At 55.1% G+C, this 57,671-nt stretch carries 45 protein-coding genes, 1 tRNA gene and 2 riboswitches (1 of these 48 cut by a window edge); of the genes, 33 read left to right on the top strand and 13 right to left on the bottom strand.

Features of this window, described 5'->3' with window-relative positions; genetic code table 11:
* The 10 genes from G516_RS0115500 to rnhB all read left to right on the top strand — a co-directional run.
* Positions 1-479 carry the 3' portion of a phosphatidate cytidylyltransferase gene (locus tag G516_RS0115500; protein WP_028294407.1) on the top strand. Its footprint begins 367 nt before the window's first position, so 479 of the gene's 846 nt are visible here — the last part of the coding sequence; the start codon falls outside the window, past its left edge; the stop codon is at positions 477-479.
* Positions 479-1,684: a 1-deoxy-D-xylulose-5-phosphate reductoisomerase gene (gene ispC, locus G516_RS0115495; protein ID WP_407635454.1), complete on the top strand. Its 1,206-nt coding sequence runs from the start codon at positions 479-481 to the stop codon at positions 1,682-1,684. Before G516_RS0115500 ends, ispC begins: the two co-directional genes overlap by 1 nt.
* The gene (gene rseP, locus G516_RS0115490) at positions 1,681-3,021 is read left to right on the top strand and encodes an RIP metalloprotease RseP (protein WP_028294405.1); all 1,341 of its coding nucleotides are present in this window, start codon (positions 1,681-1,683) and stop codon (positions 3,019-3,021) included. The genes ispC and rseP overlap by 4 nt, the downstream gene beginning before the upstream one ends.
* A gap of 35 nt (positions 3,022-3,056) precedes the next feature.
* A complete protein-coding gene (bamA, locus tag G516_RS0115485; RefSeq protein ID WP_028294404.1) occupies positions 3,057-5,615 on the top strand; it encodes an outer membrane protein assembly factor BamA in 2,559 nt (852 codons plus the stop codon).
* A 35-nt stretch (positions 5,616-5,650) separates the two neighbouring features.
* A complete protein-coding gene (locus G516_RS0115480; protein ID WP_028294403.1) occupies positions 5,651-6,142 on the top strand; it encodes an OmpH family outer membrane protein in 492 nt (163 codons plus the stop codon).
* Positions 6,143-6,181: 39 nt separating this feature from the next.
* Positions 6,182-7,204: a UDP-3-O-(3-hydroxymyristoyl)glucosamine N-acyltransferase gene (lpxD, locus tag G516_RS0115475; RefSeq protein ID WP_028294402.1), complete on the top strand. Its 1,023-nt coding sequence runs from the start codon at positions 6,182-6,184 to the stop codon at positions 7,202-7,204.
* Positions 7,204-7,668 (top strand): 3-hydroxyacyl-ACP dehydratase FabZ, encoded by a 465-nt coding sequence (fabZ, locus tag G516_RS0115470; protein ID WP_028294401.1) that lies wholly within the window; start codon positions 7,204-7,206, stop codon positions 7,666-7,668. The genes lpxD and fabZ overlap by 1 nt, the downstream gene beginning before the upstream one ends.
* Positions 7,665-8,432 carry an acyl-ACP--UDP-N-acetylglucosamine O-acyltransferase gene (gene lpxA, locus G516_RS0115465; protein ID WP_028294400.1) on the top strand — a complete coding sequence of 256 codons (768 nt, stop codon included), beginning with the start codon at positions 7,665-7,667 and terminating at the stop codon, positions 8,430-8,432. The genes fabZ and lpxA overlap by 4 nt, the downstream gene beginning before the upstream one ends.
* A complete protein-coding gene (lpxB, locus tag G516_RS0115460) occupies positions 8,432-9,568 on the top strand; it encodes a lipid-A-disaccharide synthase (protein WP_211225129.1) in 1,137 nt (378 codons plus the stop codon). The genes lpxA and lpxB overlap by 1 nt, the downstream gene beginning before the upstream one ends.
* Before the next feature lie 80 nt (positions 9,569-9,648).
* Entirely contained in the window at positions 9,649-10,254 is a 606-nt protein-coding gene (gene rnhB, locus G516_RS0115455; protein WP_051219493.1) for a ribonuclease HII, read from the top strand.
* Positions 10,255-10,265: 11 nt separating this feature from the next.
* Here the strand turns inward: rnhB and G516_RS22855 are convergent, their stop codons facing one another.
* Complete coding sequence (locus G516_RS22855; RefSeq protein WP_051219492.1) at positions 10,266-11,072, bottom strand: lysophospholipid acyltransferase family protein; 807 nt, start codon at positions 11,070-11,072, stop codon at positions 10,266-10,268.
* 100 nt (positions 11,073-11,172) lie between these two features.
* On the opposite strand from G516_RS22855, the gene G516_RS0115445 reads away from it, so the two are divergent.
* The 3 genes from G516_RS0115445 (at position 11,173) to G516_RS22850 (ending at position 16,756) form a co-directional block, all read left to right on the top strand.
* Positions 11,173-12,396: a BaiN/RdsA family NAD(P)/FAD-dependent oxidoreductase gene (locus tag G516_RS0115445; protein WP_028294397.1), complete on the top strand. Its 1,224-nt coding sequence runs from the start codon at positions 11,173-11,175 to the stop codon at positions 12,394-12,396.
* Positions 12,397-12,612: 216 nt separating this feature from the next.
* Entirely contained in the window at positions 12,613-14,205 is a 1,593-nt protein-coding gene (locus G516_RS0115440) for an isocitrate lyase (RefSeq protein WP_028294396.1), read from the top strand.
* A 529-nt stretch (positions 14,206-14,734) separates the two neighbouring features.
* Positions 14,735-16,756, top strand: a complete 2,022-nt coding sequence (locus tag G516_RS22850) for a sensor domain-containing diguanylate cyclase (RefSeq protein WP_051219491.1) — start codon at positions 14,735-14,737, stop codon at positions 16,754-16,756.
* Between the two features lie 43 nt (positions 16,757-16,799).
* Here the strand turns inward: G516_RS22850 and G516_RS0115430 are convergent, their stop codons facing one another.
* Positions 16,800-17,549 carry an enoyl-CoA hydratase/isomerase family protein gene (locus tag G516_RS0115430; RefSeq protein WP_028294395.1) on the bottom strand — a complete coding sequence of 250 codons (750 nt, stop codon included), beginning with the start codon at positions 17,547-17,549 and terminating at the stop codon, positions 16,800-16,802.
* A 328-nt stretch (positions 17,550-17,877) separates the two neighbouring features.
* On the opposite strand from G516_RS0115430, the gene G516_RS0115425 reads away from it, so the two are divergent.
* The 4 genes from G516_RS0115425 to G516_RS0115410 all read left to right on the top strand — a co-directional run bounded on the left by G516_RS0115425 (position 17,878) and on the right by G516_RS0115410 (position 21,834).
* Positions 17,878-18,609, top strand: coding sequence for a hypothetical protein (locus G516_RS0115425; protein WP_028294394.1), 732 nt, complete (start codon positions 17,878-17,880; stop codon positions 18,607-18,609).
* Positions 18,606-19,622, top strand: coding sequence for a DUF6976 family protein (locus G516_RS0115420; protein WP_084645105.1), 1,017 nt, complete (start codon positions 18,606-18,608; stop codon positions 19,620-19,622). The genes G516_RS0115425 and G516_RS0115420 overlap by 4 nt, the downstream gene beginning before the upstream one ends.
* A 408-nt stretch (positions 19,623-20,030) precedes the next feature.
* Complete coding sequence (locus G516_RS0115415; protein WP_028294392.1) at positions 20,031-21,038, top strand: acyltransferase family protein; 1,008 nt, start codon at positions 20,031-20,033, stop codon at positions 21,036-21,038.
* A gap of 172 nt (positions 21,039-21,210) precedes the next feature.
* On the top strand, positions 21,211-21,834 hold the full coding sequence (locus tag G516_RS0115410; RefSeq protein WP_211225128.1) for a phosphoadenosine phosphosulfate reductase domain-containing protein: 624 nt from the start codon (positions 21,211-21,213) through the stop codon (positions 21,832-21,834).
* A 133-nt stretch (positions 21,835-21,967) separates the two neighbouring features.
* On the opposite strand, the gene uca is transcribed toward G516_RS0115410, so the two are convergent.
* The 5 genes from uca to G516_RS0115385 all read right to left on the bottom strand — a co-directional run bounded on the left by uca (position 21,968) and on the right by G516_RS0115385 (position 30,122).
* Complete coding sequence (uca, locus tag G516_RS0115405) at positions 21,968-25,591, bottom strand: urea carboxylase (protein ID WP_028294390.1); 3,624 nt, start codon at positions 25,589-25,591, stop codon at positions 21,968-21,970.
* A gap of 1,400 nt (positions 25,592-26,991) precedes the next feature.
* Positions 26,992-27,630: an urea amidolyase associated protein UAAP2 gene (locus tag G516_RS0115400; RefSeq protein WP_028294389.1), complete on the bottom strand. Its 639-nt coding sequence runs from the start codon at positions 27,628-27,630 to the stop codon at positions 26,992-26,994.
* A gap of 18 nt (positions 27,631-27,648) precedes the next feature.
* A complete protein-coding gene (locus G516_RS0115395; protein ID WP_028294388.1) occupies positions 27,649-28,389 on the bottom strand; it encodes an urea amidolyase associated protein UAAP1 in 741 nt (246 codons plus the stop codon).
* A gap of 25 nt (positions 28,390-28,414) precedes the next feature.
* The gene (locus G516_RS22845) at positions 28,415-29,254 is read right to left on the bottom strand and encodes an ABC transporter ATP-binding protein (protein WP_051219490.1); all 840 of its coding nucleotides are present in this window, start codon (positions 29,252-29,254) and stop codon (positions 28,415-28,417) included.
* Positions 29,255-29,312: 58 nt separating this feature from the next.
* Positions 29,313-30,122 (bottom strand): ABC transporter permease, encoded by an 810-nt coding sequence (locus G516_RS0115385; RefSeq protein ID WP_028294387.1) that lies wholly within the window; start codon positions 30,120-30,122, stop codon positions 29,313-29,315.
* 106 nt (positions 30,123-30,228) lie between these two features.
* A riboswitch (guanidine-I (ykkC/yxkD leader) is annotated at positions 30,229-30,376 on the bottom strand.
* Positions 30,377-30,777: 401 nt separating this feature from the next.
* Between G516_RS0115385 and G516_RS0115380 the strand changes: the two genes are divergently transcribed.
* Positions 30,778-31,737, top strand: coding sequence for a DMT family transporter (locus G516_RS0115380; RefSeq protein WP_028294386.1), 960 nt, complete (start codon positions 30,778-30,780; stop codon positions 31,735-31,737).
* 117 nt (positions 31,738-31,854) lie between these two features.
* Here G516_RS0115380 and G516_RS0115375 read toward each other — a convergent pair whose 3' ends face one another.
* Positions 31,855-32,916 carry a putative urea ABC transporter substrate-binding protein gene (locus G516_RS0115375; RefSeq protein WP_028294385.1) on the bottom strand — a complete coding sequence of 354 codons (1,062 nt, stop codon included), beginning with the start codon at positions 32,914-32,916 and terminating at the stop codon, positions 31,855-31,857.
* A gap of 73 nt (positions 32,917-32,989) precedes the next feature.
* Positions 32,990-33,100: riboswitch (guanidine-I (ykkC/yxkD leader) on the bottom strand.
* A gap of 471 nt (positions 33,101-33,571) precedes the next feature.
* Positions 33,572-34,438, bottom strand: coding sequence for a LysR family transcriptional regulator (locus tag G516_RS0115370; RefSeq protein ID WP_028294384.1), 867 nt, complete (start codon positions 34,436-34,438; stop codon positions 33,572-33,574).
* A gap of 176 nt (positions 34,439-34,614) precedes the next feature.
* Between G516_RS0115370 and G516_RS22840 the strand changes: the two genes are divergently transcribed.
* Together G516_RS22840 and G516_RS0115360 are read left to right on the top strand one after the other, a co-directional pair.
* On the top strand, positions 34,615-35,076 hold the full coding sequence (locus G516_RS22840; protein WP_245582680.1) for a YbaN family protein: 462 nt from the start codon (positions 34,615-34,617) through the stop codon (positions 35,074-35,076).
* A gap of 88 nt (positions 35,077-35,164) precedes the next feature.
* Positions 35,165-35,842: a phosphatase PAP2 family protein gene (locus G516_RS0115360; protein ID WP_169449547.1), complete on the top strand. Its 678-nt coding sequence runs from the start codon at positions 35,165-35,167 to the stop codon at positions 35,840-35,842.
* 57 nt (positions 35,843-35,899) lie between these two features.
* Here G516_RS0115360 and G516_RS22835 read toward each other — a convergent pair whose 3' ends face one another.
* Both G516_RS22835 and topA read right to left on the bottom strand, forming a co-directional pair.
* Complete coding sequence (locus G516_RS22835) at positions 35,900-36,298, bottom strand: ComEA family DNA-binding protein (protein WP_051219488.1); 399 nt, start codon at positions 36,296-36,298, stop codon at positions 35,900-35,902.
* Positions 36,299-36,506: 208 nt separating this feature from the next.
* Positions 36,507-39,200, bottom strand: coding sequence for a type I DNA topoisomerase (topA, locus tag G516_RS0115350; protein ID WP_028294382.1), 2,694 nt, complete (start codon positions 39,198-39,200; stop codon positions 36,507-36,509).
* Positions 39,201-39,854: 654 nt separating this feature from the next.
* On the opposite strand from topA, the gene G516_RS0115345 reads away from it, so the two are divergent.
* The gene (locus G516_RS0115345) at positions 39,855-40,637 is read left to right on the top strand and encodes a hypothetical protein (protein WP_028294381.1); all 783 of its coding nucleotides are present in this window, start codon (positions 39,855-39,857) and stop codon (positions 40,635-40,637) included.
* Positions 40,594-41,649 (top strand): hypothetical protein, encoded by a 1,056-nt coding sequence (locus G516_RS24075; protein WP_156879061.1) that lies wholly within the window; start codon positions 40,594-40,596, stop codon positions 41,647-41,649. Before G516_RS0115345 ends, G516_RS24075 begins: the two co-directional genes overlap by 44 nt.
* A gap of 28 nt (positions 41,650-41,677) precedes the next feature.
* On the opposite strand, the gene G516_RS0115335 is transcribed toward G516_RS24075, so the two are convergent.
* A complete protein-coding gene (locus G516_RS0115335; protein ID WP_156879060.1) occupies positions 41,678-42,562 on the bottom strand; it encodes a DUF1853 family protein in 885 nt (294 codons plus the stop codon).
* A gap of 128 nt (positions 42,563-42,690) precedes the next feature.
* Here G516_RS0115335 and G516_RS0115330 point away from each other — a divergent pair, with 128 nt between their 5' ends.
* The 11 genes from G516_RS0115330 (at position 42,691) to G516_RS0115270 (ending at position 56,816) form a co-directional block, all read left to right on the top strand.
* Entirely contained in the window at positions 42,691-43,575 is an 885-nt protein-coding gene (locus tag G516_RS0115330; RefSeq protein ID WP_028294378.1) for an NAD(+) kinase, read from the top strand.
* 2 nt (positions 43,576-43,577) lie between these two features.
* Entirely contained in the window at positions 43,578-44,534 is a 957-nt protein-coding gene (locus tag G516_RS0115325) for a metallophosphoesterase (protein WP_028294377.1), read from the top strand.
* Positions 44,534-45,520: a rhomboid family intramembrane serine protease gene (locus tag G516_RS24070; protein WP_051219487.1), complete on the top strand. Its 987-nt coding sequence runs from the start codon at positions 44,534-44,536 to the stop codon at positions 45,518-45,520. Before G516_RS0115325 ends, G516_RS24070 begins: the two co-directional genes overlap by 1 nt.
* Positions 45,517-45,786: a YeaC family protein gene (locus G516_RS0115305; protein ID WP_245582679.1), complete on the top strand. Its 270-nt coding sequence runs from the start codon at positions 45,517-45,519 to the stop codon at positions 45,784-45,786. Before G516_RS24070 ends, G516_RS0115305 begins: the two co-directional genes overlap by 4 nt.
* Complete coding sequence (locus G516_RS22820; RefSeq protein WP_084645101.1) at positions 45,786-46,658, top strand: DUF2797 domain-containing protein; 873 nt, start codon at positions 45,786-45,788, stop codon at positions 46,656-46,658. The genes G516_RS0115305 and G516_RS22820 overlap by 1 nt, the downstream gene beginning before the upstream one ends.
* Positions 46,659-46,744: 86 nt before the next feature.
* Complete coding sequence (gene pepN / locus G516_RS0115295; protein WP_028294374.1) at positions 46,745-49,390, top strand: aminopeptidase N; 2,646 nt, start codon at positions 46,745-46,747, stop codon at positions 49,388-49,390.
* A gap of 158 nt (positions 49,391-49,548) precedes the next feature.
* Positions 49,549-50,829 carry a DUF1329 domain-containing protein gene (locus G516_RS0115290; RefSeq protein WP_169449546.1) on the top strand — a complete coding sequence of 427 codons (1,281 nt, stop codon included), beginning with the start codon at positions 49,549-49,551 and terminating at the stop codon, positions 50,827-50,829.
* A 237-nt stretch (positions 50,830-51,066) separates the two neighbouring features.
* Complete coding sequence (locus G516_RS22815) at positions 51,067-52,314, top strand: YCF48-related protein (protein ID WP_051219486.1); 1,248 nt, start codon at positions 51,067-51,069, stop codon at positions 52,312-52,314.
* A 2-nt stretch (positions 52,315-52,316) separates the two neighbouring features.
* Positions 52,317-54,797: an efflux RND transporter permease subunit gene (locus G516_RS0115280; protein ID WP_028294372.1), complete on the top strand. Its 2,481-nt coding sequence runs from the start codon at positions 52,317-52,319 to the stop codon at positions 54,795-54,797.
* 125 nt (positions 54,798-54,922) lie between these two features.
* Positions 54,923-55,780, top strand: a complete 858-nt coding sequence (locus tag G516_RS0115275) for a hypothetical protein (protein WP_028294371.1) — start codon at positions 54,923-54,925, stop codon at positions 55,778-55,780.
* Positions 55,781-55,805: 25 nt separating this feature from the next.
* A complete protein-coding gene (locus G516_RS0115270) occupies positions 55,806-56,816 on the top strand; it encodes an AraC family transcriptional regulator (protein ID WP_028294370.1) in 1,011 nt (336 codons plus the stop codon).
* A 777-nt stretch (positions 56,817-57,593) separates the two neighbouring features.
* Here G516_RS0115270 and G516_RS0115260 read toward each other — a convergent pair.
* Positions 57,594-57,670: transfer RNA gene (locus G516_RS0115260), tRNA-Asp, on the bottom strand.
* Between the last annotated feature and the right edge of the window lies 1 nt (position 57,671).

Here is a 57,671-nt window from a genome sequence, read left to right as displayed (position 1 = left end):
TGCCCATGTGGGTTGGCTTTATGCATCTGAAAATGCAGCCGCACAGTTCATTGCTGATTGTGTTCGTCATGCTGATTGTCTGGGGCGCCGATACCGGTGCTTATTTTGCGGGCAAGAAGTGGGGCAACAGCAAACTGGCGCCGAACGTCAGTCCGGGCAAGTCCTGGGCCGGTTTCTGGGGTGGTCTGGTGACCTCCGCGGTGGTGGCCTTGCTGTTCGGTTTGGGGCTGGATCGCTGGTTGCAGTCAATGAGTCAGGCCGACTACGTGCAAATGGTGGTGATTGCCATGGTGACCATGGTGGTGTCTGTACTGGGTGATCTGGTCGAAAGCATGATGAAACGTCACCGCGGCATCAAGGACAGCTCCTCGCTGTTGCCGGGTCATGGGGGTGTGCTGGACCGCATCGACAGCATGGCTGCCGCGGTACCTGTCTTCGCCTTGTGCATCTATTTGCTTGATTGGGGATTTGCCAAGTGATCAACAACGTCACCGTGCTGGGGTCGACCGGTTCCATTGGTTGTAGCACGCTGGATGTGATTGCTCGTCACCCGGACAAATACCGCGCCTTTGCCCTGACGGCCTCCAGCAGCGCTGACAAGATGGCCGAGCAGGTACTGCAGTTTGAGCCGGTCTTTGCGGTGATGGCCAATGAAGACGCGGCGGCCAGGCTTAAAACCTTGCTGCCTTCCAATCATGCAACACAGGTACTGGCCGGTGCCGACAATCTTGCCATGGTGTCGCGTCATGACGACGTGCATCAGGTGATGGCGGCCATTGTTGGTGCGGCAGGTTTGTTGCCAACACTGGCGGCGGCGCAGGCGGGCAAACGGGTGTTGCTGGCCAACAAGGAAGCGCTGGTCATGGCTGGGCCGCTGTTTATGCAGGCGGTCCGTGATGGCGGTGCTGAGCTGCTGCCCATCGACAGTGAGCACAACGCCATTTTTCAGTCGATGCCAGTGGCTTACTCGGGAGACTTCTCCCAACACGGTATTCGCAAGATTTTGCTGACAGCCTCCGGTGGTCCGTTTCGGGGTTGGGCGGCAGACAAACTGGATGCCGTTACCCCTGCGCAGGCGGTGGCGCATCCCAATTGGTCAATGGGGCAGAAGATCTCCGTCGATTCTGCCACCTTGATGAACAAGGGCCTTGAGTTGATTGAGGCTTGTTTCCTGTTTAACTGTGCAGCCAATGACGTGCAGGTGGTGGTTCACCCGCAAAGCGTGATTCACAGCATGGTGCAATACAACGACGGTTCGGTGATTGCCGAACTGGGACAGCCCGATATGCGCACCCCGATTGCCTATGGCATGGCGTGGCCTGAGCGTATCGAAGCGGGTGTGGCATCGTTGGATCTGTTCGAGATTGCCCGACTTGATTTTGAACCCGCCGATGAAGTGACCTTCCCGGCGCTGGCACTTGCCCGTCAGGCGTTTGAAACCGGCATGACCATGCCCGCGGTGCTGAATGCGGCCAATGAAGTGGCGGTGGATGCATTTTTGCGGGAACAAATTGCCTTTACTGACATTCCAAGGCTGGTTCAGTCGGTCATGGCCGAGCACGTGCCGGTGGCTATTGGTCATTTGGACACCGTGTTGGCGGCCGACGAGTGGGCGCGTGAGACGGCCAATCGGCTGCTCACCAAAGACTTTCCGCACGCTGGTTTGAATGAGGTAGGTTCGTGACAATCCTGTGGTTTATCGTCGCCATCAGCCTGTTGGTGGTGGTGCATGAATACGGCCATTTCTGGGCTGCTCGTCGCTGTGGCGTCAAGGTGCTGAGATTTTCCGTCGGTTTCGGTAAACCCCTGTTTGAGGTCAAGGACAAACTGGGCACGGCCTACTCGGTGGCCCCTTTGCCGCTGGGTGGCTACGTCAAAATGCTCGACGAGCGTGAAACCCCGGTGGCCGATAACCTGCGCCACGAAAGTTTCAATTCCAAAACCGTCGCCCAGCGTAATTTCATTGCGGCTGCCGGTCCCTTCGCGAACTTTATTTTTACCATTGTGGTGTATTGGCTGTTGTATGCCATCGGCACCACAGGTGTCATTTCGCAAATTGGTGACGTTACCCCGGACTCGGTTGCCTGGCAGGCCGGTGTGCAGTCTGGTGATCGTATTGTTGCGGTCGATGGCCATGAAACCTCAACCTGGGAAGACGTGAACTGGCGTTTGATCGACCATCTGGGCGAGACCGGCCAGATTGAGCTTTCGCTGCAAGACAGCAACCGCATTGTGCGAGAAGTCAGTCTGCCGATTGAAAACTGGCAGTCAGACACCGATCAGCCAGACCTGATGGGCAGTCTTGGGTTTCAGCCTCGCCGTCTGGAAGTACCGGCTCTGATTGGTTCGGTGGTTGAAGACAGTGCCGCCGAGCAAGCCGGTCTGCAAGTGGGTGACAAGGTGGTTGCTGTTGATGGCGAAGATGTAAAGGATTGGTTTGATTGGGTCAGGATTGTTCAGCAAAGCCCGGGTCAGACCCTGCTGACCACCGTTCAGCGTGATGGCAGTACCATCGAATTGCAGCTGACGCCGGGCTCCCGCGAACAGGCCGATGGCGAAGTCACTGGCTTTGCCGGAGTCGGTACGGTACAGCCGGAAGTGCCGTCTTCATGGCTCAGTACCAGCTCTCTGGACCCGTTCTCGGCGTTTCTGAAAGCTTGCTCAAAAACGTGGGATCTTATTGTTTTTACTCTGGAATCTCTCTGGAAAATGCTGGCTGGGGATCTCTCGGTAAAGAACTTGAGTGGCCCAATCACCATTGCTAAAGTAGCCGGCGCTTCGGCGTCGGGCGGGGTTGAATCCTTTGTTCAATTCCTCGCCTTGCTGAGTGTTTCGCTTGGCGTTCTCAATCTGCTGCCAGTGCCTATGCTGGATGGTGGTCATATTGTGTTCAATACGATTGAGGGCATCATTGGCAAGCCGGTACCTGAACGGGTACAGGCGGTTGCCATGCAGGTAGGGATTTTTCTGCTGTTCAGTCTGATGGCAGTGGCTTTCTACAACGATATTGGTCGGCTCTGATCCCTCGGGGCCTCGAAACTGGATTTACGTATTTCATGCGCTCGCTGTTTTTAACCCTGGTGCTGGGGCTGGTTTCTTCTGCCGCTCTGGCGGATTCCTTTGTTATTGAAGACATTCGCCTGGAAGGTTTGCAGCGGGTCTCCGCCGGTACGGTGTTTGAACGTTTGCCTGTTGCGGTTGGCGATGCGGTCGACAGTGAGCGTCTGGCGTCGGTATCCAGCCGTTTGTTCGCAACCGGGCTGTTCAACGACATCCAGTTGTACCGCGATGGTAATGTGCTGATTTTCCAATTGGTTGAACTGCCGACCATCACCTCGCTGGAGCTGGACGGTAACTCTGCGATTCCCGACGATGTGCTGCTGGATAACCTGAAGACGGCGGGTCTGTCAGAAGGCATGGTGTTCAAGCGCTCGACGCTGGAGCGTATCGCGCTGGAACTGGAGCGCCAGTACGTTATTCAGGGCCGCTACGACGCCAAAATCACCACCGAAGTGGAGCCGCTGCCACGTAACCGTGTTGGCCTGACCATCAAGGTAGACGAGGGCAACGTTGCCAAGATTGCCCATATCAACATCGTTGGTAACCAGGCGTTTTCCGACGACGAGCTGTTGGGTCAGCTGACTCTGCAGGAATCCAACTTCTGGTCCTGGTACGCCGGTGATAATAAATACTCCCGCGAAAAACTGACCGCCGATCTCGAAAGTCTGCGCTCCTGGTACTACGACCGCGGTTACCTGCGCTTTAACATCGAAGCCACCCAGGTTTCTCTGGCGCCGGAAAAAGACGGTGTTTACATCACCATCAGTGTGTCCGAAGGCGAGGTGTACACCATTCGTGACATCAAGCTGGCCGGTAATCTGGTGCTGGATGAAGACAAGTTCACCAAACTCTACAAGATTGAAAGTGGTGAGACCTTCTCTCGCCGCAAGGTGATTGCCAGCAGCGAGGCGATGATTCGCTTGTTGGGTAACGATGGTTACACCTTTGCCAAGGTTGACGGTAATCCGACGCCAGACGATGACTCGCTGGAAGTAGACGTCACCTTCTTCGTTGAACCGGGCCGTCGCACCTACGTGCGCAGCATCAACATCACCGGTAACGAAACTACCGAAGACGAAGTACTGCGTCGTGAGATGGTTCAGATGGAAGGCGGCTGGGCGTCTACCGACAAGATTGAAGCCGGTAAAAACCGCCTGAACCAGCTGGGCTTCTTCAAGTCCGTCACCGTCGATACCCCATCTGTTCCGGGTGAAGATGACCTGATTGATGTGAACTACAACGTTGAAGAGCAGCTCAACGGCAGCCTCAACTTCAACATCGGTTATGCCGGCGGCAGCGGTATGATTCTGGGCGCCAGTGTCAGCCAGAATAACTTCCTCGGCACCGGTAACCGCATGAGCATGAGTGTTCAGAAAAACAATACCGTGCAGTCGTACAACTTCTCGTTCTACGACCCGTACTACACCATTCATGGTGTTAGCCGTGGCTTTAACCTGTTCTACCGTGAAACCGACTACGAAAGCCTTAGCACCGTCAGCGATTACCAGACCAACGCCAAAGGCGGTAACGTCACCTTCGGTTACCCGATTTCCCGTCAGCAGCGTTTGTCGGCCAGCGTTGGCTACACCAATACCCGCATGTTTGAAGGTTCAACCGTACCGGCTGAAATCCTCGAGTTCCTGGATGAAAATGGCGACGACTTCGACGAATACACCCTGGGTCTGAACTGGCGTTTCAATGGCCTCAACCGAGGCATGTTCCCGACCGATGGTATGGAACACAAACTGTCCCTCGACATCGGCGTGCCAGGCAGCGACCTGACCACCTACAAGATTGGCTACACCGCCAACTATTATTTCCCGATTGTTGGCGACTGGTCGTTCCGCATCCGTACCGAGTTGGGTTACGGCAACGGCTACGGCAAAACCGAACGTCTGCCGTTCTTCAAGAACTACCGCTCCGGTGGTCTGGGTTCGATCCGTGGTTACAGCTCCAACAGCCTGGGACCAAAAGGTCTGCCTGAGTACACCGTAGTGCCGGTTGCCGAAACCGACAGCAATGGCGACGTAGTGTACGAGACCGACGATCTGGGTCGTCCGGTATACGACAGCGATGCGCCAACCGTGGTGTACACCACCGACGAAGACGGTGCTGCTGAAAGTCATTCGAACTCCAGCCAGTACAAGCCTGTCTACAAGACCGGTACCGACGGTTCGGTTGAAACGGCTCCGGCGTATTACGAGTCCCCGGCTTCCCTGGGTGGCAATATGCTGGCAGAAACATCGTTCGAACTGATTTTCCCATTCCCGTTTGTTGAAGATCGCAGCCAACTGCGTAGTGTGGCCTTCTTCGACGCCGGTAATGCGTTTACGGACTACTGTTACACCCCGAATGACGCTGACGTGCCAAATCTGACCAGCCATCCGTACTGTGATACCGGCTTTAATTTGTCGGACATGCGTTTGAGTACCGGTATTGGTGTGACCTGGATTACGGCGATTGGTCCGTTGACGTTTGTGTATTCGATCCCGCTGAACGATCAGCGTAACGACGATACAGAAGGCTTCGAGTTCTCTCTGGGTCAGGTCTTCTAACGAATTAATTTACTGCTTGTTTAAGGAGCACCGGAATGCGTTTTGTTGTACTGATGATGGTTGCGCTGCTGTCGCCACTGGCGATGGCAGAAGCCAAGGTTGGCGTAGTGGATATGGAACGTGCACTGTTCCTGTCTGACGATGCCAAGGAAGCATCGAAAAAGTTTGAAGCCGACAACGCGGAAGCCATTGGCAAGGTGAAAGACCTGGAAGGCCAGCTGGTTGCGATGCGTGAAAAGCGCGAAAAAGACTCTGCCATCATGAGCCAGGCTGAACTGGACAAGCTGGCGGCGGACTTTGAAGAAAAAGCCCGTGAGCGTCAGTTCTACATGGAAAAACTGCAGAAACAGGATCAGGCCTGGCGTCAGCAGTTCTTCCGTTCCAAACTGCCAGAGCTGGAAGAGGTTCTGAAAGCGATTATTGAAGACGGCAAGTACGATGTTGTCTTGCAGGCCGGTGCGGTTGTGTACAGCAACCCGACCGTTGACCTGACCAAGCCACTGCTTGAGCGTTTGAACAAAAAGTAATCAGCTGGTCTGATTGCCTGATTTGAAAAGGAATACCGAATGGAGCTGACCGCTTCCCAACTTGCCGACCATCTGGGCGCAGAACTGCGCGGTGATGGAAACCTTGTCATCCGGGGAGTGGCTGCTCTGGCTGCTGCCAGCAGCGAGCAGGTTGCCTTCCTGTCCGACCCAGCCTATCAAAAGGATCTGGCGGTGACGGCGGCGGGTGCCGTGATCATCAAGCCGGAACTGGCCGACCAGGTTACCGGTGTGGCGTTGATCACCGACAACCCGTATCTGGCCTTCGCCCGTACCACCCAGTTGTTCGACAACCGTCCAGCCCCTTCCCGCAGCATTCACCCGACCGCTGTGATTGAAGAGGGCGCGGTGATTGGCGAAAACGTCTCTATTGGCCCCAATGCCGTGATTGGCAAACGCACCGTGATTGGTGCCGATACCGAAATCGGCGCCTGCTGTGTGGTTGGCGACGACTGTGTCATTGGCGACAACTGTATCTTGAATCCCAACGTTACTCTCTATTATCAGGTAACACTTGGGCACCGTGTTCGAGTACAATCCGGCACCGTTATTGGCGCCGATGGTTTCGGCTACGCGCCAGATCAGGGACGCTGGGAACGCATTGCCCAATTGGGTGGTGTGCGCATTGGTAATGACGTTGAAATCGGTTCCAATACCTGCATCGACCGTGGTGCGTTGGGCGATACCGTGATTGCCGATAATGTTATTCTGGATAACCTGATTCAGATTGCCCACAACTGTGAAATCGGAGAAGGGACCGCCATGGCAGGCTGTGTTGGTCTTGCCGGTAGCACCAAAGTGGGTAAACACTGCACCATCGCCGGTGGTGCAGGTCTGGCTGGCCATATGAGCCTGGCCGACGGTGTGCATATCATGGGTATGACACTGGTAACGAATTCTATTGATGAGCCGGGTGTGTACGCATCGGGCACATCGCATATGCCTGCAAAACAGTGGCGTCGTAACGCTGCACGATTTAAACAGCTCGATTCAATAGCCAAGCGGCTGCAGAAACTAGAGAAAAGCCAAGAAGGTAACGCTTGATGTACCCTCAACCAATTCAGACCGTTCAGGAATTTTTGCCACATCGTTATCCATTCCTGTTGGTCGACCGTATCAATGACGTAGACCTTGATGCCGAAGAAGGCCCGGTGATCCGCGCCCTCAAGAACGTCACCATTAACGAAGAATTTTTCAATGGTCACTTCCCGGGCCACCCGGTGATGCCAGGCGTACTGCTGCTGGAAGCCATGGCACAGTCCGCAGGTCTGCTGGGTATGACCATGCTGGGCGGCGAACGCGACCCGAACATGCTGTACTACTTTGCCGGTGCTGATAACGTCCGTTTCAAGCGTCCGATTGTGCCGGGTGACCAGGTGATTCTGGAAGCGCGCTTTGTGAACAGCCGTCGTGGTATCTGGAAGTTCGATTGTCGCTCTCTGGTTGATGGTGAAGTGGCTTGCGCCGCTTTGATTACCTGTGCCGAACGAGTAATGGAGCCAGCATGATCCATCCTACGGCCATCATTGATCCAGCCGCCCGCATTGCCGACAACGTAGAAATCGGCCCGTACTCCATTGTGGGTGCGGATGTGGAGATTGGCGAAGGTTGTGTGATTGGACCGCATGTGGTGATCCAGGGACCGACACACATCGGCAAGGGCAACCGGATTTTCCAGTTTGCGACCATTGGCGAAGCGTGCCAGGACAAGAAATACGCTGGTGAGCCGACCCGTCTGGTGATTGGCGACAACAACGTGATTCGTGAAAGCTGCACCTTTCACCGCGGTACCGTGCAGGACAACAGCGAAACACGGGTTGGCAGCAATAACCTGTTTATGGTCAACGTCCACGTTGCCCATGACTGCGTGATTGGTGACAACTGTATTTTTGCCAACGACACCAATCTGGCTGGCCACGTAGTCGTCGACGACTGGGCCATTCTGGGTGGTGCCACCCAGGTTCATCAGTTCTGCCGCATCGGTGCCCACGTGATGGCGGGTGCCGGTACTGTGGTCCTGAAGGACATTCCAGCCTATGTTATGGCGCTGGGTTACCCGGCAACACCGCACGGTATTAACTCCGAAGGTTTGCGTCGTCGTGGTTTCACGGCCGAGCAAATCAGTGCAGTGAAAACCGCCTACAAAGTGGTTTATCGTCAGGGGCTGACCAGTGCCGAAGCGCTGGAAAAACTGCAGACTCTGGAAGTTGATTCAGCCGCCCAGCTGCTGGTCGACAGTGTTAAGGCTGCTACCCGCGGAATCATCAGATAGTGAAACGGATTGCGATTGTTGTTGGTGAGACATCCGGCGATATGCTGGGTGCTGGCCTGCTGAAAGCACTCAAGGAAAAGTACCCCGATGCCACCTTCGAGGGCATCGGTGGTCCTTTGATGCAAGCGCATGGCTTTGACAGCCTGTATCCGATGGAGCGCCTGTCGGTGATGGGGCTTGTGGAAGTGCTGGGCCGCCTTGGCGAGCTTTTGAAAATCCGCAAGAGCCTGATCCGTCGCTGGATCGATAATCCTCCCGACGTCATGATTGGCATCGACGCCCCGGACTTTAACCTGACGCTGGAGCAGAAGCTCAAGGCCAAAGGCATCAAGACCGTACATTACGTCAGCCCGTCGGTTTGGGCCTGGCGGCAAAAACGCGTTATCAAGGTTGGCAAAGCCGTTGACCTGATGCTGACGCTGTTCCCGTTTGAAGCCAAGTTCTACGAAGACCACCAGATTCCGGTGCGATTCGTGGGTCATCATCTGGCCGATAAAATCCCATTCGATACCCCGAAAACCCCGGCTCGCGAAGCGCTGGGGCTGGACGTCAGCAAGCCGATTGCCTGTTTGATGCCGGGCAGTCGTGGTGGTGAAGTGGATCGTATGGGGCCGGTGTTTATGGACACCGCCCAGCTGATGTTGCAGCAACGCTCCGATTTGCAGTTTGTGATTCCGGCGGCCAGTGTCGAACGACGCGAGCAATTGGAAAGCCAGCTGGCTGAAATGCCAGAGAAACTGCCGCTGAAAATTGTGCTGGGGCAGTCGCAGCAATGCATGGCCGCTTCGGACGTGATTTTGCTGGCATCCGGTACGGCGACGCTGGAAGCCATGTTGCTGAAGCGCCCTATGGTGGTCAGCTACAAGGTGAACGCGATTACGGCCTTCCTGCTTCGGCGGATGCTGAAACAACCGTTTATTGCCTTACCTAATCTGCTGGCTGGCAGACAGGTAGTGCCGGAAGTTCTTCAGGAAGCAGCAACGCCGGTGCGTCTGGCGGAAGAAATGATGCGCAACCTGGAAGACCAGCAAACCCGTCATCAGCTGCATGAAACCTTTCAGTTTATCCATCGTCAGCTGAAACGCAGCGCCGACGAAGAAGCAGCCAACGCCATCATTGAATTGATCGAAGGCTGATTCCATCCTCATCGGGTCATTCAGGCAGCGGCTTGTGTGTCCTGATGAACTCTTCTTTATCTCCTCTTTGCGGTATTCCCATGATTGAACAGGAACAACAACTGGTCGAACAGGGCCTGCGTTATTGCGGCGTTGACGAAGCGGGCGCCGGCCCTTTGTGTGGCGATGTCGTGGCGGCGGCGGTGGTATTGGACCCAGCCCGACCGATTGAAGGTCTGAACGACTCCAAGAAACTGACTGAAAAGCGCCGCGAGGCACTCTACGACGAAATTCTGGCCAAGGCCGCAGACTTTGCCATTGCCCGTTCGACCGTGGAAGAAATTGACGACATCAATATTCTCAACGCCCGCATGCTGGCGATGACCCGTGCGGTGGAAGGTCTGGGTGACAAGCCGGAGCATGCCTTGATTGACGGCAACAAGCTACCAGAACTGGATATGGATGCGACGGCCATCATCAAGGGCGATAGTCAGGTGATGGCCATTGCCGCAGCGTCGATTCTGGCCAAGGTCACCCGTGACCGTGAAATGCTGGAGATGGAAGAGCAATACCCGGGTTACGGCTTTGCCAAACACAAGGGGTATGGCACCAAGGCGCATCTGGAAGCGTTGCAGGCGCTTGGGCCATGCGCCATTCACCGCCGCAGTTACGCGCCGGTGAAGAAGCTGTTACTGGAATCTGAATAAGCGGGTTCTGGTCAGCGATCAAATTTCTGCTGCTGACAGTAGGTCGCCTCACGCACCAGATCGCGCAGCGCCTCATCATTCTCGGTCGCGGCAATCACGTCCGGGCTGATCACGTCGCCAATCCCAATGTGAATGGTTGAACGGCGCTTTTTCAGAAACTCGGCCGGAATCCGCATGGTGCGCAGGGCAGGATTGATTTTGCCCAGCAGGTGAAAACTGCGGCTGTTGGAGCCGTGGAAGTATACCGGGATGACGGGCACATTGGCCTTGCGAATCAGGCGCATGCTGGAAATCGGCCATTGCTTGTCAGCAATGCCTTGCTGACCCGGATACCAGGTGGACACTTCACCCGCCGGGAACAGCCCAAGGCCCTTGCCCTGCTTGATTTGCGCCAGTGATTTACGCATGCCGCCCATGCCTTTGGGGCCACGGTTTTCAAACGGGTTCACGGTGATGAACAGGTCTGAGATTGGCGCAAAGTAGCTCAACAGGAAATTGGCGACCACGCGAAAATCAGGCCGGATACGGCAGATGATCAGCAGCAGGATCACGCCATCAAGAAACCCGAACGGGTGATTGGATACCGTAATAAATGGACCTTCCTTCGGAATCACCTTACGCAAAGCGTCGATGTCGTAGTCCAGTTTGATATCGAGGTAGGCAAGGCAATCTTCGATCATGTCGATGCCTTGCTTGTGCTCCAGTTTGTCGTAAATGCGAACCATGGTGGGTCCTTTCAACAAACGCAGCAGCATATTCAATTTGAATGGGGAGAGTTTGGTCGCTTCCAGTAGTCCCTGGCGATCAAATAACTCCATAGCGTCTTTCCCGTCGTGGTATCGAATCGCTGGCATAATACCAGCCATCGAAGGGGCGGCAAGCGCCAACAATGCAATGAACTGAATTAAGGTAATCCCTGTGACAGAGACTGACGTAGTCGTTATTGGCGCTGGTGCCGCCGGCCTGATGTGTGCGGCATTGACAGCCGCATCCGGCAAGCAGGTGCTGGTACTGGATCATGCCAACCGGGCGGGCAAAAAGATTTTGATGTCGGGTGGCGGCCGCTGCAATTTCACCAATTACTACGTCGAGCCCAACCGTTATCTCAGCCACAATCCACATTTCTGCAAATCCGCACTGAGCCAATACACCCAGTGGGATTTCATTGCCCTGGTTGACCAGTACGGCATTCCTTACCACGAGAAAAAAGACGGTCAGCTGTTTTGTGACAACAAGGCCGTCGACATCCTCAATATGCTGCTGAACGAATGCGAGGTTGCAGGGGCATATATTCGTTTGTCGACCGCCATTGATGCCGTGACAAGACGTGAGGACGGCCGCTTTGAGCTGCTTACCCATCAGGTTAGAAATCCTGATCAGCCCCCCGAGACGGTTGTGGCCAATAAACTGGTGGTCGCCACTGGTGGCCCATCCATTCCGACACTGGGAGCAACGGGTTTTGGTTTTCAGCTGGCGAAAGACTTTGGCCTCAAGGTGTATGAACCGGTAGCGGCGTTGGTGCCGTTCACCCTGACCAGCCAGTTGAAGCAGTTGTGTATCGATTTGGCAGGCAACGCCTGTCGGGTTGACGTGAGCTGTAATGGTCAATCCTTCCTTGATGACATGCTGTTTACTCATCGGGGCCTCAGTGGCCCGGCCATGTTGCAGATATCCAGTTACTGGCAATCGGGCGATAGCTTGCAGATCGACCTGCTGCCAGGACTGGATGCCGCCGAGCAGCTGCGTGCCGACCAGCACAGTAATCCCAAACAACAGTTGAAAACCTGGTTAAGCCACAAGCTCAATCAGGCGATTGCCGATAAATGGCTGGCAGCGATGGCATTCCAGGCTGACGCAACGCTTGCGAGCCTCAATGGCCAGCAAATGGACGCATTGGCAGATGCGCTGCACAAATGGCAGGTAAAACCTTCAGGCACCGAGGGCTACCGCACGGCGGAAGTGGCGCTCGGTGGGGTGGATACCGACGAATTATCCTCCAAAACCATGCAATGCAAGCAGGTGGAAGGTCTCTACTTTATTGGAGAAGTGGTTGATGTCACAGGACATTTGGGTGGATTCAACTTCCAGTGGGCGTGGTCCAGCGCATGGGTGGCCGCCCGAAGTCTGATTGCCGATTGCTGAATCGCAGGAAATGAGCTGTTTACCGCTACTTTGGTAATAACCGGTTCATACCAAGGAATAACATTTCCGATGTGAATTGCAGATATACGATCTATTGATTTCAATTATGGTTTTGTTCTCCATAGTATTGGTCTCAAGCAGAGCCGAGCATCCCATCTACAATAAGCGGGAGCCGGTACTGAATACCCCAAAACGCTATGACAAAGGACGAAACCCATGTCTGCATACCAGAATGACATCAAAGCAGTTGCTGCACTGAAAGAAGCCGCTGGCGCTGGCTGGTCTGGCATTTCCGAACAAGCCGTTGCACGTATGCGTGCCCAGAACAAGTTCAAGACTCACCTGGACATTGCCAAGTACACCGCCAAGGTGATGCGTGAAGACATGGCCGCCTACGACGCTGACAGCTCTCAGTACACTCAGTCTCTGGGTTGCTGGCACGGTTTCGTTGGTCAGCAGAAGATGATTTCTATCAAGAAGCACTTCGGCAACACCAACCGTCGTTACCTGTACCTGTCTGGCTGGATGGTTGCTGCCCTGCGCTCCCAGTTCGGTCCTCTGCCTGACCAGTCCATGCACGAGAAAACAGTGGTTGCTGGCCTGATCGAAGAACTGTACACCTTCCTGCGTCAAGCTGATGCTCGTGAACTGGATCTGCTGTTCCGTCAGCTGGATGCCGCCAACGAAGCGGGCGACAGCGCCAAGGCTGCTGAAGTTCAGGCGTTGATCGATAACCACGAAACTCACGTAGTGCCGATCATTGCTGACATCGATGCCGGTTTCGGTAACGAAGAAGCCACTTACCTGATGGCCAAGCAGATGATCGAAGCGGGTGCTTGCTGCATCCAGATCGAAAACCAGGTTGCTGACGAGAAGCAGTGTGGTCACCAGGACGGTAAGGTTACCGTTCCTCACGATGACTTCCACGCCAAGCTGCGCGCTGTTCGCTACGCCTTCCTGGAGCTGGGTGTTGACGACGGTGTGATCGTTGCCCGTACCGACTCCCTGGGTGCTGGCCTGACCAAGCAGATTGCTACTGTTAAGACTCCTGGCGATCAGGGCGATATCTACAACAGCTTCCTGGACGTTGAAGAAATCACCGTTGACCAGATGCAGCAGGGTGATGTTGTGATCAACCAGAACGGCAAGCTGGTTCGTCCTAAGCGTCTGCCTTCCGGTCTGTTCCAGTTCCGTCAGGGCACCGGTGAAGACCGTTGTGTATTCGACTGTATCGAAGCTCTGAAAGCCGGCGCTGACCTGCTGTGGATCGAAACCGAGAAGCCACACGTTGGTCAGATCGGCGGCATGGTTAACCGTATCCGTGAAGAAGTGCCGAATGCCAAGCTGGTTTACAACAACAGCCCAAGCTTCAACTGGACCATGAGCTTCCGTCAGCAGGTATTCGATGCCTGGACTGAAGAAGGTAAGGACGTTTCTGCCTACGATCGCGCTGGTCTGATGAGCGTTGAGTACGATGAGTCTGAACTGGCCATCGAAGCTGACCGTCGTATCCAGAGCTTCCAGGCTGACGCAGCACGTGAAGCAGGTATCTTCCACCACCTGATCACTCTGCCGACTTACCACACTGCAGCTCTGTCTACTGACAACCTGGCCAAGCGTTACTTCGGTGAAGAAGGCATGCTGGGCTACGTGAAGCAGGTACAGCGTGAAGAGATCCGTCAGGGTATCGCTTGTGTGAAACACCAGAACATGGCCGGTTCCGACCTGGGTGACGCTCACAAGGAATACTTCTCCGGTGAAAACGCTCTGAAAGCGTCTGGTAAAGACAACACCATGAACCAGTTCTAAGAGCAGTCGGTTCACAGAAAGCCGCAGCGGGGCAACCTGCTGCGGTTTTTTTGTGTCTTGTTTGCGGGGACGGTTTTAAATTTCCTTAACTGTCAAAATGTAACGTCCAGCTCCATTGAAAAGTGATAGCCGTGGTTTTTTGTTTTTCCCGGTTGAAGTGGGGAAGTGAAAACTCACTGGTATTTACAATGTGTTAGTTCTAAATGACTTTCTATTGCTGATCAGTAGTTCATTTATTCATTGTTTGCTACCAGTTATCGTTTGTTACGAAAAACCTCTGCCTTGTGTTGCGTCGTATGACTATACTCCGGGCCCATAATATTCATTTTATGGCCTCCCAGGATCTTCTTGATAACTCTGGCAACCTGTAAGCTCACCCGATGGGGACGGTTGGCTGTGCAGGTATTGCACTGCGGGTTATCCAAAGCATCCCCCGGGGCACAAAGAGCCCACGTTTTCCATGTTCAGGTCTATCCAGCTCCAGAGTCTGTTGTACCGGGGATTTCTGAGTAGTGCTCTGATACCGTTGTTGGTTATTGAGCTTTGTCTGTTGCTGATGTACTTCGGCGCCAACCGGTTTATTTTTGATGCTTACCAAAACAGTTTGCTGGATGAAGCCTTGCAGGGCATCAATCAGGCCGCTGAATTGGAAGCCGACAGCTTTAATCAGCGATTACGCGCGGTTGATCAACTGGCCGCGGTGATGGCTGTTTCTCACGAAGCATTTTTTGCCTCTCTGCCTGCACCGACGGCTACCGCTGCAACGTCAACCAGTACGTCTGGCATGGCCGGATGCAGCCGACCAATGCCTGACGGTTTTCTGCAGCAACACGCCAACGGCGCCTGGTTCACACCAGTTGATAACGGCGGCGCGTCGGTTTACTACGCCAGTCATACCCCCATGACGGTAGCAACGCTGGCCAAAGCCTGGTGCAGTGAATCTCTGGATGTACAACTGAAAGCCATGGTCGAGCACAACGATCTGGTGACCCAGGCCTATCTGAACACCCGGGATGATATGAACCGTATTTATCCCTTTATGGCCGATGCGGCGGGTCAGTATGGGCCCGACTTGCACATGCAGGATTACAACTTTTATTACCTGGCGGATGCAGAACATAACCCCCAACGTCAGCCAGTGTGGACCGGCGTGTATCTGGACCCGGCAGGGCAGGGCTGGATGGCTTCCGTGGTTGCGCCTGTGTATCAGGGAGACCGGCTGGAAGGCGTCAGTGGTTTGGATATCACCATCGATTCGTTCGTCAGCAACGTCTTGCAAGGGGAGCATCGCTGGAACGGCGGACGCTTTCTGGTCGATGCCGAAGGCATGATTCTGGCGATGCCGCCGGAAATTGAGTCGTTATTACAGCTGCAAGAACTGAAGTCCCACGTTTATCAGTCCGCCATCGATGGCACGGTCGAAAAGCCCGAAGCGTTCAATTTGCTGAAAAGCGGCGATGCAGAAGTGCGCCTGCGCATGGGAGAGTTGTTGGCCAGTCCCGAGCGTGAGGGCAATCTTGATAATCTGGTGCTGGATTCCCGCCAGTACTTGTTGAATGCCCAGTTGGTGGAAGAAACCGGCTGGCGCTTGATCACAGTGGTCGATCGTCAGGCGTTGTTGGCACCGATGGCCCATTTGAAAGACATCAGCCAGCGGGCGGGCTTTATTGCCATTGTGCTGATGGCGGTGTTTTACCTGTTGTTCTTCCTCTATCTGGAATGGAAATCCCGTCGCTTGGCGGAGCAGGTATCCCAGCCGATGAAGAAGTTGTCGCAGTGGAGTCAGTCGTTGGGGGCCAACCCGGACAACGAACGTTTTGAATCGGTGGGTATTGCTGAAATCGACCAGCTATACCTCGATGTCAATCGCATGAGCAGTCATCTGGAAGAGAAAACCCGCTTGCTGGTCGATTCGCAAATGCGTGAGCAAATTACCCGCCGGGAAACCGAACAGCTGGAAGAAATGGCAGCTACAGATCGACTGAGTGGACTCTACAATCGTCACAAGCTCGATCAGTTGCTGCTGCTTGAGTCCGAGCGAGCAATGCGCTCTGGGGATACCTTCTGTGTGATCCTGATGGACATCGATCACTTCAAGACGATCAACGACAACTTCGGCCACACTACCGGTGATCATGCCATTGTTGAAACGGCGCTGTTCCTGCAACAGTCGGTGCGCAAGGTCGACTACGTTGGTCGTTGGGGTGGAGAAGAGTTCATGATCCTATGCCCCATGACCGAACTGGCGGGTGGCTTATTGCTGGCCGAGAGCTTGAGGTCGGCCATTGCCGGGCAGCAATTCACCGAGGTCGGTCAGTTGACCGCCAGCTTTGGCGTTGCCAGCTGGGATCATAAGGAAAGCATCAAAACGCTGATTCAACGTGCGGATGAAGGCTTATATGCCGCCAAGGATGCTGGCCGTAATCACGTAGGCTGTACCCAGGAGATTGCTCTTGAGTCAGAGGCTGGTATTTCTTCTGATTTAGGATTGGACGATTCATCCGGTACCGGGCCGAGTTCAGGCCGGGTAAGAATGCGAACGCCGGGCTGATCTGAGCCCGGCTTTATAACGTACTGCGTGTTTCTGTAGCCGTTTATTTTCGGCTTAAGGCCGCGCGCATGCGCATCTGGGTTTCCTGCGTTTGCAGCAAATCAGCGAACAAGCGCATTTCCCGATCGACCGCTTCATCTACGCGTTGTACATGGCCTTCAGCGCGAGACAGTTGCTTGATGGCTCGGATGGAACCCTGTGAGTTTTTGCACAGCGCCGCCGCTGTGTTCAGCGCCGCAGCCAGTGCCTCACCGTCATCAGTGACGGCATTCAACAGTCCCCATCCCAACGCTTCTTCGGCGCTAAAGAAGCGGCCGGTGTAGAGCAGGTCGGCTGCGGCTTTGGGGCCGATGGCCTCACTCAGCATAACGGAGCAAGCACCTTCCGAGGTAACCCCAATTTTGGCAAATGGCAGGGCATAGCGGGTCGATTTTCCTGCGTAAGCCAAATCGGCATGCAGCAATAGGTTGGCACCAATGCCTACGGCCACCCCTTCCTGAGCAACGATCAAGGGTTTGGTCAGTGCCGCGAGGGTATGGAAAATACCGGCAACGCCCTCTTTGACAGCGTGCAGATCGCCGCCGGGCAGCAGGTCGCTAAGGTCATTACCGGCAGAGAAAGCGCGCTCGGAACCGGTCAATACAATCACCATGACGTTGTCGTCAGAGTCTGCTTGCTGCAATGCGCCGATCAGATCGGTGTAGGTTTGAACCCGAATGGCATTCAGAACTTCCGGGCGGTTCAACTCCAGCAATGCAATGCCGTTGTCCTGGCTGTAGCGCACATCCGTCATGGTGACTCTCCAATAGATGAAAATATTTTTATTGTCTGTGTAATTTAATTCACAAGTATTTTGCATCAGCGAGCCAGTGGCAGCAAGCTCAGCGAGCCGTCATTGGCCTTTCAATTCATTCGGTTAGCGGCCTCTGTGTTGCCGTTTGTTACTCTTTTGTCGTGCTTTTGTTCTGGAAGGTAACTACTACTTGGGTACTGCTTTCACTGCGCCTAAAGCAGTTATGGGTCACTGCCACTGGTGCCATATCCAATCCTGCTGATCGGCATAGCATGAATATCTCTATCCCTACCCCCGCAATCGCCCCAACAATAACAAGAGGTTGCCGATGAACTACGAAGCCGTTGAACAACTCATGGGCGTTACAGCGCCATGGATCATCCACGATATCCGCATTAACGAAACCTACCAGCGTGTTGAAGTGCACATCGGCCAGGCCCGCAGTGGCTGGTTTGGTGCCCGTCGCGCGGTGCAGAATTTTCGCGGACATCACAAAATCTGGCGTCATGTGAACCTGGGTGCGCTGCGTTGTACCGTGCGGGTTGATTACCCGGAAGGTGGCGTACTACCAGACCTGCCGTGGGCCGGGGACGACAATTCCGGCTTTACCCATGCCATGGGGCAACGGATATTCCGCATGTTGTCGGAAGGTATTTCGTTGGGGGTGATTGGCCGCTTGCTGGATCTGGATGCCGATAAACTGTGGCAGTTCAAGCGTGGACTGGATACCGGTCGACTGGGTGCTGGCTTTGAAAAAATGCTGCCACCGGCCGTCGAGAGCGTTGAATCTGCGGAGCCGGTTGCTGAGCTTGTGGTGGAGGAAGATGCTCTGCCAGAGGCCAGTGCCACCATTTGGCATGAGCTGTTGAAGGGCGACAAGGACCTCGAAATGCGCAATCTGGGGTTGCGCCTGATGCTGATGAAGTTGCGCCAGCAATACTCCAGTGCCAAAGACGACGACGTGCGTTTGTTGAAAGCCCAACAGCTGCGTCTGTACTTCGAGAAAAACAAGGGTTCGACCCTGCACGAAGTTGAACAGATTCGGGGGGCGCTGCAATGAGTATGACGTCCACAGGTGATCGTATTTCGGCCATAAACGGCCAATTGATGAGCATTGCCGAGGCCAGCCAACTGATTTTGGCCGGCGCCGGAGTGTCGGTAGCCGGGGATGAAGAAGCCCTCAAGCAGCTGCCGAAAGGGCTATGGATTGGCGGCACCATTCCCTATTTCATGACCGACGAAGGCGGCGTGTGCCGTCGTGATCAGGTGTTTGTTAACCCGCTGCCATCTGCCAGTGGCGATCCGGGCTTGTGCACCTACGATGTGGGCAGTATTCACTCATTGTGTCTGGATGCACCGACCAATGGTTTCACCGTACTGATTGTTCCGGCCTTTTCGGAGATTCATCAAACCTTTGCCCACGATGCCCCGGAATTCGATGGCATGTACATGCAGCCCTTGGTGGGCTGGGTAGCCGGTGCGCATCTTGATGATCTGGGCAGTCGAACGCCAAAAACCGTGTTCGGCCCAACCGGCGAATTTCTGGAAGATCAGGCAGTGGCCATGCACGTGGCACTGGATATGGACAAGGCCGCCAGCATCGAGACCGTTAACCTGTTTTCGCCAGGGGCAGGCCCGGCGCTGCGATTCCGGGAGTCCGGTTTTGTGGTGACGGAGGTCGAAGTGGATGGCAAGTTGACCAACTTTGCCCACTACCTGAAAGAAATGCAGATCGATACCCGCTTGCCGCTGGTGGCGGACTACTGCGGCGCGTTCATTAACGTCAGTGTGCAGGAAGTGGATGTGGAGCAGGGCTTGGTGAAGCTCTACGCGCCGGTGTTTCCGGAGCTGGAATACCGCATTGCTGGGTCGATTCCGCCCTATGCCGAGGCCATTAAAAACGCCATACCGGATGACTCGCTGGAAACAGCGTTCTGCTGCAACTGCATTCTGAACTACCTCTACGGTGAGCTGGAGGGCCAGAAAACCGGCCGTATGGTCGGCCCCATGACCTTCGGTGAAATTGCCTATCAGTTGGTGAACCAGACGATGGTGTACCTGCGGATAGACTGATTGGTGTGATTATTCCATCCGGGTAACAACTGTTGTCCGGTTGGAACCCGCATTCTGCGCTTGCCTGTAAGTTGGATAACGCCAGGGACCCTCTGAAAAACTCTGCACAGCTCTGCGCGTGTCCTGCAGGTTGTCAGAACAAGGCGGCGAATGCAGCGGAATGGTTGGCCCTTTCCAAATTCGCCAACACCGTTCTGGCAGGCTGCAGGCCGCGCCCTACGGGGATGGCAGGGCATCGCTGACTCTGTGTCGCTGATTTTTGACTTGACCCGTCAGGCCTGCAAATCAGCTTCGTGATTCAGCTTCTCCCTGTCATCCAGAGCGGGCACCGAGTTTTTCAGAGGGTCCCTAGTCTCTGCTACTGTTTCCATTCCAACTTTTTATATTTAGAAAGGGGCAACGTCAGTTATGCAATCAGGCTCCCGGCTTTTGGCGCTGGATGTTCTGCGCGGCATCGCAGCAGTGGTTGTGATGCTGCACCACTATCTTTACCACTTTGACGAAATCTATGGCCATCCCCAGTGGGATGTGGGCTGGGCTGACATCGGTCGCTACGGTGTAGAGTTGTTCTTTATGCTGAGTGGCTTCGTAATCTTCTGGAGTTTGCAGCGAACCGAACAGCCGCTCGACTTTGTTGTGTCGCGTTTTTCGCGTTTATTTCCGGCTTATTGGGCGGCCATTGCCCTGACGTTCGTGACGGTTTCGCTGGTGGGATTACCGGGCCGGGAAGTGAGCGGCACGGAAGCACTCTGGAACCTCAGCATGGCGCATCAATATCTGGATGTGCCTCATGTCGATGGCGTCTACTGGACGCTGGTGCTGGAGCTGACCTTCTATTTCTGGATTTTTCTGGCCTGGCTGGCCAATAACCTGCGCCACATTGAATGGTTGTTTGCTGCGGTGATTGGCGTATCGGTCTTGCACCACAGCGGTGTGTTTGCATTGGATGATGATCTGCGCAGGGCCTTTCTGCTGACCTACTTGCCATTCTTCCTGATCGGTATGTGCGTTTATAACCTCTATTCAGGTCGCGGTGCGGCATGGCAGCAGTGGGGGGTGGTGGGATATTCGCTGCTGGCGTCGGCGGTGATTTTCAGCCCGGCGCTGGCGTTGCTGTTTACGGGTTTTGCAGCGCTGCTGTATCTGGCGGTGAGTGGGCGTTTGGCATTTCTGGTAACGCCGCCGTTGCTGTGGCTGGGGGGAATATCCTACGCTCTGTATCTGATTCATCAGAACATCGGCTACATCATTATTCGCCACTTTTATGCCGAGGGCTGGCAGCCAGCATTGGGTGTTGCCGTGGCGGTACTGGTGTCGTTGCTGTTGGCCAGCCTGATGGCGGTGTGGGTAGAGCGCCCGGCAATGGCATGGATTCGAAGCCGGTGGCGAAGCGCCCAGCGCTTGTCGCTGGGCTAATGCTTATAACTATTTCAATGGTTCTAGCAGCAAATTGATATCAGTAGGGTTTGGGTGCCCGTTGATTTCAGCTTCAGCGACCCCATTCTTATGCTAGTATCCAAATCAACATATAAAACAGAATCGTCTAAACTTTTGGTTATATGTTAAGACGATTCCAATCTAGGTGATAATGATGACGTCGATTGCACAAGCGAATCAGGAATTGGGCAATGCCAGTCCACTGGAAATCATTGAATTCGCACTCAGCCAGTCCAACAAGCCACTGACTTCTACCAACTTCGGCCCGTACGAAGCGGTGATCCTGCACATGGTGACCCAGGTTAAGCCAGACATGCAGATTATCTGGGCTGATTCCGGTTACAACACCCGTGATACCTACCTGGTGGCCAAGCAGTTGATCGAACGCTTGAACCTGAACATCGAGGTGTACACCCCGAAAATCACCGCGGCCCGTTGGGATCACGCTTTCGGTGGTATTCCGGATATCGACGATGAGCGTCACGATGCGTTCACTCACGCGTTCAAGCTGGAGCCCTTCACCCGCGCCATGGCTGAACAGCAGCCGGATGCCTGGTTTACTGCCGTTCGTAGTGAGCAGACTGAATTCCGTCAGAACCTGGAAGTGTTCGGCGAAGGCCCTAACGGTGCCCTGAAAGTTGCTCCTCTGCTGCACTGGAAAGAAGCCGATATGCAGGCGTACCTGGAAAAGCACGATCTGCCAAACGTGAAGAAATACTTCGATCCAACCAAAGCCCGCGATAACCGCGAGTGTGGTTTGCACACCAAGCTGTAATGTCTGTTTCTCAACAGAAATAGAGCTTAAACAAAAAGCCCCGATCAATTTGCATTGATCGGGGCTTTTTGTTTGGACGAGGGTATTGGCGGGAGGGTGGTTTGGCTGCAAGCAGCCGAGGGGCGAAAGAGGATTAATCCTCTTTCAGTACCACCAACAAGCTGCCTGGGGCGACGCCCTGACCGGCTTGTTTCACCACCTCAACCACAGTACCGGCCTGATGGCTGGCGACTTCGATTTCCATTTTCATGGACTCCAGGATCAGCAGCGGCTGGTTGGCATCGACCTTGTCGCCTGGCTTGACCAGACACTGCCAGACGTTACCGGCCACATGGCTTTCCACCGTGAACTCACCGTCTTCCAGCACACGTTCCTCTTCCTGCTCGGTGTCGGCAGGTTCGCTGTCGTAATTGAAGCGGCCAGTACGTTTCCAGTCTTCCAGCTCTTCCTGGAAGGCTTTCTGACGTTCCACCTGGAACTCATTGATACCTGACGCCTGTTCGGCCAAAAACGCTTCGTATTCGGCCAGATTGAAGCGGGTTTCTTCAATCTTGATCGGGTACTGGCCATGCGGGAACTGTTGGCGAATCTCAGTCAGTTCGTCGTGGCTTACTTCGTAGAACCGTACCTGATCAAAGAAGCGCAGCAGCCATGGTTGGGTGAACTCCTTGGTTTGCTTGTAGCGGTTCCACTGTTGCAGGGTACGGCCCACAAACTGATAACCACCCGGGCCTTCCATGCCGTAAATACACATGTAGGCGCCGCCAATACCAACAGAGTTTTCTGCCGTCCAGGTACGGGCCGGGTTGTACTTGGTGGTCACCAGGCGGTGGCGTGGATCGACAGGCGTGGCGACGGGTGCGCCCAGATACACGTCGCCCAGACCCATCACCAGATAGCTGGCGTTGAAGACGATGTCTTTGACGTCCTGAATGGAATCCAGACCATTGATACGACGGATAAACTCGATGTTGTCCGGGCACCATGGGGCATCAGCACGCACCGACTGCATGTACTTCTCGGCTGCAAGGCGGCAAACCTCATCGTCCCAGCTCAGCGGCAGGTGAACGATGCGGGACGGCACTTCAGCACCTTCCAGGTCACCGAGCTGATCTTCCGCAGCTTGCAGCAGCTCCAGCAGCTTGGCTTGTGGCAGTACCGTGGAATCGTAATGCAATTGCAGTGAGCGAATGCCCGGCGTCAGTTCCTGCAAACCGTCAATGTGCTGGCTCTGCAGGAATTGCATCAGGGCGTGTACGCGGAAACGCAGGCGGATATCCAGTTGCAGCGGGCCGTATTCAACCAGCAGGTAACGGTCACCGGACGGGCGATAGACAACGCCGGTCGGGTGATCGTCGGTGCTGATTTCGGCAATGATTGGCGAGGCCGGACGAACTTCTTCTACGGCAACGTCGGCGTTGGATGTCAGCGCTTTCAGGTTGCTGGCTTGTTGTTCAAACAACTCAACCGCGGTCTGCTGGGAAACCGGCACAAAGCGCACTTTGTCGCCTGCCTTCAGCTGGCCCAGCTTCCACAGGTCGGCGGTGATCACCGTGGCCGGGCATACAAAGCCACCCAGACTTGGGCCATCCGGGCCCAGAACCACGGGCATATCGCCAGTGAAGTCGATGGTGCCGATGGCGTAGGCGTTGTCGTGAATGTTGGACGGGTGCAGGCCAGCCTCGCCGCCGTCGGTACGGGCCCATTCGGGTTTCGGGCCGATAAGACGCACGCCGGTACGGCTGGAGTTGTAGTGAATTTCGTAGGCGGTTTCGAACAGGGTGTCGATGTCGGCTTCGGTGAAGAATTCCGGCGCACCGTGTGGGCCATAGATCACTCGCAGTTGCCATTCGTTGCTGATGTCTGGCAGCAGGGCATTGCTATCGGCAATGTTGGTAGCGGGCTTGCTGGCCAGTACATGCAGGACATCGCCCGGCAGCAGTGAGCGGCCATTGTGGCCACCGAATTGACCCAGAGTGAACGTGGATTTGGAACCGAGGTAATCCGGCACTTGCAAGCCGCCGTCAATCAGCAAGTAAGCACGCGCACCGGCACCGGACACTGAACCGGTATCCAGCACATCGCCATGTTGAACTTCAATGGCCTGCCAGAATTCAACGCTGTTTACTTCGCCATTGGCGCGCGTCAGTTTGGCGTTGGTGGTGGCACCGGCCAACAGCACACGAGTGGCACTGTTGAATTTCAGTACCGGACCTTTCAAAGTGATTTCCAGGCCCGCTTCTTCAGCCTTGTTGCCCAGCAAACGGTTGCCCAGCTCAAACGAGTAGCTGTCAAACGGGCCGGATGGCGGTACTCCAATGTCCCAGTAGCCAACACGGGCAGGCAAGTCTTGCACGGTGGTTTGGGTGCCCGCAGCAATCACCTGAATGGTGTTGGGCTGGTGGCTGAGGGTTTTCAGCAGCTGGGTGTAGACATCGCCTTTGGCCACGCGTTGGTCGGCCAGAATGTCCAGCAGGTAAGCGCGGTTGGTTTCGATACCGTACAGCTGTGAGCCCGCCAGCGCATCGGACAGACCGGTGATGGCTTGCTCGCGGTTGTCGGCGGTGACAATCACCTTGGCGACCATCGGGTCGAACAGGGCTGGAATGGTGGTGCCGGATTCTACCCAGGTGTCGATGCGCAAACGGCCGTTAGACGCTTGCTCTGGCCATTCCACACGGCTCAGCAGGCCTGCGGATGGCTGGAAGTCCAGTGCCGGGTCTTCGGCGTAAACACGGGCCTGAATGGAGTGACCTTTGGATTCGAAGGCGGCGTCCAGTGGCAACGAGTCTTTCCCGGCCTGAACACCCGGTAGACGTACCATCCACTCAACCAGGTCGACGCCGTACACTTCTTCGGTCACACCGTGTTCAACCTGTAAGCGAGTATTCACTTCAAGGAAGTAGAATTCGCCAGTGCTGGCATCAAAAATAAACTCAACGGTACCGGCACTCTGGTAGCTGACGGCAGCGGTCAGACGCTCGGCGGTGGCTTGCAGTTGGGCGCGTTGTTCGTTGCTGAGTCCCGGTGCCGGGGTTTCTTCCAGAACCTTCTGGTTACGGCGCTGCAGTGAGCAATCGCGTTCGCCCAGTGTGATTACTTTGCCGTTGCCATCACCAAATACCTGTACTTCGATGTGGCGGGCTTTCTCGACGAATTTTTCCAGAAACACGCCGTCGTTAGCGAAGTTATTGGCGCTCAGGCGCTTAACGCTGTCCCAGGCGGATGTCAGTTCGTCGGCGCTGTAACACAACTGCATGCCAATACCGCCACCACCTGCGGTGCTTTTCAGCATGACCGGGTACTTGATGCCCTCGGCGGCCTCCAGAGCGGCATTAAGGTCAGTCAGCAGCTCGGTGCCTGGCAGCAGCGGGACATGATTGGCTTCGGCCAGAGCGCGAGCGCTGTGCTTGAGGCCAAAGGCGTTCATGTGCTCGGCACGGGGGCCCAGGAAAAACACACCGGCTTCGGCGCAGGCGTTAGCGAAATCCGGGTTTTCACTCAGAAAGCCGTAACCCGGGTGGATGGCTTCGGCACCGCTTTGTTTGGCGACTTCCAGCAGACGTTGCTGATTCAGATAGGTGTTGGCCACAGAACCTTCGCCGAGGCTGTAGGCTTCATCGGCTTCCTGAACATGACGGGAATGAAGGTCTTGCTGGTGGTAAACGGCCACAGAGCCGATGCCCATTTTCTTCAGGGTACGGATGATACGGCAGGCAATGGCGCCACGGTTGGCAATAAGAACTTTGGTCAGCATGAGCGATCAGGCTCCGTTCAGGTGGCAGGTCGTCCTGCCTGTAATTCTGTGACCACCGGGTCGTCCCGCTGGTTTTTGTTCGGTGGCGGGGCAGGGGGCTGCTCCGCTTTTCATTTGGGGTTGATGTATTACGCCTTCGGCTAATGCATCCTACGGGGGTGACTCCGCTTTTTAATATGCTGGGGCTTGTCTTCTTTGGGGGCCTTGCCCCCACGCCAGACGGGCAAGCCCCCGCTTTGCGCTACCGGTTCGCTGATCCGATATCGCCAACATCTCGCAACGGGCCCGCCTTCACTGGACATCCATGTCCAGAGTCGGCTCTCCCGGCATCCATGCCGGTCGGTCGTGCTCGATGTGGCTCTATCGGGTGAACCTTGATGCGCGGGATGGAACCGCGCATCGGCTTTTCAATTCTTCTCGATGTATTACGCCTTCGGCTAATACATCCTACGGGTGTGACTCCGCTTTTTAGCTTGCGACGTTGGAATGCCTCTTGGGAGGTCTTACCTCCCGCCGGCTGGCATCCCACCGCCTTGCGCTACCGGTCCGCTGATCCGATATCACCAACATCTCGCAACGGGCCCGCCTTCACTGGACATCCATGTCCAGAGTCGGCTCTCCCGGCATCCATGCCGGTCGGCCCTGCTCGATGTGGCTCTATCGGGCGAACCTTGATGCGCGGGATGAAACCGCGCATCGACTCTTCAAATTTCGCTTTGTAGGTTGGGCCACGCCCAATACAGCAAGGTCCTTTTAAAAAGCTGCCTTGCGTCTTCACACCCCGCGCCTTGAGGTTCGCCGGTTTTTACCAGCAAGCGCAGGTCGCCGACACATGGATGTGTCGGCAGGCCAGTTGAGGCATGGATGCCGAATCTGGCCGTGGCCGTTGCGCTTGCGCAGTTAAAACCGATACAGCGAACCGGTAGCGCAAGGCGGGGATGCCCGTCCGGCCCGGGGGAAGTCCCCGAAGAGGACAACCCTGTTGCCGATTAAAAAGCCGATTCAACGAACCTTTATGAGCGGAATGAAGCCACGCATCGGTTTTTCATATTTCGCTTTGTAGGTTGGGCCACGCCCAACACAGCAAGGTCCTTTTAAAAAGCTGCCTTGCGTCTTCACACCCTGCGCCTTGAGGTTCGCCGGTTTTTACCAGCAAACGCAGGTCGCCGACACATGGATGTGTCGGCAGGCCAGTTGAGGCATGGATGCCGAATCTGGCCGTGGCCGTTGCGCTTGCGCAGTTAAAACCGATATAGCGAACCGGTAGCGCAAAGCGGTGGGTGGCCCTGCCGGCGGGAGGTAAGACCTCCCAAGAGGCAATTGGCAAATCCAGGTTAAAAAGCTAATGCAAGCTTGGGATGGGCGGGGCCCATCCTACGATTAACCTGGAATAGCAGGTTTTATTCCCAAACCAGCACTTCAATCGGTGTTGGGTTGTAGCCGTTACACGGGTTGTTCAACTGCGGGCAGTTGGAAATCAACACCAGTGTATTCATCTTCGCTTTCATCTCAACGTATTTACCGGCTCCGGAAATACCGTCTTCAAACGTCAAACCACCTTCTTTGGTGATGGGCACGTTCATAAAGAAGTTGATGTTGTGGGTGATGTCGGCTTTTTCGAGTCCGTATTGTTCGTTCTCGTTGATGGCCAGCATCCAGCTGTCGCGACAGGCGTGCATGCATTTCTTCTCAAGCGAGTAACGCACAGTGTTGGATTCGGTGGCGCAGGCGCCGCCGAGGGTGTCGTGACGACCACAGGTGTCGGCGACGATTTCCAACAACGGGTTGTTTTCATTGGTGCGCAGTACCGAACCGGCGGTCAGGTAGACGTTGCCTTGTTCGCGGATGGTGTCCATGGCGCTGTAGCGTTCGGTGACGTCATCGGCGTTGTAGAACAGGGTGTCGGCAGCCTGGTTGCCTTCGAGGTCGAGGATACGGAAGGTCTGACCGGCTTCAATACGGTGCAGGAAGTAGTCGCCGGCATCCACGGTTTGACGGAAAATGGCGTCTTCTGGGCGCAATGTGCTTTCTTTGATCATCGGGTTTGCTCCTCAGCGTCAGTCCATAAAGGTGTACAGGTGAGTGTTCTGGAAACCGCGTTGGTTTTCAGGGCACAGGTTTTTGCAGTAGTCGTCTTCGGCTACCGGCGCGGCTTTGGCCAGAGCGTACTGAACCGGCTTGCGTGGGTATTCGTCGAAGCCGGTGGCAGGAGACGCCAGCGGGTGCGGACAGCTGTGGAAAATCACCAGGGTGTCCATTTCAAAGCGCAGGGTGATGGAGTCACCGGCTTTGCCTGCAGGCTCGTAGCTCATGTTGCCTTCGTCGTCGGTGAACACCTTGCTGAACAGGTTCAGGTTGGCAGCCATATCGCGGCGAGTGAGGCCGTATTTGGCGAACTCGACCATAAAACTGTCGTAGCCGTTAAGAGTCCAGTCGTTCAGGCCCTGTTGGTAGCTAACACGTGGCCAGCGTTGTTCCAGCATGGTTTTGTTCATGTTGCCGCAGACGGTGTCGTGCCAGCCGCAGTCATCCTCGACGATGGAGGCCATCACGCGGCCCATATCGGAGTACAGGCAATGGCCTTTGGTCAGTTTGAAGGTGTGCTGGGCCTTGAGGCTGTCCGGGGCGTTGTACTTTTCTTTCAGGTCGTACGGGTTAAACATCAGCAGACCCAGATTGGCACCGCCCTCAACGTCCGTAAGGGTCAGCAGGGTGCCTTTTTTGACGCGCATGGACCAGTGGGCCCCACCGCGCAGGGTGTCTGTGTATACGGTTTCACCGAGTTGGTATTCACTCATCTTTCTTGCTCCTGTGAATGTCGGCTCAGGACACCAGTTGTTCATCCTGGTGACGCGAAGTCAGGTTTACGTCGTGACGAATATCGTCGTGTAAATTTTTGCTGGTTACGCCAATCGGCAGGTCGTAGGTAATGGTGGCGCCCCAGGCGTGTGGGTGAGTGGGGTCGTTACGCACCTTGTCGAATACCCACAAGCGGGTGCCCAGATAAAACCCTTCGGTGATGTCGTGGGTAACCATGAAAATGGTGGTGCCGGTTTCTTCCCACAGCTCCAGAATCAGCTGGTGCATATCGGCACGAATGCCCGGGTCGAGTGCGCCAAACGGTTCGTCCAGTAGCAGCACCTTGGGCTTTTTGATCAGTGCTTGGGCAATTGCAAGGCGCTGCTGCATGCCACCGGACAGCTCATGCGGGTATTTGTGCATGGCGTGGTCTAGGCCGACTTTTTCCAGCAAGGTGGCGGCTTCTTCCAGCGCGGCTTTGCGTGCCGCACCAAACAGCTTGCCGAACAGTCGTCCAGTCAGGCTGGTAGATTCCAGTTCGAGGCCCAGAATGACGTTTTCCAAAACGTTCAAATGCGGGAAGACGGAGTATTTCTGGAACACAATGCCACGATTGACGTCGGGCTCTTCTGAAATCGGCTGGCCTTCCATCAGGCATACGCCGCGGGTGGCCTGCTCCTGGCCCGACAGCATTTTCAGAAACGTCGATTTGCCGCAGCCGGAGGCGCCAACCATGGTGATAAATTCACCTTTCTTCACCTGGGTGTTGATGTTTTCCAGCACCACGCTATCGCCATAGCGTTTGCCAACACGTTTGAACTCAAGAAAATGTGGCGGCTTTTCGGTTACGAGTCTGACAGTCATAAGGAGATCCTTGGTTTCCGTTCGTTTGCCTTATCCAGCGGATGTCATGGTGGTGCGGTTATTTCTGGTACCAGGGGAATACCCGGCGATTGATCTGGCGCAGCAGTTGGTCTGCACAGATCGCCAACACCGTGATCCAGGCCACGTAGGGCAGGATGGTGTCCATCGCCATGTAACGACGAACGAGGAAAATTCGATAGCCAAGGCCTTCGTTGGCGGCAATGGCTTCGGCTGCAATCAGGAACAGCCAGGCAGCACCCATCGACAAGCGCACAGCATCAATCAGTCGCGGCATCATCTGAGGCAATACCATGCGAGTCATCAGCTGCCAGCTGTTGGCGCCGAGGGTTTGGGCCTTGATCCATTGCTCTTCAGGCAGCTCCTGCACTCGTTGCTGCAGGTCGCGGATCAGGAAAGGGGTAATGCCGATGATAATCAGCACCACCTTGGACAGTTCACCAAGGCCAAACACGATAAACAGCACGGGCAGCATGGCCATCGGCGGCACCATGGCAATGGCTGTGGTGAAGGGGGAGAGCTTGGCGCGTACCAGCGGGAAACTGCCCTGGGCCAAACCGAACAGCAGTGCAATCAAAGCACTGATGCCGACGCCCATTGCCATGCGTTCAAGCGAGGCGAAGGTGTCGCCCCAGAAAATGATGTCACCGGTGCGGCGGCTTTCTTCGGTGGTTAACCGCAGAAGGGTTTCGCCCATGGTGGAAAAAGCCGGTAGCAGCTTGTCTTTGGGGTTTTCTTGCAGCCGCAGGTCGGATGCGACCAGATAAATCAATATCACGGCGATGAACGGCAAGGCGCCCAGAATCAGCGTTTGTAGCTTGGTGGGTTGCAGGTTGACCAGCTTGCGCATTGCGCATCTCCTGATGTCGGGTTTACGGTACGAAACAACGGGATGTTCCAAAAGAACGTCCGGCAAAATCTAACACCCGTTGTACAGTGGTGGTCAGATTCTGCAAGTCTCCCGGGCTTTTGTCCCGCCGTGTAACCCCCGCATCAGGCTTTGATCAAGATTTGACGTCAAAGCGAGAAGTGGCAAGGTCGGCTGCTCTCGGACCAGACGTAAACTATCTAACGATTGTTACCGGAACCCTAGCTGCCTATTCGATGAGATGTCGGTATCCCATTGCATCTTGCATACAAGATCGTATGCGATGAGTGTGCCAGTTTGGTTTTACCGGAAGGAATAGTGTGGTCAAGGCGCTGCCAGCGGTTTTGTGGAGGGTGTCCCATTTTCCGAAATTGAGAATTGCCCTCAACTGGGGCGTTGTTGATGTTTTTGTTCTTTTGTGGTGCAAATCTGGTCCGGAAATGCATCCTTCCCCGTTGTGCTTGGAATGGCGTGGCCAAAGGTGCGCTGCTTTGAGGCCTTTCTATGCATTGGAATCGGAGTTGATGGCCCCGAATTGTCTTTGCTGACCGTGAATACACTATTTCAGAGTGCTGGCTGATTGGCGGCACTTTTCTTGAATTGCAGCTTGTATACAAGTCTTGTTGGAATCTATGCCGTGAATGCTCTCTCCCGTTTTTCCCCTAACCCTGCTGTGGTGCTGTTGTTTGCCTCGATCTTGTGGGGCAGTGCCTGGATTCCCCTCAATGCCATTCAGTCAATGGGGTTGCAGCATAGCCAGCTGCTGCTGGTGGCGTATTGGGTTGGCTCGCTGCTGACGCTGTTGCTGGCTGTGCGGTCGTGGCAGCGTTGCTGTGAGGATGTGCTGGCCAATCGCAAGGAGTTTGTGGGGATCTTGCTGTTTGGTGGGGTGGCCAATGTCAGCTTTTCGATTGCCCTGATGGAGGGCAATGTGGTTCGGGTGATGGTGCTGTTTTACCTGTTACCTGTCTGGAGCACCTTGTTGGGCAAATGGTGGTTGCAGGAATCCATCAATCTGGTGAAAACCCTGATGATTGCGATGGCGCTGGTTGGGGTGGCCATGGTGGCGGGGCTGCGTCCTGATAACCTGGATGTGTTTATGGCAACACCGTGGGGGCTTGCCGATACACTTGGTCTGGTTGCCGGTTTTACCTACGCGGCGAACAACGTGCTGTTCCGTAAGACCGAGCAGGCCCAGCTGGTAGCCAAGGTGGGCGTTATGCTACTGGGCTCGGCGTTGTCACTGACCCTGGTGGTCGCGCTGGGATTGGGAGGCGAAGGCGGTGGTGCCCATGGTGCTGTTGCGGTGGCTCAGGACGTGGCTACGGCGGTGCCTGTATGGGCGTGGTTGGCCGCTGTTTTGTATGGCTGCACTTGGCTGATGTTGATGTCGTTTGGCTCTCAGTGGGGCGTCAGCAAGCTGCCTGCCAGTCGTTCGGCACTGATCATTATCATGGAGTTGGTGACGGCTGTGCTGTCGGCGGAACTGCTGGGTGAAAGTGCACTGGATATGGCCGGTTGGCTGGGGTGTGGTTTGATTCTGGCGGCCTCGATACTGGATGGTCGCAGTGAGACGCAACCGTCGCTGGCCACCTGATAGATATGGCCTGAGCTCTGTTGCAACGTAGCGGATCGAGTGGATGCAAAAAGCCCGGCACATGGCCGGGCTTTTGTTTGGCTATTTGAAACCAGAGGGCCTGGCGTTCGGGCAGACTTACAGTTTGCCTTCAGCAGCCATCTTCATGTACTTGTCGGTAAAGCGCAGCTGGATGTTATCCATGTCGCCGTTGACTTTACCGTTCGGGAAAGCAACGCCGATGAAGTCTGCGTCTGGAGCGCCGTCACCCAGCAGGCCGTGCTGGAAAGAGAACTCGGAAACGTACTTCATGGTGGCTGGCAGTTCTTTGCTGTTTACGAAGCTGGCGGCATCGGCAGGCTTGTAGAACATCTTGGTCGCAGCCAGCTGAGCGTCATAACCGGCCAAGTCGGTACCGGATGCTTCGGCCATCATGGCACGGGCTTCTTTACCAGCCTTGTCGTTCCTGGACATGATGCTCATGGTTTCGTACCAGGCACCTACCAGGGCTTTGGCGAATTTGGGATTGTTGGCCAGCACTTCGCTGTTGATCATGGTGGCGTCGATAATTTCGCCAGGAATCTTGCTGGAGTCAAACACCTTGTTGGCGTTTGGCATGGTCATGATTTCGCTTACCAATGGGTTCCAGGTAACCACGGCTTCTACGTCGTCGGTGCCGTAGGCAGCGACCATGTCGGCATCAGAGGTGTTGATAACAGATACGTCTTTTTCTGCCATGCCAACGCTGTCCAGACCACGGGCCAGCAGGTAGTGGGAAACAGACAGCTCAACCAGGTTAACCGGCTTGCCTTTCAGGTCGGCAATGGAGTTGCCTTCTTTCAGGATGATGGCGTCGTTACCGTTGGAGAAGTCGCCAACGATCAGGGCAGTGGTGTCTACGCCGCTGGCCGCAGGAATGGTCAGGGCATCCATGTTGGTCATCACGCAAGCGTCGAATTCGCCGGCGGTGTATTGGTTGATGGATTCAACATAGTCATTGATTTGTACAACTTCGATTTCGATGTCGTACTTGTCGGCCCACTTCTTGACGATGCCTGCCTTGTCGGCGTAATCCCACGGCATCCAGCCTACATAAATAGACCACGCAAGACGGAAGCTGTCCTGGGCATTGGCGTTGAATGGCAGCAGAGCGGCCAAGGTGACCAGACTGGCTAGCACCAGGCGATTCAGGCGTAACATGGTAGTTCCTCATTTTTGGTTATCGTTGCGGCAGAAGGTCTTCGGATGCAGCGAAAATCCATGCTGTTCCTGGGCCTCCCGGGCTTTTGTCCCGCCGTGTAACCTGACGCTAAGCGTCTGAGGTCGATCGCTCTCGGACCAGTCGCTTCAGTGTGTCGAAGCCGGAACCCTAGCCATCTATTTCCAAATTGTCAGGACGTCCTGTCCCGTATCCTGAGATCTCCTGCGACGCTTACATAAAGCAAGGTGCATACCACTATTGTGTAATTTACCAAAAGCCCGTCTTGAGTGCGTTGCCAAATCGCCAGTGTGAATTGGTTCACATTTGCATCTAAAATGAAATTTATAAATTGCACTTTAATGGTGCGGCTGTGGGGCTTGTGTTTTCTAATGGTGCAATTATGACTGTTTGAATTAACCGTTCACGCGTTAGAATAAATGCTGTACAGGGCTATTTTGGCGTTATTTGTCTATCTGTGTCCTAAAATGGTCTATCGCTTTTGGAATGGAGTGTTCAAAAAACAAACTTATGCACTATATTGGTGCGCAGGGGTTGGCTGAAAATCCCTGAAGTGAGTCCTCTTTCTGCCGTCAGCACGATCTATCCGATGCCCTACAGTTAAATAGGCGGTTAGAGAGACAGGCAGAAAGACGGTTACAGAGACTTTCTTAACAAGGACGCCAGATAACGGGTTGCCGGGCCTGAGCTGCCCTCAGCGGCTTCTACCAGATACAGGTCTTCGTAACGTGCACTGTCGTCTTTCATGGGCAGTGGCATCAGGGTGCCGTTGTCGAGGTCGGCCTGAATCCAGTTCATGGGCAGCCAGGCGTAGCCCAGACCACGACGCACAATGTTAAGGCTGGTGTTGGTATGGGATACCGTCCAGCGTTGGTGGGCGCCCAGCCAGCCAGAATCCCTGCGTTGCTTGCTGCCGTCCCGCATAACGATCTGGCGGTACTCCATCAGGTCTTCCAGTTTCAGATCCTGACGGGATTGCAGCGGGTGGTCGGGGCTGCTGACAGGGATAAACTGCTCGCGGTAAATCTGTTTGCCTTTCAGTCCGGCTGGCATGATTGGGGTCACCAGCAGGTCCAGCTCACCATTTTCGAGCATGTCGTTGCCGCCGTTCATAACAAATTCGGTCAGTTCTACCCGGGTGTTGGGAAACTGCTCTGAGAAGTCGGCCAGCAGACAGAACAGATGGTCGTAAGGGAAAATCATATCCAGCGCCAGATGGATCACAGGTTCAACGCCCTGGCGCAATACATCCGCGGCCTTATCGAGGTTTTCAGCCTGCTCCAACAGCTGGTTGGCCCGTTGCAGCATGACCTTGCCTTGTTCGGTGAGGACCGCCTTGCGACCCTCCACTTCCAGCAGGGTAATGCCCAGCTGTTCCTGCAGTTTGTGCACGCCATAACTGATGGTGGACTGGCTTTTGAATATTGCTTCGGCTGCCTGGGCATAACCGCCATGTTCAACAACTGCCTTGAACATGCGCCATTGTTCGAGTGTGGTTTTCATACGATCTCCGGAACGATGCCCAATCTTACCGAATTTATGCCGTGTTTTAAGCGATGAAGGTATACTTGGAGCTTCTGAAGAACTCTGCACGGTTTTGTTTGGGCAACACTGATGGCCAGCAGGCGCGCCCCAAAAGGGCAGCAGGGTAAAGTTGAATGCCTGGAATGGAGTGGGCTGTGGAACAAGGTCCGTCCGCAACAACGGAACCGGTTGAGTTCAAGCCGGTTAGAAATCCCGTCATCCGATATCTGTTGATGGCGGTTGGTTGGCTCTGTGTGGCGTTGGGAACCGCGGGCATTTTTCTGCCGGTATTGCCGACCACGCCATTCTTGCTGCTGGCGGCTGCCTGCTTTGTGCGCTGCTCGCCGAAATTCTACTATTGGCTGGTGGGACATCCGCGGTTGGGCAAATACCTGCTGTATTACCTCAATGGCAAGGGCATGCCATTCAAAGCCAAAATATACACGCTGCTGTTGATGTGGACGTCGTTAATGCTGACGGCGTTTGTGATTCTGGATTCTCCGGCCCCCAGGGTGGTATTCCCGCTGATTGGTTTGGGCGTCAGCATTTATATCCTGCGCTTGCCAACACTGAAGTTATCGGCCGATACGGCCAAGAGCTCGGATACTGAACTTTGACGAAATTCGTGCGTCTTTGGCGGGTTATTCTGGCCACAAGCAGGGCATAGTCGGTATTCTCTGCGGCGAATTTTTCGGGAGAAGTGTTGTGTCTTTGCTCAAGCGTCATCTGGACATTGTTGTATTTGCGCTATTGGTTGCGGTGTTTCTGTTGTGGCCGCAACTGGATTTGACAGTGAGTGGTTGGTTTTACGACCCTGCGACTGCTGCATGGCCGCTGAAAGACCAGCCGGTCGTGGTGGCCATTTACGGTATCTTTCGCTACATCCCCTATCTGTTGGTGCCGATGCTGCTTGCGGCAACGGTCCTGTCTTATCTGAAACATGGCTTGCCTGCGACGCAGCGCAAGGTGTGGCTATTTTTGTTGATCAGCCTGCTGGCTGGCCCCGGTATTCTGGTGCATTCTGTGTTCAAGGAAGGATTTGAACGGCCACGCCCACGGCAGGTGCAGGAGTTTGGCGGCAGCAGTGGTTTTACGCCGGCGTTTGTTGTGTCGGATTCGTGCCAGCGTAGCTGTAAATCGTTTGTCAGTGGTCACTCTGCGATGGGCTTCTGGCTGATGGCGCTGGCCTGGTGGACTCGCCGAAAGGCCTGGTTCTGGGCGGGTCTTGGGTTGGGGGTGGTGGTCAGTGCTGGTCGTATCGTCCAGGGGGGGCATTTCCTCAGTGATACGATTTTTGCCGGGTTTGTCTGTTATTTCGTTTATCGATTATTGAGCTGGTGGCTGTTGGGGCATAGCCGGATAACACCTTGCTCAGATAAATGAGGGTCCGCAGCGGATAGCTGTCTCAGGCTCCGCTACGGCCTCTGGCTTTCAGAACCGTCAGTCTACGGTCGCCAGCTGGCGATTCTTTTCGATGGTGGCAGTACCAATGCCGCGTACCTGAGCCAGCTCTTCAAGGTTTGCGAAAGGCCCATGTTCCTCTCGGTGGCGCACAATGGCTTCGGCTTTTGACGCGCCAACCCCTTTCAGTAATGTCAGTTCTGCCGCCGAAGCGGTGTTCAGGTTAACCCGCGCAGTATTGCTGGTGGTGGTGATGGTCTTGTAGGCGTCATCGCTGCTGTTGGCAGAGGCCTTGTAGGTCATGCTGGTGGTGGTGATTTGGGGAGTGTTGACCGACGCTGATTCAGGGGCTTGATCGGTTTCAGCTGAGGCGACGCTACAAACGGCCATCAGGCTGGCCAGGGCGCTGCACTTGATCCAATTATTGATCGTTTTCATCTTAACTTCTCCTTGTAAAGGCTCGTGTCTACGAGGGCTGACGTCAATGTCGTGCCTTAAATCTAGCAGCTCCAGAGATAGCAAACATCCCTCGCGAGAACCAGATTTCAATTTTATTTTTGGTACTCCAGTATGAGTTTTTGAGAGTCCTTGAACAAAAAACGGCCACTGGGGAATCCCAGTGGCCGTTTTTTGTTTTTTGCGATACTCAGTCGTCCGCGTTAGCAGACGCTTTTGTGGACTTTTTGGCCGACGCTTTTTTCGCTGCCGTTTTTTTAGGAGCGGCTTTCTTCTTCTGCTCAATCACCCACTTGCCGTCGGTGAACCAGGCTGACCAGCCGGTGGCCTTGCCTTCAACTTCCGACATCACGTACTGCTCTTTGGATTTACGGCTGTAGCGAATTACCGACGGGTTGCCGTCGTCATCCGCCCGTGGTGCATCCAGCAGGAAGTGATATTTGTCGGGCAGTTCCGCCTGATGGGCAATCAGTTCAGCAACCAGTGGCGGACGGGTCTCGCGGTTTTTCGGGAACTGGCTGGCGGCCAGGAACAAACCGGATGCACCATCACGCAGTACGTAGGTGTCGTCCACTTTTTGGCATTGCAGCTCCGGACAGGCAATCGGGTCCATCTTTGGTGGCGCTGCTTCACCGCTTTTCAGCAGCTTGCGAGTGTTTTTACATTCGCTGTTGGTGCAGCCGAAGTACTTGCCGAAGCGGCCGGACTTGAGCTGCATCTCGCTGCCACACTTGTCGCATTCCAGCGTTGGGCCATCGTAGCCTTTCAGCTTGAATTGACCGGCCTCCACTTCAAAGCCATCACAATCCGGGTTGTTGCCACAGATGTGTACCTTGCGGGTTTCATCAAGCAGGTAGCTTTCCATTGCCGCGTCACATTTCACGCAGCGACGCTTTTCCATCAGACGGCGGCTTTCCGCTTCTTCGTCTTCATCGGCGGAAATGGCTTCGTCACCTGGCACCAGATTGAGGGTTTGGGTACAGCGTTCCTTGGGTGGCAAAGAGTAACCGGAGCAGCCCAGGAATACGCCAGTAGAACCGGTACGAATCTGCATATGACGGCCACAGTTCGGGCACTCAATGTCGGTGTCGACCGGGTCGTTCGGGCGCATGTTTTCGCCAGCATCGTCCAGCTTGTGCTGGAAGTCGCTGTAGAAATTATCGAGCACGTCGATCCACTGGAATTCGCCCTCGGCAATATGGTCGAGTTTCTCTTCCATATTGGCGGTGAAGCTGAAGTCCATCAGATCGTTGAAGTTTTCTACCAGGCGGCTGGTAACGATATCGCCCATTTTCTCGGCGTAGAAGCGACGGCCTTTGAGGCTGACGTAACCCCGTTCCTGAATGGTCGAAATAATCGATGCATAGGTAGAAGGTCGGCCAATCCCTTTCTTTTCCAGCTCTTTAACCAGTGCCGCTTCCGAGAAGCGCGGGGCAGGCTTGGTGAAATGCTGTTTTGGCTCCAGCTCAACCAGATTCAGTGTGTCGCCTTCGGCTACATCTGGCAGCAATACGTCTTCATCCTTGCCCGCGGAGGACAGCACACGCAGGTGGCCGTCAAAGCGAATCACTCGGCCGCGGGTCTTCATTTCGAAGTCGCCGGCAGCGGTGGTGATGGAGGTGCTGGTGAACTTGGCATCGGCAGTCTGACAGGCCACGAAACGACGCCAGATCAGGTCGTACAGGCGCTGGGCATCCGGTTCCATGCTGGACAGGTCGGCGGCACGCAACTTTACATCGGATGGGCGGATCGCTTCGTGCGCTTCCTGAGCACCTTCCTTGCTGCTGTACAGACGCGGGTTGTCTGGCAGGTACTCTTCGCCGAGTTTGGTGCTGATGTAACCACGCACACTTTCAATGGCGTCCTGACTCAGGTTGGTGGAGTCGGTACGCATGTAGGTGATGTAACCGGCTTCGTACAGGCGCTGGGCCAGGGTCATGGTCTTCTTCACGCTGAAGCCCATGCGGGTACTGGCCGCTTGCTGCAGCGTCGAGGTAATGAATGGCGCGGCTGGCTTGGAGCTGGTTGGACGGTCTTCGCGTTTGCTGACGGCAAACGGCAAGGACTTCAGCTCAGCCATCAACTGAGTGGTATCCGCTTCGTTGGTGGGGCGGAATTCCTTACCCTGATATTTGGTCACCTGTGCACGCAAGGCTTCGCCGCCAGCGGTGCTCAGGTTGGCAAAAGCTTCCCAGTATTCTTCCGGAATAAAGGCACGAATTTCGCGCTCACGCTCAACGATCAGGCGCACGGCAACGGACTGAACCCGGCCGGCTGACAGACCGCGGGCAATTTTGCTCCACAGCAGTGGTGACACCATAAAGCCAACAACGCGGTCGAGGAAGCGACGAGCCTGCTGGGCATTTACCCGGTTCATGTTGAGGTCGGAAGGCTCTTCAAAGGCTTTTTGAATCGCTTTCTTGGTGATCTCGTTGAAGACTACTCGACGGTAGTTTTTGTCTTCGCCGCCAATGATCTCACGAAGGTGCCAGGCGATTGCTTCCCCTTCGCGGTCCAAATCCGTTGCGAGATAGATGGTGTCGGCATCTTTCGCCAGACGCTTGAGTTCATCGACCACCTTTTCCTTGCCGGGCAGCACCTGATAGTTGGCTTTCCAGCCGTGCTCCGGGTCTACGCCCATGCGGTTGATCAGTTGTTCCTTGGCCTTGCGGGCCTTGTAAACAACCTTTTCTTCCGGCGACATCTTGCGGGTCAAGGCAGCCTGTTTTGCACGTTCCTTGGGGTCAGAGGTTGAACCTGAGCCAGAGGTGGGCAGATCACGGACGTGACCTACGCTGGACTTCACCACATAGTCCTTACCCAAGTACTTGTTGATGGTTTTCGCCTTGGCAGGCGACTCCACAATCACCAGCGATTTGCCCATATTTCTCCGAGCTACCTTATCTCTAATCAAATGCTACAGGGGACATCTATTTAATCCTGCACGGCTCTGCGCGAGTGTTGCCGTTGTTCAGTGCAAGGCGACGAATGCAGTGGAATGACGTGTCCTTTCCAAGTTCGTCAACGCTGCACTGGGCGGCGGTAACCCGCGCCCTGCGAGGGCTGCCGGATGATCTCGACTCTGTGTCGCCGACTTTTGACTTGACCCGTCAGGCCTGCAAGTCGGCTTCGTGATTCGAAACCATCCGGCAGCCCAGAGACTGCACCGGATTAAATAGATGTCCCCTATACAACGGTTATATCGCGTCATTTATAGGGGCAGCATAGGGGTTGGTCAAGCCTGATGCGAGTTTCTTCTTGACTTCATCGGGCTATTTGTTCTCGGAAATCGTCAATTTCGGGGCGGTTTGATTGCCCATTTGTGGGGCATATCCAGGACATGAACAGGGGCTGACAGGCATGATCCAGCGGCAAGATAACCTGTGCTGAACGCCGTCGTGGCGGGTTTTGGAATGTTCACATCGGGAACCGTATCAAAACAGCTTCGATAGCAGCTTCTATATATGTTGCTAGACTTTTCAGAAGCGGAAATTGCTGTCGCAGAATATTGTGGTAAATCACGGGAGATTCGTTTGCCATGTCAGCCATCGCTTTGGTTATTGCTATCGCCTTGCCCATCGCCTCGATCATGGCGGGTATGGTGTACTACGGCCGTAATCAGCAGAAAAAACAGTCTCAGCGCATCCAGACCCGTTTGATCATCAACAAGACTGCCGAGCTAAGAGAAGCGGTGGAGCTGCTGCTGAACATTGATCAGGGACGCGAGATCCCACCGCTGATCATTGATCGTGTAGAGGAGCTTATTCAAAAAGCCCACGAAATTTGGCCGGGTCCGAAGGAAAAGGATGAAGAAGATCCCTTCCCGGAGATCGATTTTGACGAGTTGCGCCAGCGAGTGGATGCCGAAGACCGTGAGGTCCGCGAACTGTTCAACAGCGACCGCGAGATCAACTACGCCAAGCGGCAGGTTGCCGTTGTGATGCAATCCCTGACCAGCATGGTGAAGCGTCGGGTAATAACCAAAGGCAATCTGGACGAGTATCGCCGCTACCTCAAGCTGTTGATGTTGAAACGTGAAGTCGAAACCTTCAGTCATCAGGGCGATCTGGCGGCCGACGGCGGCGATGTGATGAGCGCGGGTAATTATTACAAGGCGGCGCGCAAGATGCTGATTGAATCGGATCTGACCTTCCCGGAGAAAAATGACAAAATCCGTGAATTGGCCCAGCGTAACACCGCGCTGTTCAATGGCGGCGTTGCCAAACAAGACAAGCTGTCGCAGGCCATGGAAAGTGAAACTCCGGAAGAAGACCCACATGGCATCCCCAACGGCGACGAAGACGCCAAGCGCAAGTACTGACCCCGAATCTGTCGCAAATGAGCTGCTGGCACTTTGTACGTCGGCGGTGATTGAATCCCATCAGCTGCCTGCTGAACTTGTGAATGCGCTTCTTGATCGTGAGCATGCGGCGCAGCCGTTTCGTGAGAGTATGGCGCAGCCGTTTCGTGTGGATGTGCTCAGGCTTGATCAGATTCACCCGGTTTTGCAGGGCAACAAGATTTTCAAGTTGCTGGATCATATTCCCCGTTGGCAGCAATCCAGCCGCACTGGCTGGGTCACGCCGGGTGGCTGCTGGTCGAATCATTTACATGCCTGCGCCTGGCTGGCACGGCGGCTGGGAGTTCCGGTTACCGGTTTGGTGCGGGGCTATGAGCACCTGCCACTCACCCCCATGCTGGAAGATTGCAAGCGATGGGGAATGACGTTGGTGTTTCTGGATAAACAATCGTATCGGCAGCGTTACGACGCCGAATTTCAGCAGCGCTGGCGCGATCACTGTGATGGCTATTTTATTGGCGAAGGCGGTGCTTTGGCGGTTAACGCAGAACCCGCTGTTAGTCAGCCGGGCACAGCCGCTTTTCAGTGGCTAGGCCAGCAGTGCCAGGGGTATGAGTCTGTCTGGATGGCTGCTGGCAGTGGCACAACCGCTGGACAGCTGATGCCGTATTTGCCGAGTGACTGCGCCCTGCATGTATTGAACACGGTGCAGGATAACGGGCAGCTGGCTGAACACCTGCAGAACCGCTGGATACATCTTAGGCACAAGCAAAACTGGCACTTGCATGCGTCGCAACAAGGTGGTTTTGGCAAGGCTCGAAAGCAGGCCAAACCCTTGCTGGAAAGGCTAGGCTCGCTGGGGCTGGTACTGGACCCTATTTACGGCCTGCCCTTGCTTAAGGCATTACTGCTACACCACTGTCAGGCGTCAGCACGAAAAGGGCTTGCGCAGGCTCGACCGCCTTTATTGATCCATGGCGGTGGCCTGCAAGGACGCCGCGGGGTGGGGCTGGCATGGCGCAGCCCTGATTAGAAGTGGCTGAATGGCTGTTATTTAGCCGCTATTTGGGGAATGCCTGCGGCCATTGGTCGCTGACCACCATGGCCCGCTCAACCTCAGCCCAACCGAATTCAGTACGTTCGACCCGAGCAATGCTCAACGGTACCTTGAGCCAGTCGAAATGACGCACCACCAGGCTGACCAGTTCATCTGCACTGGCCTTTACCGGCGATAACGCCGGAGACAGCCACTGGTCCTTGGCCAGAATGATCCAGTCGCCTCGGCTGACCTGATCGGCCAGTTGATGGGCGTGGCACCACCATCCGCGCCAATGATGCGGGTTAACCTCCAGCGGCAGTGCTGCCTTGATGTTGGTATCTACCGGGTGAAACAGACAGCCACGCATCAGCGCTTCGGAGCGTAAGGCATCCGTGTTTGAAAAGCCGAGGCCAGCCATCGCCGTGTGGGCCGCTTCGGTATGGGCCAGTGGCAGTTGGTGATCACGGGTGTGAGCAATTTTATTGGCCAGCAAATCCCGCCGGTTAGGGCCGATCCATTCATCGTTGTGACCAAGATAGAACTTCATCGCCAGTTCCAGGTGCAACGGCTGCTGGGGCAGTTTCAACAGCAGATCCAGTTCACCTAGCGTGCGTTCGGTAGAGGCGATTTGCAGATTGGCGGCAAGCGCAATGTGTTGCTCTTGCAGCCAGCTTTGCCACAGCTGTTCGAACACCAGTCCGAGACGGGAGTGGGGGCTTTCGGCGGGGAGCTGCCAGTGTTGCCAGGGGCCAGCCTGAAGCAACAGTTCGTCCAACCAGAGCGGCTGTGCCGGCGACCATGAGGTGTCCAGCAGTGCAGGTGAGCTGACAGCCCACACCAGATCACGCAATGACTTCTCTGGCAGTTTGAAGAAGGTTTCCTGCAAGGTGTCCATGAGTTTGGTCACAAGCCTTTTGTTGGGCGCTGTGTTATAAATCGCCCCATTAATAAAGAGTGCTGCCAGAGTGACAACTGAAGCGGCACCGTGCAAGCATCCGTGCAAAGCGCCATAGACAACGATGACTGGGTAAGGTGATGGAAGAGTTTCGCAATATCGGCATTATTGGACGACTGAACAGCAACAAGGTAGTGGAAACGGTCAAACGCCTGTCCCGTTTCCTGACCGACGAGGGCTACTACGTCATCCTCGATGAGCGTATTGCTGAAGTCATACCAGGCCACAACATGCAGATCAGCAAGGTGAACCTTCTGGGTGAAATTTGCGATCTGGTGATTGTGGTTGGTGGTGATGGCAGTTTGTTGGGGGCCGCTCGGGCCCTGGCCAAGTATCATATTCCGGTACTGGGCATTAACCGTGGCCGACTGGGCTTCCTGACCGACATCAGCCCGGACGACAATATGTGCGACGAGGTCATGGCGGTATTGCAAGGCGAATACACCAGCGAAATGCGTTTCCTGCTGGACGCCGAAATCAAACGCGATGGTAACCCGATTGGTTCTGCCGCGGCGTTGAACGACGTCGTGCTGCACCCGGGTAAGTCGGCTCGTATGATTGGCTTCGACCTTTATATCGAAGGCCAATATGTCTACAACCTGCGCGCTGATGGCCTGATTGTATCGACCCCGACGGGCTCGACCGCTTACTCACTGTCTGGCGGCGGTCCGATCATGCATCCAAAGCTGGATGCCCTGGTGTTGGTGCCGATGTTCCCGCATACCTTGTCCAGCCGCCCGATCGTGGTGGATGGCAAAAGCGAGATCAAGATCCATATTGATGGTGATCTCGATATTTACCCGACCGTCAGTTGTGATGGCCAGACCCACATACCTTGTGCACCGGGCGACGTTATGACCATTCGGAAGAAGGCGCACAAGCTGAAGCTGATCCATCCAAAGAGCCATAACTTCTACGAAATCTGTCGTACCAAGTTGGGCTGGAGCAGCAATCTCGGAGACTGATTATGCATCAGGGATATGACCTGATCGGGGATATCCACGGCTGCGGTCAAACATTGATCCTGCTGTTGGAACAGATGGGGTACCGCAAAGAGCACGGCGTGTACCGTCATCCGCACCGAAAGGTAGTGTACGTTGGCGACGTCGTTGATCGCGGGCCTAACATCCGTCTGGCTTGTGACGTGGTACGTGACATGGTGGAAGCGGGCGAAGCAGAGATGATCATGGGCAACCATGAGTACAACCTGATTACCTACTGCACCAAAGCCCCAGCGGGCATGCGTCAGCCGTATCTGCGTGAGCATACTCGCCGCAATACCCGCATTGTTGAAGCCACACTGGAGCAATACGCCAATCACCCGCACGAGCTGAATGAGATGCTCGACTGGTTTCTTGAGCGTCCGTTGTTCCTGGAGCATGACCACTTTCGGGTGATCCATGCGGCCTGGGATCAGCAGATGGTCGATGAATACATTGCCCGTTACGGTGGCAACCAGCTCGACCGTGATCTGTTGTTGGAGTCGGTTGATACCAGCACCTTCCTGTATCGCTTCCTCGATCGATCCCTGCGTGGCACCTCGCTGAAATTGCCGGAAGGCCGTTCGATGACGGCCAAAGACGGTTTTGTGAGGCAGTTTTTCCGCACCCGTTTCTGGGAAAGTGATCCGCAACGCTACAGCGATGTGATATTCCAGCCGGACCCGCTGCCACCCGATCTGCACCATTCGTTACTGTCTGATGCAGAAAAAGAGCAACTTCTTTTCTACGGGCCGGAAGAAAAACCGCTGTTTTTTGGTCACTATTGGATGGCGGGTATTCCTGCGCCAATCAAACCGAACCTGGCTTGTCTGGATTACAGTGCCGTCAAGTACGGTCGTTTGGTGGCTTATCGCATGGATACCGAACAACATCTGCAACCCAGCAAGTTCACCTGGGTTCGAGTCGAACAGAAAGAGCGTTAATGCAACCACTGCTGGTTTTGGTCGCGCCTCCAGACATCAACCTGGCGCCGCTGACCCAACATTTATGGGCCAATCGTATTGCCCATCGGGTGATCGCTGCCGATGGGCAGCAGCACCTGTATCTGGCGAATCCTGACGATGCCGAGCAGGTGCGAGTCTGGTTGGAACAGTGGCGCAATGGCGAGCTGGGCCAACCGGCTCAAACCGCCCATGGCCCTTCCGTTGTCACCCGCTTTGTTCTCGGGCTGACACACATTCCCCTGACGCTGCTGGTGTCGTTGCTGATCGTAGGTGTTTTTGGCGCCATGAGTGTCAGCGACTTCTGGTATGACTGGGCACGTCCGGGCATGGACTGGTGGCCGCAAGACAAATTCAATCCAGCCGCCTATTGGCACATTGGCCTGCTCGATTGGCTCAAACCAACGCTGCTGCATTTCTCGCTGATGCACCTGGTCTTCAACACCATGTGGTGGTGGATTCTGGGGCGTAGCGTTGAAAAACAGGACGGCAGCCTCAAACTACTGGCGCTGGCTCTGATCACCGCACTGGCTGGCAATATGGCCCAGTGGTGGGCGGCGGGGCCGGGCTTTGGTGGTATGTCCGGTGTTACCTATGGCTTGATGGGCTGGGTTGGCTGGCGGCAGTTTCAGCGCCATATTCCGTACCCGATTCCTAAAATGTTACTGCCCTTTATGGTTGGCTGGCTGCTGCTGACGATGTTCGGCGAGAGTTTGGTGCCGGGCCTGACGGGCATTGCCAACGCTGCGCATTTGGGCGGTTTGGTCACCGGGATGCTGTTGGCTGCGGTATGGCCGCTAACCGCCGGTGATCAGGCTTTGATCGAAGCGCTGCGGCAGGTGACTCGACAAAGTGGCCAACAAGGCGGTCAGAACAGCACTGAAAATTCTGGTAGCCGTGCCAGCAAGAATACAACAGGGGATGACGAAGAAGCGTCCCGCGACAACAGACAAGACCGAGGTGAATGATGACACTCGAAGACCTGATCCAATCACTGACCCCAGAGGTCTATGAAAATCTCAAAAACGCGGTGGCACTGGGCAAGTGGCCCAATGGTGTGGCACTGAAAGACGGTCAGCGTGAACTGTGTCTGGAAGCCATCCTGCACTATGAAGTGACCCACGACGTACCGATGGAACAGCGCGTTGGTTTTGTCGCCGGTGCCTGCTCCAGTGGCAACGTCGACAAGATCGGCCGTGATGACGACGACGTTCAGCCGCTGACCATCCAGTAATGCTGACGACCGAGAAACAACCGCTGGCGGCCGGTGCTGTCAGCAAGATGCGGGTACGTGCAACGGACGACGGTCAGGTTAGCTACCAGCTGCAATTGGGTGATCAGACCGTTGCCATGAACGATTTGCTGGGCCAGTCGATCCATCTGCACTGGCACGGTGAGATTCACTGCAACAGCTGCGGTCGCAAAACCAAAAAGAGTTTTGGTCAGGGCCATTGTTACCCTTGCTTCAGCAAGCTGGCGCAGTGCGACCCGTGCATGATGAGTCCGGAAAAGTGCCATTTTCATCTGGGCACCTGTCGTGAGCCGGAATGGGCCGAGAGTGTGTGTTTTCAGTCCCACTATGTGTATCTGGCCAACTCATCCGGCCTGAAGGTCGGAATCACCCGGGCCACCCAGCTGCCAACCCGCTGGATTGATCAGGGGGCGATACAAGGCATGGCCATTGCGAAGGTAAAAAGCCGTCGTATTGCCGGGCTGGTGGAAGACCTGCTGCGCGGCAGCGTTGCCGATAAAACCAATTGGCGCACCATGCTCAAGGGCACCACTGACATCATCGACCTGAACGCTCAGCGGGATGCTTTGTTCGAGCAATATCAGCAGGAACTGAGTGCTATTTCAGAGCAGTTCGATGACGATAGCGGACCAGCGATTGAACCCTTGATCGCGACCAATTCGCTGTCGCAAACTTTTCATTACCCTGTGCTGGAATACCCGACCAAGATTTCCAGCCATAATCTGGATAAAAATCCGGACGTGCAGGGACGTCTGATGGGCATCAAAGGTCAGTATCTGATGCTCGATACCGGCGTTATCAACCTGCGTAAATACACCAGCTATCGGGTCTCCCTGTTTGGGGACAATGGATAATACCCGAACATCAAGCTGCCCGGTGGTTGATGAGTTTTACCCGGGCAGGCTCGATCAGCAGGCTAACAGTTATAAGGAAACCTCCCATGCGTGATGCTCAACCGCAAACCATCCACCTGACGGATTACCAGCAGCCCGGCTACTGGATCAACACCACCGAGCTGACGTTTGAGCTGCAAGACGACGCGACTCTGGTGACGTCGGTACTGGCACTTGAAGCCAACAGTGCCGTCGACAGCCAGGGCGAACTGACCCTGCACGGTCAGGAACTGGAATTGGTTGCTGTCGAGCTGGACGGTCAGGCGTTGGACGCCAGCCGTTACAGCACCAGCGACGAATCCCTTACCATCAGCGGGCTGGCCGATCAGCACACGCTGTCGATTGTGACCCGCATTCAGCCCGACAAGAACACCGCGCTGGAAGGTCTGTACCGTTCCGGCGGTATGTACTGCACCCAATGTGAAGCCGAAGGCTTCCGTCGTATTACCTACTATCTGGACCGTCCGGATGTGATGTCGGTATTCACCACCCACATCATTGCCGATGGCAGTCGTTACCCGGTGATGCTGTCGAACGGCAACTGCGTTGCTGACGAAACGTTGGCAGACGGTCGTCGCAAGGTCACCTGGAGTGATCCGCACCGCAAGCCGGCGTATTTGTTCGCACTGGTGGCTGGCGACCTGCTTAGTAAGGAAGACAGCTTTACGACCATGAGCGGTCGTGAAGTGAAGCTGCAGATTTTTGTTGAGCCGCAGAACATCGACAAAACCGACTACGCACTGGATGCCCTCAAGCGTTCCATGCGTTGGGATGAAGAAACCTACGGCCGTGAGTACGACCTCGATATCTTCATGATTGTGGCTGTAGATGACTTCAACATGGGGGCGATGGAGAACAAGGGTCTTAACATCTTCAACTCCTCTTGCGTGCTGGCTAACCCGGCAACGGCGACCGACGCGGCGTATCAACGTATTGAAGCCATTGTGGCCCATGAGTACTTCCACAACTGGTCCGGCAACCGTGTGACCTGTCGCGACTGGTTCCAGCTGAGCCTGAAAGAAGGTTTCACGGTATTCCGTGACGCCAGCTTCTCGGCCGATATGAACTCGGCGACGGTCAAGCGCATTGAAGATGCCCGTTTGTTGCGTACGGTTCAGTTTGCTGAAGATGGCGGCCCGATGGCGCACCCGGTACAGCCGGACTCGTTCATCGAAATCTCCAACTTTTATACCGTTACCATTTACGAAAAAGGCGCAGAGGTTGTGGGCATGATCCACAAGATCCTCGGTGCCGACGGTTTCCGCAAAGGCTCGGATTTGTACTTCGAGCGCCACGATGGCCAGGCCGTGACCATCTACGATTTTGTTGCTGCGATGGAAGACGCCAATGGCGTTGATCTGAGCCAGTTCAAGCTTTGGTACAAGCAAGCCGGTACGCCAATTGTGACGGCTGCTGCTGAATACCGCGAAGACGAGCAAGCGCTGTATCTGACCCTGCATCAGCAGTGCCCGGACACACCGGGACAGAGCGGCAAAAAGCCAATGTGGATTCCGGTGCAGCTGGGCCTTATCGATTCCGAAGGCAATGACATGGCGGTGAACGTCAGCCCAGCGCAGAACCCGCAGGGTCTGGATACCTGGACTAACGCCAGTCAGGTTCTGCACTTCACCGAAGAAGAGCAAACCTTTGTGTTCTCTGGCCTGAAAGAGCAGCCAGTACTGTCGCTGTTCCGTGATTTCTCGGCGCCGGTGAAAGTGCGCTTCATTCAGCCGGAAGAAGAATTGCTGTTCCGTCTGCAAACCGACTCCGACGGCTTCAACCGCTGGGATGCCGGTCAGCAACTGATGCTGGGCTGGATTCAGCAGGCTCAGGAAGGTGAATTCGAGCTGCCGGAAACCGCCCGTCAGGTACTGGCAGAGCTGTTGGCGGATGAATCCCTCGATCCGGCCATGGTGAGCTACTTGCTGACCTTGCCATCCGAGGCCTATGTTGCCGAATTCAGCGACCAGGTTGATCCTCACGCGATTCATTTGGGTCGCAAGCGCGTTCGTCTGGCCGTTGCCATGGCCTTGAACGAAGAATTTGCTGCTTGCTACCAGCGTCTGGAATCCGATGCGGAATACCAGCCAGAGCCTGAACAGATGGCCGCTCGAGCGTTGAAAAACCTCGCCCTGAGCTACTGGAGTCTGGCATCCGATGCAGGCGTCAAAAAAGCCGTTAGCCAGTTTGGTAAAACCGACAACATGACCGACCAGATGGCGGCCATGGTTGCGCTGGTAAACAGCGGTGACGACGAACTGGCACCGAAAACCCTCGATGCTTTCTACGAACAGTGGAAGCAAGACCCGCTGGTGGTTAACCAGTGGTTGTCGGTGCAGTGTGGTTCTTCCGAAATCGGCACCATTGAACGCGTGAAGCAATTGATGGAGCACGAAGCCTTCGACTGGCGCAACCCGAACAAGATCCGCTCTGTGCTGGGTGCTTTTGCCAATCAGGCGTTGTGCCACTTCCACGCCGAAGACGGTTCTGGTTATGCCTTGTTGGCCGATGCCATCATTCGTTTGAACGCATCCAACCCACAGATTGCTTCCCGCCTGATCACACCACTGACCAAGTGGGGACGTCTGGTGCCGCAACTGTCTGAGAAGATGAAAGCCGAGCTGCAACGCATTGCTGACGAGCCAAATCTGTCCCGGGATGTGTACGAAGTCGTTAACAAATCCCTGGCCTGATGGTTGGGGAAAAGCTGGTCAATGCATTGACCATGCAGGCTAAACCGCAGGCTCCTGGGCCTGCGACCTGCCAAAACAGCCGCCGAAGCTTTACGCTTCTGGCGGCTGTTTTGTTTCAACGATGCTGGCGTTGCATTGCGTCCGGTAAGGCTCTAAGGGTGCTATTACAGGCTGGCATGCTGTTGCCGATTCATACTCAAGCCGCAGGGCTGTCTGATCAGGCGTTGTCCGAACGCCTGAATGCGGCAGCGGCGCTGGGGTCATCGCTGACGCCTTTCGGTGCTGAAAGGGCAGGCGCGGAAACAACAGGAGCCAATAGTGCAGACTGGCAGCAACTGCCGCCGTGGCGCGGCGGCTTGTCGTTTCCGCCAGCAGACTTCAATGGCCATTTGATCAATCCGTATCGGGCCGAAGCACCACTAGCCTTGCTGACCGCCAGCAGCCCGGAATCGCAGCTGCAATGGCTCGGCACCGGACTGCGTTTGTGGTTGCAGTACCATCCTGAGCAAACCATTCGTGTATACGCCTCTCACCGCACGGCGACAGCGCCGTTTCGCATTCTGGATCAGGCCTACCGCAATCGTGTGCGGCTGGAGCCGTCGCCTCAGGGCGGCTTTTTGTATGGTCACGGCGCCATACCTTATCCGCAGCCCGAGCGCGGTGAGCAAATTATCTGGAATCACCTGCTGGCATGGCGTGGCACACAAGATGACTATGGCCTGCTGGAGCGCCAGCGCCAAAATGGCGAAGCCTCGGTGCCCTGGTTATGGCAGGTATCCGAACAGTGGCCCTGGCAGCAAGACGTTGAGCACTGTGGCCATGCCTGCGAAGGCGAGCAGGGGCACTACAGCGCCCGGCTGCAATCCCTGATGCAGCGCCAGTGGCAGCTGGTGCAGCCACAGCAGGGTGCGCCTCTGATATGGAAGCAACAGCTCTATATGCAAGCGGGGCGGCCGATTCTGGATGCCTCAATCGCCGGCTCCTGGCCTGTCAGTGACCAGACCCGGATGCTTGGCAGTGCCGAGGTTGGTCTTTACAGCGAACTGCCGCGTGATTACCTGTGGTCGTTGTTGGGCAAACGAATGCTGCTGGTACCGTACAACCAGTACCCGTCACAAGACGTCGTTGAGACCATGCAAGGCGGCGAAGGTGTGATGGATTGGCAGCAGCTGCGTTTCGAGCTGCATCGGGTTTGGGTGGTTGATGGCGTGCTTCGCAAGAATGCCGATAACCAATACCGTAAGCGGGTCTATTATGTGGATGAGGACAGCTGGCAAATTGTGATGGCCGATCTGTACGGCCACGATGGCAGCTTGCAGCGAGTGGGGTTGCAGTTTCTCTACAGCGACTATCGTATTCCTGCGATGCGAACGGCACTACAGGGCATTCTGAACGTGCGCAATGACGATGCCAGTTGGTTGCTGAGAACCAGCTGGTAGTTTGCTGGAACAGAGCCATTTACGATGGTTTGGTAACAAAAACTCGCATTGAATCAAACGTATGTATTAAATTTGGTTCCGAGCCGGATCAGGTCCGTTGTGTTGGCAAAATCGGGGCAACGTGAGACTATAGCCAACTTTCAGGATATAGACCTGTTCCATTAACTCATAAAAGTCCGGGCTTTGCTGGTCGTCTTATGACCGCGCCTGAGGCAGACAATAATAACGGAGTTCTTGATGACTTTAATCAGGGCACTGCTGATCGGCACCCTGACCTGCGCTTTGCCGGGTCTGGCGTTGGCGCAATGGTCAGATCCGCTGGAAACCCCGGCAATGACATCCACCAAAGCCCATCAGGCCTTACTGCTGGATGTTGCCCACGCAGGCAAACAGCGGTTGGTGGCGGTTGGCGCGTTCGGCAATATCGTCTGGTCGGACGACCAGGGCGCCAGCTGGCAGCAAGCCAGTGTTCCCGTCAGTGTGACACTCACTTCAGTAGATTTTGCCGACGAGCGCCATGGTTGGGCCACCGGCCACGATGGCGTGATTCTGGCCAGTGTTGATGGCGGCCAAAACTGGACGCTGCAACTTGATGGTCATCAGGCCAACAAGGCCATGATTACTGCATCCGAGCACTTTCTGGCGGCCGCCGAAAATACGCTGGCGCTGGCAGAGGACAGCGGCGATGACATTGCCATCGAAGACGCCGAAATCGCTGTCGAAGACGCGACCTTTGCTCTGGAAGACGCCGAGTACGACTATGACATCGGCTCGACCAAACCTTTCCTCGATACCCTGTTTCTGAGCGCAGACCACGGTTATGCCGTTGGCGCTTACGGCATGGCCTTTGAAACCACCGACGGTGGCAAAAGCTGGCGTCAGTTCACCTCCCGTCTGCCCTTGGCACAACGTCCGCATCTGAACGACATTGAGCAAGGTGCCTACGGTCGACTGTTTATTGTGGGTGAAATGGGCCTGCTGCTGACCTCTGATGATCAGGGTAAAAGCTGGCAACGGTTGGAAAGCCCTTATGAAGGTTCGCTGTTTGCAATTATTGGCAACGCCAACGAACTGACGCTGATGGGGCTGCGTGGTCATGTGTACCGCTCCGAAGACGCTGGCCAGAACTGGCAAGAGTTGAGCATCGACAATGAAAATACCCTGATTGGTGCCACTGTCAGCAACGCGGGCGAGATTGCACTGGTTGGCAACGGCGGAACCCTGGTGCTGTTGCCTGCGGGTGATGCCGCGACGGCGCAGGTCGAGACAGTCAAGGGCCGTAAGGGGCTGGCTGCCATTGCGCCAACCACAGACGGTTTTGTTGTGGTCGGTGAAGCGGGCGTACAGCGTATTGACGCCAGCGGTACCCTAAAACAGGCAGCCAACCTGCATCGCGACCAGAATAACAATAACAGCAATAATGAGCCTGCAAACGGAGCGCTAGCCTCGGCCAACACGCAGCTGTTGGGTTCAGAGGAGCATTGATCATGAGTCAGAATCATCACTATTCCAGCGAACCGGAACATTACATCCTGTCGCCACAAACCGAACCCATGCTGGAACGCATCCTCTTTCATCGTCGCGCGCTGGTGCTGTTGGTGCTGGCGGCGTTGACGCTGGTGTTCGCCTGGGGCCTGACGCAGGTTCGATTGGACTCCAGTATTGAAAAGTACATCCCGCTGAATCATCCCTACATTCAGAATTACCTGACCCACAAGGATGATATGAAAAGCGGCGTTGCCAACGTCAAGGTTGCGGTAGCCGCGGTCGATGGTGACATCTTCAACGACGATTACCTGAAGACGTTGAGCAAGATTAACGACGACGTCTTCTTCCTGCCGGGGGTTGATCGCTCGGGTATGCAATCCCTCTGGACACCGAACACCCGCTGGACGGAAGTGACCGAAGAGGGCTTTCAGGGCGGCCCGGTGATTCCGGCCGACTATGACGGCAGCCAGCGCAGCATTAATCAGGTGCGGGAGAACATCCTCAAGTCCGGTCAGGTTGGACGCCTGGTGGCTAACGACTTTGGCTCCACCATCATCAATGTGCCACTGGTTGAAGTGAACCCGGAGACCGGCGAGAAGCTTAATTACCAGCAACTGGGTCATCAGCTGGAAGAGAAAATCCGCGACCAGTACGGTAGCGAAAGCATTAAAATTTACATCACCGGCACGCCAAAGAAACTGGCCGATTTGCTGGATGGCGCGGTGTCTATCGGTTACTTCTTCCTCGCAGCCATGGTCATGACGGCGGTGCTGTTGTACCTGTATTCCCGTTGCTGGAAAGGCACCATTGTGCCGGTGGTTGCCTCGTTGGTGGCCGTGGTATGGCAGCTGGGTGCTCTGGCCATTATGGGCTTCAGTATCGATTTGTATTCCGTGCTGGTGCCGTTCCTGGTGTTTGCCATCGGTATCAGTCACGGGGTTCAGATCATCAATGGCATTGCCATTAACTCCGGCCATGGTGACGACAAGCTCATGGCTGCTCGTAAGGCCTTCCGTGGCTTGTACGTGCCAGGCATGTTGGCGCTATTAAGTGATGCCATGGGATTCCTGACCCTGCTGTTTATTGATATCGGTGTGATTCAGGAACTGGCCATTGCTGCATCAGTGGGTGTGGCCATGATCATTGTCACCAACCTGGTGTTGTTGCCGATTGTGATGTCTTATCTGGGCATCAGTCCTTCCGGTGTAAAGCAGGCGCAGAAAGCCGATCAGGCCGATCCGGCGATTTGGCGTGGCCTGAGTGTGTTTGCCGAACGCAAGGCGGGCGTAGCCGCTTTGGTACTGGCGGTACTGCTGGGTGTGTTTGGCTGGCACTACAGCCGCGATTTGCAAATTGGCGACCTCGACAAAGGCGCGCCAGAGCTGCGTGCGGATTCTCGCTACAACCTTGATAACGACTTTATGGTGTCCCATTACTCCACCAGTTCTGATGTGCTGGTGGTGATGGCCGAAACGCCGGTGGAAATGTGCAACACCTTCAAGGTAATGGATGTGCTCGACCGCTTTATGTGGCACATGGACAACGTACCGGGCGTGCAGTCCACCGCCTCGCTGGTGTCGGTGTCGAAGCTGGTGACCAAGGCAATGAATGAGGGCAACCTCAAATGGTACGCGCTGTCGCGTAACCAGACGGTACTGAACACCTCGATTCAACGGGCGCCGTCTGGTCTGATCAACTCCGACTGCTCAATGACGCCGGTCATCATCTACCTCAATGACCATAAAGCCAAAACCCTGCAAACCGCGGTGGATGCGGTCGAGGCCTTCAAGTCCCAGTACGACGATCAGGTTGATGATATCTACTTCGGCATGAAGCCAGACCAGATTGAAGACGCCATTGCTGCCGGAGATATTCAGGCGACGCCGGTACGTTTACAGCTGGCATCGGGTAACGCGGGCATTGAGGCGGCGACCAATCAGGTGATTGCTGATGCCCAGGACACCATGCTGATCTTTGTGTACGTGGTGGTGTTCAGTCTGTGTTTGCTGACCTTCCGCTCGCTGACCGCTGTGGCCTGTATTCTGCTGCCGCTGGTGCTGACCTCCATTTTGGGTCAGGCCTTGATGACCTGGTTGGGCATTGGCGTGAAAGTGGCTACCTTGCCGGTGATCGCGCTGGGTGTGGGAATTGGTGTCGACTACGGTATCTACATCTATAACCGCCTTGAAGCCATGATCATCAGTGGTTTGTCGTTGCGGGACGCCTATCTGCAAACCCTGCGTTCAACCGGTAAGGCGGTGAGCTTCACCGGTGTGACCCTGGCCATTGGTGTGGCGACCTGGATTCTGTCGCCGATCAAGTTCCAGGCCGACATGGGCATCCTGCTGACCTTTATGTTCATCTGGAACATGCTGGGCGCTTTGATTCTGTTGCCAGCGTTGGCCAGCATTCTGCTGAATCCGGCGAAGATGCAGCAGCGTCATGCCAAAGCCCATGAGGATGTGCCGCCGGCCGTCTGACAGGACGACGACAATTGTTTTCAAAGCAACGTCCCTGAAATGCCCCAAAATCAGACCCCGGCACTTGCCGGGGTCTGTCTCTACAGCGGTATACTGCTGGCTGAAATTTTTGCCTGGAGTACTCGATGAAAAGCCCGATGGGACTGGACGCCAACTTGCCGGTAATGGACTTGCTGAAAGAAGCGGTTGGTATTTTGTACGTCAAACGCGCGGAACTGACCCGCCGCTTTATGCCGCTGATTCTGGTGATGGTGGCGCTGGATGTAGCGGGGCAGTACGTGCTCGGCGAAAGCCCGATTGGCCAACTGCTGACCTCTTTGCTGGCTGCCAGTTTGTCCGCCGTGGTGGCGACAGGAGCTCATCGTATGACCCTTCGTCCCCAGGAACCCATGTATCCCGACGGCTATTTCGGTGCAACCCAGTTGAGTTACATCGGCCGTTCCATTCTGATCAGTATGATTGCCGCGGTTATCTGTGTACCTGCCATGATGACGATGATCATTTCGATGAGCTCCTCACCGGAAGGTACGCCGCTGGCGGGCAGTGTGATTTTGTTTATGGTCGCCAGTGTCATGGTGGCTATTTATGTTAGCTCGCGTTTGATGATTACCTTGCCGGAAGTGGCGCTGAGCAAACAGACCAGCTTCTCTCGTGCCTGGAAACTGAGCCAGGGCAACGGTAGCCGGATGGCGATTGTGGTCTGGATTCTGCCCATTGTGATGATGATTCCAGCGCTGCTGCTGATGTTGGTCGACTCCCTGATGACTCTGATTTTGGGATCGTTGATCTCTTATATCGCCACCTTGGTTGGACTGGTGACCCTGTCATTGGCGTATCAGTTTGTTGCCGAATTCAGTGACGATAACCGTGGCAATGGCAATGACGATAGTGATGGCCGTGGATTCAATAGCTCGGCAGATCCTCAGTCTGATGGCCAACAGGACGATCCCCAACCTCCACGTTCGGGCGGTTTTGATGCCTGAGTCTTGCCCTAACCAGAAGTAGTTTATGAAACTTGGTGACCTCTCCATTACCTATGTTGAGCTGATGGCCCGTGCGGCACAAACCGCCGGTTTTGATGCTTCCCACGTGATGAACCAGTACGAGTTGCCAGCAGAGCGTTGGGCGCTGCCGGGTCATCGGGTCAGCATTCCGCGTTTTTTGCGGGTCGGACATGAGGTCATCCGTCAGGGCGGGATTACCGACCTGGGGCTGCGTATGGGGGCGCTCACCAGTCCTTCAGTGTTGGGGTTGGCAGGTTGGCTGGCGGATTCCGCCAACAACGTGCGAGGGGCCTGTGAGGCGCTGGTACGCTACGAATTATTGGCCAGCTTCAACGCTCGTGGCCGATCCTCCTTCATTGTTGAAGCGGGTAAGGGCAAGCTGTGTTTTTACTCCATCAGCCCTTACAACGCCTATAACCGCTTTATTGTCGATATGGTGTTGAAAGGCTGGGCGTCGCTGCTGACCCACATCAGTGGGGAAGATCTGGTCGAACGGGTCACCATTGAGTTTGAAGCACCTGCCTGGCAAGAGCGCTACGGCCACCATTTTTCCTGCCCGGTGCAATTCGGTGCCGAACAGAATGCCATCGTGCTCAAAAGTGGTGCACTGGAAAAATTGCTTCTTCATCGTTGTGCTTCTCACCATCGCTGGTTGCTGGATATGGCAGAAGCCGAACTGGCAAAGGTAAAACGGGGGTTGTCGGTCTCGGAGCAGGTCGCTCGCGCTTTGTCCCCGATGCTCGAAGGCTGTGCTCCGGAGCTGGCAGAGGTATCGCGGCAGTTTGGCAAGGCGCCATGGACGTTGAAGCGAATGCTGGCGGCCGAAAATACCAATTATCAAACGGTGTTGGATAATACCCGCAGGGATTTGGCGATTGCCTATGTGCGGGAAACGGATCTGGCAGTGGGGGAAATTGCGTATTTGACGGGGTTTGGTTCAGCGACTGCCTTTCAGCGGGCTTTCAAACGTTGGACGGGTGAAACGCCACGCCAGTTAAGGCAGTCTTCAGTGTGAGGGATTACATTTCGACGGCGTCATCAACGTCGTCGTCGTATTCCTCGTAAATAACATCCAAAAGTTCTTCAGTGTAGTCAGACATAGTCTTTCTCCTTCTTATATTTGAAGCTCCGTTCCATACGAAGCGTTCCTGCACTCCAGCCATTCCGGAGTCTGTTTTCTCAGTTTAGTCCAAAACTATTCAAGCATAGGTTATGCCAATAGTATATGACCAGTTGGTCAAGAAAACAGTAAGACCGATCAATTTGTGAATTGTTCCAAGTCTTGTTGCTACCCGGCGAACATTATCTTCACTTTGTGACAGCTCAATGAACCGAGCACTACAGATTTGTGTTACTGCTCGAATGTGCCGAAGGAATTCACTATCACATAAATGATAATGAATATCAATTGTGTTTGTGTGATGGCTGGTTGTTGGTGATTGCTCGGGCGAGGTTCACGTTAGCGCAGGGAGTGCCAGGGTTCTTTGGTTGAATCAAACCGCACAAAAACAACCTGGAGTGATGCTGATGCCAATGGGAGCTGATCGAAAGGACAGGGGACTTGGTGATGCTAAATGAAAGACATCGCGAGAATTAGGAATGTGTGAATTCAGCTGTTGGAGGCAATAGAGATCAGGTAAGAAACAAAGTATCAGGAGAACAATGCGGAAAATCTTTAAAAAGAAATGGCAGACTGGACGGGAGGCGATTGGACCGACACTTCGGACCGCGAGCAAGGCTAATGTAGCCTGGAATTTATAGAGAGAAACAATGTGGGATTTCTAAAAAGAAATGGCGGACTGGACGGGACTCGAACCCGCGACCCCCGGCGTGACAGGCCGGTATTCTAACCAACTGAACTACCAGTCCA

Origin of the sequence: Oceanobacter kriegii DSM 6294 (assembly GCF_000422845.1) — a bacterium.
GTDB lineage: Bacteria > Pseudomonadota > Gammaproteobacteria > Pseudomonadales > Oceanobacteraceae > Oceanobacter > Oceanobacter kriegii.
Note: the sequence above shows the minus strand (reverse complement) of the source record. Positions and strands in the feature narration are given on the sequence as shown.

Bases quoted from the DNA above. Each gene is read 5' to 3' on its own strand.
- G516_RS22820 (WP_084645101.1), top strand. From the start codon at position 45,786: ATGCTGACGACCGAGAAACAACCGCTGGCGGCCGGTGCTGTCAGCAAG.
- G516_RS0115420 (WP_084645105.1), top strand. From the start codon at position 18,606: ATGAGTATGACGTCCACAGGTGATCGTATTTCGGCCATAAACGGCCAA.
- G516_RS0115395 (WP_028294388.1), bottom strand. From the start codon at position 28,389: ATGAGTGAATACCAACTCGGTGAAACCGTATACACAGACACCCTGCGC.
- G516_RS0115425 (WP_028294394.1), top strand. From the start codon at position 17,878: ATGAACTACGAAGCCGTTGAACAACTCATGGGCGTTACAGCGCCATGG.
- G516_RS0115415 (WP_028294392.1), top strand. From the start codon at position 20,031: ATGCAATCAGGCTCCCGGCTTTTGGCGCTGGATGTTCTGCGCGGCATC.
- G516_RS22815 (WP_051219486.1), top strand. From the start codon at position 51,067: ATGACTTTAATCAGGGCACTGCTGATCGGCACCCTGACCTGCGCTTTG.
- fabZ (WP_028294401.1), top strand. From the start codon at position 7,204: ATGTACCCTCAACCAATTCAGACCGTTCAGGAATTTTTGCCACATCGT.
- G516_RS24075 (WP_156879061.1), top strand. From the start codon at position 40,594: ATGGCATCCCCAACGGCGACGAAGACGCCAAGCGCAAGTACTGACCCC.
- G516_RS0115305 (WP_245582679.1), top strand. From the start codon at position 45,517: ATGATGACACTCGAAGACCTGATCCAATCACTGACCCCAGAGGTCTAT.
- uca (WP_028294390.1), bottom strand. From the start codon at position 25,591: ATGCTGACCAAAGTTCTTATTGCCAACCGTGGCGCCATTGCCTGCCGT.
- G516_RS0115270 (WP_028294370.1), top strand. From the start codon at position 55,806: ATGAAACTTGGTGACCTCTCCATTACCTATGTTGAGCTGATGGCCCGT.
- G516_RS0115440 (WP_028294396.1), top strand. From the start codon at position 12,613: ATGTCTGCATACCAGAATGACATCAAAGCAGTTGCTGCACTGAAAGAA.
- G516_RS0115430 (WP_028294395.1), bottom strand. From the start codon at position 17,549: ATGACGGATGTGCGCTACAGCCAGGACAACGGCATTGCATTGCTGGAG.
- G516_RS22835 (WP_051219488.1), bottom strand. From the start codon at position 36,298: ATGAAAACGATCAATAATTGGATCAAGTGCAGCGCCCTGGCCAGCCTG.
- topA (WP_028294382.1), bottom strand. From the start codon at position 39,200: ATGGGCAAATCGCTGGTGATTGTGGAGTCGCCTGCCAAGGCGAAAACC.
- pepN (WP_028294374.1), top strand. From the start codon at position 46,745: ATGCGTGATGCTCAACCGCAAACCATCCACCTGACGGATTACCAGCAG.
- G516_RS0115400 (WP_028294389.1), bottom strand. From the start codon at position 27,630: ATGATCAAAGAAAGCACATTGCGCCCAGAAGACGCCATTTTCCGTCAA.
- G516_RS0115375 (WP_028294385.1), bottom strand. From the start codon at position 32,916: ATGTTACGCCTGAATCGCCTGGTGCTAGCCAGTCTGGTCACCTTGGCC.
- G516_RS0115370 (WP_028294384.1), bottom strand. From the start codon at position 34,438: ATGAAAACCACACTCGAACAATGGCGCATGTTCAAGGCAGTTGTTGAA.
- G516_RS0115275 (WP_028294371.1), top strand. From the start codon at position 54,923: ATGAAAAGCCCGATGGGACTGGACGCCAACTTGCCGGTAATGGACTTG.
- G516_RS24070 (WP_051219487.1), top strand. From the start codon at position 44,534: ATGCAACCACTGCTGGTTTTGGTCGCGCCTCCAGACATCAACCTGGCG.
- lpxD (WP_028294402.1), top strand. From the start codon at position 6,182: ATGGAGCTGACCGCTTCCCAACTTGCCGACCATCTGGGCGCAGAACTG.
- rnhB (WP_051219493.1), top strand. From the start codon at position 9,649: ATGATTGAACAGGAACAACAACTGGTCGAACAGGGCCTGCGTTATTGC.
- G516_RS22855 (WP_051219492.1), bottom strand. From the start codon at position 11,072: ATGGAGTTATTTGATCGCCAGGGACTACTGGAAGCGACCAAACTCTCC.
- bamA (WP_028294404.1), top strand. From the start codon at position 3,057: ATGCGCTCGCTGTTTTTAACCCTGGTGCTGGGGCTGGTTTCTTCTGCC.
- G516_RS0115280 (WP_028294372.1), top strand. From the start codon at position 52,317: ATGAGTCAGAATCATCACTATTCCAGCGAACCGGAACATTACATCCTG.
- G516_RS22845 (WP_051219490.1), bottom strand. From the start codon at position 29,254: ATGACTGTCAGACTCGTAACCGAAAAGCCGCCACATTTTCTTGAGTTC.
- G516_RS0115345 (WP_028294381.1), top strand. From the start codon at position 39,855: ATGTCAGCCATCGCTTTGGTTATTGCTATCGCCTTGCCCATCGCCTCG.
- G516_RS0115410 (WP_211225128.1), top strand. From the start codon at position 21,211: ATGATGACGTCGATTGCACAAGCGAATCAGGAATTGGGCAATGCCAGT.
- G516_RS0115325 (WP_028294377.1), top strand. From the start codon at position 43,578: ATGCATCAGGGATATGACCTGATCGGGGATATCCACGGCTGCGGTCAA.
- G516_RS0115330 (WP_028294378.1), top strand. From the start codon at position 42,691: ATGGAAGAGTTTCGCAATATCGGCATTATTGGACGACTGAACAGCAAC.
- lpxA (WP_028294400.1), top strand. From the start codon at position 7,665: ATGATCCATCCTACGGCCATCATTGATCCAGCCGCCCGCATTGCCGAC.
- G516_RS0115480 (WP_028294403.1), top strand. From the start codon at position 5,651: ATGCGTTTTGTTGTACTGATGATGGTTGCGCTGCTGTCGCCACTGGCG.
- G516_RS0115385 (WP_028294387.1), bottom strand. From the start codon at position 30,122: ATGCGCAAGCTGGTCAACCTGCAACCCACCAAGCTACAAACGCTGATT.